At 48.5% G+C, this 57,671-nt stretch carries 53 protein-coding genes (2 of these 53 only partly in view); 23 read left to right on the forward strand and 30 right to left on the reverse strand.

The features are described 5' to 3' along the window. Together V5G20_RS14005 and V5G20_RS14010 are read right to left on the reverse strand one after the other, a co-directional pair. Positions 1–652: the beginning of a hypothetical protein gene (locus V5G20_RS14005; RefSeq protein WP_251247513.1), read on the reverse strand. 746 nt of this gene lie to the left of the window's left edge; 652 of the gene's 1,398 nt are visible here — the first part of the coding sequence; its start codon is at positions 650–652; its stop codon lies off the left edge, out of view. Positions 653–740: 88 nt separating this feature from the next. Then, positions 741–887, reverse strand: a complete 147-nt coding sequence (locus tag V5G20_RS14010; RefSeq protein WP_170208400.1) for a hypothetical protein — start codon at positions 885–887, stop codon at positions 741–743. 192 nt (positions 888–1,079) lie between these two features. Between V5G20_RS14010 and V5G20_RS14015 the strand changes: the two genes are divergently transcribed. Both V5G20_RS14015 and V5G20_RS14020 read left to right on the forward strand, forming a co-directional pair. Beyond that, a complete protein-coding gene (locus tag V5G20_RS14015) occupies positions 1,080–2,381 on the forward strand; it encodes an AAA family ATPase (RefSeq protein WP_024984658.1) in 1,302 nt (433 codons plus the stop codon). A gap of 17 nt (positions 2,382–2,398) precedes the next feature. Beyond that, entirely contained in the window at positions 2,399–4,126 is a 1,728-nt protein-coding gene (locus V5G20_RS14020; RefSeq protein ID WP_172920253.1) for a hypothetical protein, read from the forward strand. Positions 4,127–4,272: 146 nt separating this feature from the next. Here the strand turns inward: V5G20_RS14020 and V5G20_RS14025 are convergent, their stop codons facing one another. Both V5G20_RS14025 and V5G20_RS14030 read right to left on the reverse strand, forming a co-directional pair. Beyond that, on the reverse strand, positions 4,273–4,557 hold the full coding sequence (locus V5G20_RS14025) for a YdeI/OmpD-associated family protein (protein WP_122958839.1): 285 nt from the start codon (positions 4,555–4,557) through the stop codon (positions 4,273–4,275). A 10-nt stretch (positions 4,558–4,567) separates the two neighbouring features. Continuing rightward, the gene (locus V5G20_RS14030; RefSeq protein ID WP_375338702.1) at positions 4,568–5,410 is read right to left on the reverse strand and encodes a 5'-3' exonuclease; all 843 of its coding nucleotides are present in this window, start codon (positions 5,408–5,410) and stop codon (positions 4,568–4,570) included. Positions 5,411–5,697: 287 nt separating this feature from the next. Between V5G20_RS14030 and V5G20_RS14035 the strand changes: the two genes are divergently transcribed. Beyond that, the gene (locus V5G20_RS14035; RefSeq protein WP_003390413.1) at positions 5,698–5,904 is read left to right on the forward strand and encodes an alpha/beta-type small acid-soluble spore protein; all 207 of its coding nucleotides are present in this window, start codon (positions 5,698–5,700) and stop codon (positions 5,902–5,904) included. A gap of 57 nt (positions 5,905–5,961) precedes the next feature. Here V5G20_RS14035 and V5G20_RS14040 read toward each other — a convergent pair whose 3' ends face one another. Further along, on the reverse strand, positions 5,962–7,407 hold the full coding sequence (locus tag V5G20_RS14040; protein ID WP_024985259.1) for an IS1182 family transposase: 1,446 nt from the start codon (positions 7,405–7,407) through the stop codon (positions 5,962–5,964). A 260-nt stretch (positions 7,408–7,667) separates the two neighbouring features. Here V5G20_RS14040 and V5G20_RS14045 point away from each other — a divergent pair, with 260 nt between their 5' ends. From V5G20_RS14045 to V5G20_RS14075, 7 genes are all read left to right on the forward strand, one after another. After that, the gene (locus V5G20_RS14045) at positions 7,668–7,934 is read left to right on the forward strand and encodes a hypothetical protein (protein WP_172920787.1); all 267 of its coding nucleotides are present in this window, start codon (positions 7,668–7,670) and stop codon (positions 7,932–7,934) included. 88 nt (positions 7,935–8,022) lie between these two features. Continuing rightward, the gene (locus V5G20_RS14050) at positions 8,023–8,895 is read left to right on the forward strand and encodes a M23 family metallopeptidase (protein WP_338460958.1); all 873 of its coding nucleotides are present in this window, start codon (positions 8,023–8,025) and stop codon (positions 8,893–8,895) included. Positions 8,896–8,913: 18 nt separating this feature from the next. Continuing rightward, positions 8,914–9,729: a GTP pyrophosphokinase gene (locus V5G20_RS14055; RefSeq protein ID WP_003390409.1), complete on the forward strand. Its 816-nt coding sequence runs from the start codon at positions 8,914–8,916 to the stop codon at positions 9,727–9,729. A gap of 62 nt (positions 9,730–9,791) precedes the next feature. Beyond that, on the forward strand, positions 9,792–11,030 hold the full coding sequence (locus V5G20_RS14060) for a D-alanyl-D-alanine carboxypeptidase family protein (protein ID WP_003390408.1): 1,239 nt from the start codon (positions 9,792–9,794) through the stop codon (positions 11,028–11,030). A 147-nt stretch (positions 11,031–11,177) separates the two neighbouring features. Beyond that, positions 11,178–12,623: an IS1182 family transposase gene (locus tag V5G20_RS14065; protein ID WP_024985259.1), complete on the forward strand. Its 1,446-nt coding sequence runs from the start codon at positions 11,178–11,180 to the stop codon at positions 12,621–12,623. Positions 12,624–12,816: 193 nt separating this feature from the next. Then, on the forward strand, positions 12,817–13,647 hold the full coding sequence (locus V5G20_RS14070; protein WP_003390407.1) for a glycosyltransferase family 2 protein: 831 nt from the start codon (positions 12,817–12,819) through the stop codon (positions 13,645–13,647). Further along, entirely contained in the window at positions 13,628–14,044 is a 417-nt protein-coding gene (locus V5G20_RS14075) for a glycosyltransferase (RefSeq protein WP_338460961.1), read from the forward strand. The genes V5G20_RS14070 and V5G20_RS14075 overlap by 20 nt, the downstream gene beginning before the upstream one ends. Positions 14,045–14,047: 3 nt before the next feature. Here V5G20_RS14075 and istB (V5G20_RS14080) read toward each other — a convergent pair whose 3' ends face one another. Beyond that, positions 14,048–14,776, reverse strand: a complete 729-nt coding sequence (istB, locus tag V5G20_RS14080) for an IS21-like element helper ATPase IstB (protein ID WP_122906949.1) — start codon at positions 14,774–14,776, stop codon at positions 14,048–14,050. Next, on the reverse strand, positions 14,773–16,275 hold the full coding sequence (gene istA, locus V5G20_RS14085) for an IS21 family transposase (RefSeq protein WP_122906950.1): 1,503 nt from the start codon (positions 16,273–16,275) through the stop codon (positions 14,773–14,775). The genes istB (V5G20_RS14080) and istA (V5G20_RS14085) overlap by 4 nt, the downstream gene beginning before the upstream one ends. Before the next feature lie 182 nt (positions 16,276–16,457). Between istA (V5G20_RS14085) and V5G20_RS14090 the strand changes: the two genes are divergently transcribed. Beyond that, positions 16,458–17,015, forward strand: coding sequence for a hypothetical protein (locus V5G20_RS14090; RefSeq protein WP_338460967.1), 558 nt, complete (start codon positions 16,458–16,460; stop codon positions 17,013–17,015). 843 nt (positions 17,016–17,858) lie between these two features. Here V5G20_RS14090 and V5G20_RS14095 read toward each other — a convergent pair. Further along, complete coding sequence (locus tag V5G20_RS14095) at positions 17,859–19,085, reverse strand: glycosyltransferase family 4 protein (RefSeq protein ID WP_003390404.1); 1,227 nt, start codon at positions 19,083–19,085, stop codon at positions 17,859–17,861. Between the two features lie 199 nt (positions 19,086–19,284). Here V5G20_RS14095 and V5G20_RS14100 point away from each other — a divergent pair, with 199 nt between their 5' ends. From V5G20_RS14100 to deoD, 4 genes are all read left to right on the forward strand, one after another. After that, positions 19,285–20,568 (forward strand): nucleotide sugar dehydrogenase, encoded by a 1,284-nt coding sequence (locus V5G20_RS14100; RefSeq protein ID WP_338460969.1) that lies wholly within the window; start codon positions 19,285–19,287, stop codon positions 20,566–20,568. Positions 20,569–20,582: 14 nt separating this feature from the next. Continuing rightward, positions 20,583–21,566 (forward strand): NAD-dependent epimerase/dehydratase family protein, encoded by a 984-nt coding sequence (locus V5G20_RS14105; protein ID WP_003390402.1) that lies wholly within the window; start codon positions 20,583–20,585, stop codon positions 21,564–21,566. Beyond that, positions 21,566–22,495 (forward strand): GDP-mannose 4,6-dehydratase, encoded by a 930-nt coding sequence (locus V5G20_RS14110; RefSeq protein ID WP_122958837.1) that lies wholly within the window; start codon positions 21,566–21,568, stop codon positions 22,493–22,495. The genes V5G20_RS14105 and V5G20_RS14110 overlap by 1 nt, the downstream gene beginning before the upstream one ends. A gap of 238 nt (positions 22,496–22,733) precedes the next feature. Continuing rightward, the gene (gene deoD / locus V5G20_RS14115) at positions 22,734–23,441 is read left to right on the forward strand and encodes a purine-nucleoside phosphorylase (protein ID WP_003390400.1); all 708 of its coding nucleotides are present in this window, start codon (positions 22,734–22,736) and stop codon (positions 23,439–23,441) included. 127 nt (positions 23,442–23,568) lie between these two features. On the opposite strand, the gene V5G20_RS14120 is transcribed toward deoD, so the two are convergent. Beyond that, positions 23,569–24,183 carry a DedA family protein gene (locus V5G20_RS14120; protein ID WP_170208399.1) on the reverse strand — a complete coding sequence of 205 codons (615 nt, stop codon included), beginning with the start codon at positions 24,181–24,183 and terminating at the stop codon, positions 23,569–23,571. 1,747 nt (positions 24,184–25,930) lie between these two features. After that, complete coding sequence (locus V5G20_RS14125; RefSeq protein ID WP_031933607.1) at positions 25,931–26,311, reverse strand: hypothetical protein; 381 nt, start codon at positions 26,309–26,311, stop codon at positions 25,931–25,933. A gap of 254 nt (positions 26,312–26,565) precedes the next feature. On the opposite strand from V5G20_RS14125, the gene istA (V5G20_RS14130) reads away from it, so the two are divergent. Continuing rightward, entirely contained in the window at positions 26,566–27,789 is a 1,224-nt protein-coding gene (gene istA / locus V5G20_RS14130; RefSeq protein WP_008409807.1) for an IS21 family transposase, read from the forward strand. Further along, a complete protein-coding gene (gene istB, locus V5G20_RS14135; protein WP_008409491.1) occupies positions 27,786–28,553 on the forward strand; it encodes an IS21-like element helper ATPase IstB in 768 nt (255 codons plus the stop codon). The genes istA (V5G20_RS14130) and istB (V5G20_RS14135) overlap by 4 nt, the downstream gene beginning before the upstream one ends. Here istB (V5G20_RS14135) and V5G20_RS14140 read toward each other — a convergent pair. Beyond that, entirely contained in the window at positions 28,543–29,115 is a 573-nt protein-coding gene (locus tag V5G20_RS14140) for a hypothetical protein (protein ID WP_338460979.1), read from the reverse strand. The genes istB (V5G20_RS14135) and V5G20_RS14140 overlap by 11 nt on opposite strands. Positions 29,116–29,889: 774 nt before the next feature. On the opposite strand from V5G20_RS14140, the gene V5G20_RS14145 reads away from it, so the two are divergent. Further along, on the forward strand, positions 29,890–30,285 hold the full coding sequence (locus tag V5G20_RS14145) for an RrF2 family transcriptional regulator (protein ID WP_003390388.1): 396 nt from the start codon (positions 29,890–29,892) through the stop codon (positions 30,283–30,285). Positions 30,286–30,467: 182 nt separating this feature from the next. Here V5G20_RS14145 and V5G20_RS14150 read toward each other — a convergent pair whose 3' ends face one another. The 3 genes from V5G20_RS14150 to V5G20_RS14160 all read right to left on the reverse strand — a co-directional run bounded on the left by V5G20_RS14150 (position 30,468) and on the right by V5G20_RS14160 (position 33,795). Next, positions 30,468–31,073 carry an alpha/beta hydrolase gene (locus V5G20_RS14150; protein ID WP_338460981.1) on the reverse strand — a complete coding sequence of 202 codons (606 nt, stop codon included), beginning with the start codon at positions 31,071–31,073 and terminating at the stop codon, positions 30,468–30,470. Then, a complete protein-coding gene (locus tag V5G20_RS14155) occupies positions 31,070–32,023 on the reverse strand; it encodes a ring-cleaving dioxygenase (RefSeq protein ID WP_003390386.1) in 954 nt (317 codons plus the stop codon). Before V5G20_RS14155 ends, V5G20_RS14150 begins: the two co-directional genes overlap by 4 nt. A gap of 428 nt (positions 32,024–32,451) precedes the next feature. Next, on the reverse strand, positions 32,452–33,795 hold the full coding sequence (locus V5G20_RS14160) for a glycosyl hydrolase family 18 protein (protein WP_003390385.1): 1,344 nt from the start codon (positions 33,793–33,795) through the stop codon (positions 32,452–32,454). A 326-nt stretch (positions 33,796–34,121) separates the two neighbouring features. Here V5G20_RS14160 and V5G20_RS14165 point away from each other — a divergent pair, with 326 nt between their 5' ends. Further along, complete coding sequence (locus V5G20_RS14165; protein ID WP_031933004.1) at positions 34,122–34,892, forward strand: ANT(4')-I family aminoglycoside nucleotidyltransferase; 771 nt, start codon at positions 34,122–34,124, stop codon at positions 34,890–34,892. A gap of 138 nt (positions 34,893–35,030) precedes the next feature. Here the strand turns inward: V5G20_RS14165 and V5G20_RS14170 are convergent, their stop codons facing one another. The 14 genes from V5G20_RS14170 to V5G20_RS14235 all read right to left on the reverse strand — a co-directional run bounded on the left by V5G20_RS14170 (position 35,031) and on the right by V5G20_RS14235 (position 54,079). Beyond that, positions 35,031–36,632, reverse strand: a complete 1,602-nt coding sequence (locus V5G20_RS14170; protein WP_171506821.1) for a M4 family metallopeptidase — start codon at positions 36,630–36,632, stop codon at positions 35,031–35,033. Positions 36,633–36,931: 299 nt separating this feature from the next. Further along, positions 36,932–38,262 (reverse strand): IS1182 family transposase gene (locus V5G20_RS14175; RefSeq protein WP_122958896.1). Its coding sequence is split into 2 segments (ribosomal slippage): positions 36,932–37,722 and positions 37,722–38,262, totalling 1,332 coding nucleotides; the frame shifts between segments, so codons are not numbered across the junction. A gap of 225 nt (positions 38,263–38,487) precedes the next feature. Further along, positions 38,488–39,360 carry an aminoglycoside 6-adenylyltransferase gene (locus V5G20_RS14180; protein WP_024984672.1) on the reverse strand — a complete coding sequence of 291 codons (873 nt, stop codon included), beginning with the start codon at positions 39,358–39,360 and terminating at the stop codon, positions 38,488–38,490. A gap of 331 nt (positions 39,361–39,691) precedes the next feature. After that, positions 39,692–40,885: an MFS transporter gene (locus tag V5G20_RS14185; protein WP_031933006.1), complete on the reverse strand. Its 1,194-nt coding sequence runs from the start codon at positions 40,883–40,885 to the stop codon at positions 39,692–39,694. 127 nt (positions 40,886–41,012) lie between these two features. Continuing rightward, positions 41,013–41,843 carry a DUF4037 domain-containing protein gene (locus tag V5G20_RS14190; RefSeq protein ID WP_031933007.1) on the reverse strand — a complete coding sequence of 277 codons (831 nt, stop codon included), beginning with the start codon at positions 41,841–41,843 and terminating at the stop codon, positions 41,013–41,015. A 233-nt stretch (positions 41,844–42,076) separates the two neighbouring features. Further along, a complete protein-coding gene (locus V5G20_RS14195) occupies positions 42,077–42,520 on the reverse strand; it encodes a MarR family winged helix-turn-helix transcriptional regulator (protein WP_024984675.1) in 444 nt (147 codons plus the stop codon). A gap of 165 nt (positions 42,521–42,685) precedes the next feature. After that, on the reverse strand, positions 42,686–42,877 hold the full coding sequence (locus tag V5G20_RS14200; protein WP_003390376.1) for a hypothetical protein: 192 nt from the start codon (positions 42,875–42,877) through the stop codon (positions 42,686–42,688). Positions 42,878–42,939: 62 nt separating this feature from the next. Next, entirely contained in the window at positions 42,940–44,577 is a 1,638-nt protein-coding gene (locus V5G20_RS14205) for a 2-hydroxyglutaryl-CoA dehydratase (RefSeq protein ID WP_024984676.1), read from the reverse strand. Between the two features lie 34 nt (positions 44,578–44,611). Beyond that, positions 44,612–48,109 (reverse strand): BadF/BadG/BcrA/BcrD ATPase family protein, encoded by a 3,498-nt coding sequence (locus V5G20_RS14210; RefSeq protein ID WP_338460992.1) that lies wholly within the window; start codon positions 48,107–48,109, stop codon positions 44,612–44,614. Between the two features lie 223 nt (positions 48,110–48,332). Then, entirely contained in the window at positions 48,333–49,598 is a 1,266-nt protein-coding gene (ltrA, locus tag V5G20_RS14215; protein WP_024985202.1) for a group II intron reverse transcriptase/maturase, read from the reverse strand. A gap of 723 nt (positions 49,599–50,321) precedes the next feature. Beyond that, entirely contained in the window at positions 50,322–50,486 is a 165-nt protein-coding gene (locus V5G20_RS14220; protein WP_003390373.1) for a hypothetical protein, read from the reverse strand. 217 nt (positions 50,487–50,703) lie between these two features. After that, complete coding sequence (locus V5G20_RS14225; RefSeq protein WP_338460994.1) at positions 50,704–52,659, reverse strand: electron transport protein; 1,956 nt, start codon at positions 52,657–52,659, stop codon at positions 50,704–50,706. Positions 52,660–52,752: 93 nt separating this feature from the next. Next, on the reverse strand, positions 52,753–53,838 hold the full coding sequence (locus tag V5G20_RS14230; protein WP_003390371.1) for a M42 family metallopeptidase: 1,086 nt from the start codon (positions 53,836–53,838) through the stop codon (positions 52,753–52,755). A gap of 79 nt (positions 53,839–53,917) precedes the next feature. Further along, positions 53,918–54,079, reverse strand: a complete 162-nt coding sequence (locus tag V5G20_RS14235; RefSeq protein WP_016696636.1) for a hypothetical protein — start codon at positions 54,077–54,079, stop codon at positions 53,918–53,920. Between the two features lie 191 nt (positions 54,080–54,270). Here V5G20_RS14235 and V5G20_RS14240 point away from each other — a divergent pair, with 191 nt between their 5' ends. The 4 genes from V5G20_RS14240 (at position 54,271) to V5G20_RS14255 (ending at position 56,767) form a co-directional block, all read left to right on the forward strand. Continuing rightward, complete coding sequence (locus tag V5G20_RS14240) at positions 54,271–54,519, forward strand: YozQ family protein (RefSeq protein WP_243014197.1); 249 nt, start codon at positions 54,271–54,273, stop codon at positions 54,517–54,519. A 120-nt stretch (positions 54,520–54,639) separates the two neighbouring features. Continuing rightward, positions 54,640–54,786, forward strand: coding sequence for a hypothetical protein (locus tag V5G20_RS14245; RefSeq protein WP_155808015.1), 147 nt, complete (start codon positions 54,640–54,642; stop codon positions 54,784–54,786). 192 nt (positions 54,787–54,978) lie between these two features. Further along, positions 54,979–55,164 (forward strand): type Z 30S ribosomal protein S14, encoded by a 186-nt coding sequence (locus tag V5G20_RS14250; protein WP_003390369.1) that lies wholly within the window; start codon positions 54,979–54,981, stop codon positions 55,162–55,164. A 145-nt stretch (positions 55,165–55,309) separates the two neighbouring features. Continuing rightward, entirely contained in the window at positions 55,310–56,767 is a 1,458-nt protein-coding gene (locus V5G20_RS14255; RefSeq protein ID WP_122958553.1) for a flavin monoamine oxidase family protein, read from the forward strand. A gap of 74 nt (positions 56,768–56,841) precedes the next feature. Here the strand turns inward: V5G20_RS14255 and V5G20_RS14260 are convergent, their stop codons facing one another. Continuing rightward, positions 56,842–56,997, reverse strand: coding sequence for a hypothetical protein (locus V5G20_RS14260; RefSeq protein WP_003390366.1), 156 nt, complete (start codon positions 56,995–56,997; stop codon positions 56,842–56,844). 200 nt (positions 56,998–57,197) lie between these two features. Continuing rightward, a protein-coding gene (locus tag V5G20_RS14265; RefSeq protein ID WP_327934559.1) for a hypothetical protein crosses the window boundary here: on the reverse strand, positions 57,198–57,671 show its 3' portion. It continues 483 nt past the right edge of the window; only the last 474 of its 957 coding nucleotides appear in the window; the start codon falls outside the window, past its right edge; the stop codon is at positions 57,198–57,200.

Consider the following 57,671-nt stretch of genomic DNA (forward strand, 5'->3'; position numbering starts at 1 on the left):
CGACAAGTCCGTTCTTCATATCTTTCCTCAAGTACCAAAATGCCGCGACTGTCGTAACCACTCCCATGACGATTACGAGAGGAACACTCGCCGAAATGACGTCTGCAACGGGAAGGCCGGCTGCTTTGGCTGTCAGAGTGGGCGCCCCCTGAATAATAAAATCGCCAGACAAGGCAATGCCGTGGCCGAACAGGTTCATCGCGACTGCGACACCAATCGCGGGAAGACCTACGCGGATGGCTGCTGGGAGGAGGACGGCTCCGACCAGCGCAACGGCAGGGGAAGGCCAGAAAAACCAGGAAATGGCCATCATCACAAGCCCGATCACCCAAAACGCCAGCGCAGGTGTGCGGATGAGCGAAGAGACGGGCTTGATCATCGTCTCATTAATCCCCGTCTCGGATAAAACCTGGCTCATCGCAACGATAATGGATATGACCAGTATCGTCGGCAACAGCTCTGTGATGGCATAAATAAAGCTGCCAAACAGTCCGCCAACCGCTGTTGTGACAGAGCCCGTAGCAGTGAGTCCGAGAACGGCGATCCCGATCATGCACAACAGACTTGTGTCTCGTCTCATCACCATCGCCGCGATAATGATGAGGACAAACAGGACATATACGCCGTGCAGCCAGAACAATTCTACACCCATGCCAATCCCCTCCTTGATCGAGTCAGGAGAATGCTTTTGTTGTCACACTATGCAAGGAAACAGGCATGGGTGAAGGCGGAATTTTCGTTTACACTTTGTTGTAGCGGATTGTTCGCCAGACTTCCCACATCCAGTGGTGGGTGACGTGGTCAAGTTCTTCGGTCCGGTTCAAGATTCTGTAGATACGCTCCATGAGCTGCTCGTATTCCTCTTCCGTCAACTGTACCTGGGGCATCCCAATCTTCCTCTCATTGTCATTATTATCCATTTTATCCCATCTTTGTTGATCGTTATACGGACGGTGAGCGGTTCTTGATGTGGTCGACAACTGGAAATGCTTCGCTGTTTATGCGAGGATAGATAAGGAAGCAATTTTTCACCAAGTAAGGGCAAAAGAGGGGGGACCGGCGCCTTTGCGCCATTGACCATGCTGAATACCACGCAGCTTCAACAAAAAATAGATCAAGCGATCGAAGTACTGGAGCGCCGGTTTTTTGAGAGGAGCGAGCTGATCCGGCTGCTGATCCTCGGAATCATGAGCGGCGAGAACGCCCTTCTCGTCGGTCCTCCGGGGACAGCGAAATCGCAGCTTGCCCGCTCCATTTCCAAACTATTCGGGTCTGAGCATTGGTTTGATTATCTGCTCACCCGTTTTACGACACCAGATGAGATTTTTGGCCCGGTTTCGCTCCAGCAGCTCAAACAAGACCAATACGTACGGAAGACAGCCGGGTATTTGCCGTCGGCTCAATTCGCCTTTCTCGATGAAATCTTTAAGGCCAATAGCGCGATATTGAACTCTTTGCTGTCCATTTTGCATGAACGGATTTACTTTAACGGAAGAGAAAAAGAAGAAGTGCCGCTGCTCTTTCTCGTGGCCGCTTCCAATGAACTGCCCGACGAAGAAGAGCAGCTGACGGCCTTGTACGACCGGTTTCTCATCCGTTACGAGGTGGGATATCTGCAGCATGCCTCCAGCTATGAAAAGATGTTCGATCCGCCTGCAAAAGAGATACCCGTGGTCTTCTCATTGTACGATGTAAAGGATGTCCAGTCCGCCTCGAAGAAGGTTGCCATCTCGGAGGGCCTGATTTACTTTTTGTACAGCTTGAAAAAGGATCTCGAGGAAAAGGAGTTTGTCATCTCTGACAGGAGATGGAACAAGATCGTTCATGTGTGGAAAACCTCTGCTGTCCTCAACGGCCGGGACTATGTGTCGATTTGGGATACCGTCTTTACCCCGCACATGCTATGGGAGGTTCCAGAGGATTTGCCCGTCTTGCGTGAGCTGTTTGAAAAAAGGTTTACGGAGCAGGTGAAGGCAGAGCTCGAAGCTGAGCTTCCTTTGCGGAGATACCATCAGATTGCCCAACGTTGGCTGGAAAAAGAATCGGAGCTGCACGCCTTCCAGTTTAAAAAAGAGATCGGTCATAAGATGGGAGCCCAGAGGACGGAGGAGTACCGCTCCATGCTGGAGGAATGCCGGCTGGAGCTTGAAGAGACGGGCAGGGACCTTCGGAATCGTTTGCTCGGCTGGCAGCGGCGGGAGAAGGATATGAATGCCTACATCTATGAGAAAAACAGGCTCATCCATCAAGTAGATAAGTATACGGTCAAATACGTCCACCTGCGCGTCGAGGGGGAACGGATTCTACAGATGATACAAGGGGTATATCGGACGGTGTTCGATCGCGAAATTGCGGGTACCGAATATGATTACACCCTCTGAGGAGGCTGCCGGCGATCATGATTATTCGTGCCAGCAGGGTCGACCGTTATGTCTTCGACGGACTCTGCTATTCATCACGGACGGCAATGGAATGGATGGAGGAAGCAAAAAAACGGGCACCGTGGTTTTCCCGGGAGCTTCTGGCTGATTTTTTTCTCTGCTTTTTCCTCTCTGAGCCCGAAATCGATCAGACACAGGAAGCCACGCCGTTCCATCGTTGGATGGTCCAGACGCTCCGCAAACAGTACTTTTACCAGACTATACACCCGCGTACGATCGGGCAGGAGAGCGCTTCGTTCAAAACAGCGATCAAGGCTCTTATGTGGCTGGCGGAGAGCTTCGCGGAAGAAGTGAAGAAGCGAGAACGCGAGCAGCAAATGACGCCACTGGTTGCCGGGCTGAAACAGAAGCAGCACGGGGAGGGAAATGAGCAGGCCAAGCTTTCCGAGTTTCTTACAGAAAAACAGATTTCGCGGCTGCAGCTGGTGGGATATACGTTGCAGCAAGGAAAGCGGCTGGTTGAAGAGAAACAGGAAGTGCTCGATTCCCGGCCATTGGTGGAGGCCGAGATCCAGTCGCTCAAGGGACGAATAGAAGAACTGCGCGAAGATATGCGGGTGCAATTTACGAAGCGGTCCAAGCTGCAACAGAAGGTAAAAAAGCTGGAAGAGGAGCTCACGAAACGGGAAAAGCAGCATGAGCGCCTTACGCGCCAGGAGCGGGAAGCTATCGAGCGGTTCGAACAGGAGCTGGGACAATGGCTGGATCGTTCGTTGAAAGAGACGCTCTCCGGTGAGGAAAATGACACTCTGTTTATTCGCGAGCTGCTTGAGGCCAGCCAGCGCTTTGCAAATCGCCGCTGGGGAAACGATCTGGGAAAGCTCCGCAGGCAAGCGCTGGACCAGTACCTGCAATGGGTGGACAAGCTGAAGCGGCATCCTGATCTGCTTTCTTTTTTGGAGGAGGTGGGGCGCAACGTCCACCATTTTCGGATCAAAAAGAAGGAGAAGCGGACACGCCGGATGCCGGAGGAATACGACAACCTGAGGCAGTCCGGGGATATCGGACATATGCTCCCCAGTGAAGCGGTTCTTTTGGCTGATCCCGACTATGAAACGTATTTTTTGCTGAAATGGCTGGAGCAAAAGCTGATGACATACGATACGACAGGCTGGTATGAGGAGCCGCCGAAGGGCCCCGTTATTTTCATGCTGGACACCTCTCATTCGATGAAGGGCGGAAAGCTGCGACTAGCCCAAGTGTTTGTGATGACATTCGCGGCCCTTTGTCTGTTGGAAAAGCGAGATTTTATGCTGCTGTTATTTGGAGCCAAGGGTGAACTGCTGGAGCGGGCCTTGTACCATAAAAGACCGGATTGGCCAGGATTCTATGCTTTGGCCCAGACAGCCTTCGGCGGGGGCACTCACTTTGATGCCCCCATGAAGCGCGCGATTCGCATCCTGGAGGATAACAACCGGTTTCAATCCGCTGATCTCGTCATGGCGACAGATGGCATCGGCGGGCTGTCTGCTTACGTGAGGGACATGCTTGCGCAGTTGGCCCAAAAGAAGCAGGTGCGGCTGCATACGCTGATCGTCGGCTCTGCCCGGCAGCATTTGGTACAACAATACGACATACTCGGGGTTTCCCATCGGGTGAGGTTTGCTTCAACCTGGGAGAGCCGAGGGGAGGAGCAGACCGGGCTCTTATTGGATGTATTTTCAACGAGACAACCATCGCAATAGCCGCATTCTGAAACGGATAAGCGGCAAAAAGACCATCTTGGCACTGGCAGCCAAAGATGGTCTTTTTACGATCCTGCCACTTTTGGAGGCACGGCTTTCTTGTTCAGGCTTTCTTGTTCAGGCTCTCTTGCTCAGCCCTTTCTTGCTCACGCCTTCACCCAAGGGTTTTTCAGCCCGGATGAAAGCCGTTCAACCGTTTTTTGGAGCCTGCTCGCCCTCGTTTCCTCCCGTTTTAGATGCTGTGAACGAACAACAGGACACAGTCCTTTGAATTGCTCCTGGTGTTGTCTTTCTTGTTGTTGAGGGGGCTCGCTCTGCATGGCTGCACCATCCGGCAGCGGGAGCAGCAGGTTTGTATAGCCCTCGGGGGAATTAAGCACCAAAACTTGATGACCTTCCTTGATCCTGAGCTTTTTGACTAGTTCTCCCATGGCTCCTCCATTAGTTGATCCGGCTAAGCAGGCTGCGGCCAAATTCCAGCTCGTCAAATTTTTCACGTACACGAGTGCTTTCGTATTCCCATTTTGCTTGCTCCGGCTCAAAGGTGATCGGGACATCACAGATGATCGTCGCCAATTTTTGACTGAGATACACCTGGTCACGGTTTTCTTCCAGCTTGGCTCTCATTTTTGGCGTACAAGCCTCCAGCCGGCTGTACAGGTTGTCCAGACTTTGATGCTCTGTGATCAGCTTATGGGCTGTTTTCTCGCCAATACCGGGACAGCCGGGTATACAGTCGGAGGCATCACCCATCAGGGCCTTTACGTCGACCACCTGCTCTGGGGTGATGCCGCGCAGGTGGAGCAGACTGGCGGGCGTGTAATGCTCATGCTTGCCGCCGTTTTTCAATATCTTCACGCTGACTTTTTCTGACACGAGCTGAAGGCTGTCGTAGTCACCCGTTGCGATCACAACCTCATTACCGTCTGCAGCCAGCATCGTGCTGAGTGTCCCGAGTACATCGTCCCCCTCATAACCGGGGCATCCTATATTCGGTACAGAAAAAGCATCGGTTACTTCCTTTACCAAATCAAACTGCGGGATCAATTCATCGGGAGGAGCATTGCGGTTCGATTTATAGCCATCGTACCACTGGCTACGGATAAGGGTTTCCCTGGCTGCGACATCCCAGCCGACAGCGACGTGTGTGGGCTGGATCAAGTCGATGTAGTCCAGCATCATTTTGGTAAATCCATGCACAGCGTTGGTGTAAACGCCTTGAGACGTTTGTCGGTATCCGCCTGTCCAAGCGGAAGCGTAAAATGCGCGAAACAGAAAGCTCATTCCGTCAATGAGCAAAATTTTTTGCGGATTGTTCACAACGGCGACTCCTCTCATCGTCGAGACTATTCGCCTCATTATAGCACAAAACAGGACGAACACTTTTCTTTGCGCCTGTCAGATTTTACATCGAGGAAAGGCGAATGCGGCTGGACAGTTGGAGGGAAGATAGTATCACAAGAGGTCAACAAGACTCTTTTCTCAACGTCTCTCGGTCTCAGTTGGAGAGGAGCAGCACGCTGACGGTTCGAATCCGTCCCGGGAGAAAAAAGCGATAGGAGGAATCACACATGGCGAACAACAACTCTGGCAACACCAACAATTTGTTAGTTCCTCAAGCAAATGCGGCCCTGGACCAACTGAAGTATGAAATTGCTGCAGAATTCGGTGTAAACCTGGGCGCAGATACCACTTCCCGCCAAAACGGTTCCGTCGGAGGAGAAATCACGAAACGTCTGGTTAGCTTTGCTGAACAACAACTGGCAGGCCGCGGATAAATCCGTGCAGCTACAAGTAAATATGTGAATGCAGGAAGGCCCCTCATAGAGGGGTCTTCAGGTTGCAGACAAACTCCCTCGCTGAACGAACAGCAGAGGGAGTTTGTTTAATAATTTGATGAAAATACCGAAGGTGTTTTGATCGTTCACCTTTTGGCGACCTGATTTCCATAGCCAGGTCGCCATTTTTTTCAAGTTCATGGCAGCGAAAACAAGCATCGCCTGCATCGTGACCTTCTCCAGTCCTCGTAAGGTCGTCCAACGCATGCCATGCTTTTCCTTCATATCAGCGAATACACGTTCAATCGTTTCTTTCCGTTTGCTATAGATTTGTTTGTTTTCCTCGGTATGCCGGAGGTGGTCTACCTCTTCGAGGTAATCAGCCCAGATGTGGCGACTCACTCTCTTTGTGTAGTCTTTACTTTCCGTGCATTGTTTCAAGAACGGACAACTTCGGCAAACTTGAGAATTTGATCGATAGATACGGTACCCATCCTTGTTTGTTGTCTCATATGTTAAGATTTGCTCGTTCGGGCAGATGTAGCAGTCGAAATATTCATCATACACATATTCGTGCTTTTTAAAAAAACCTTCTTTGGTGCGTGGTCTTGTGTAGGGCATAACGGGGCGAATCTGGTCATCAAGGAGTGTTTTACTGATGTAAGGCGTCTTGTATCCCGAGTCCACTGCCACAGCTTGAGGCTGTGCAAACGTCTTTCGCACTTGATTCAAAACATCCTCAAAAACCTGACTGTCATGCACATTGCCTGGCGTTACCTTGGCACCAAGCACAAATCCATTTCGATCACATGCTGTATGAAAACTATAAGCAAATACACGTTCCTTTTCCCCTTTTACAAACAATCCGCAATCCGGGTCAGTTGTGCTGACTTTCACCTCCTTCTTCGAAGTTTCTGTCTTTTTTTCAAGGGGCTTCTTTCCATGTGCAATACGATCCTGATTGATTTCTTCGTCCAGCAGCTCTTGATATTTCTTCGCTTGTTCTTCAACGATTTCTTTCACGTATTTATGCTTATTCGCACTGGCTTTTACATGCGTAGCATCAATGAAAAGCACATCAGGCTTCACGAATCCATGATGAACCGCCTCCTCCAATATTCGAAGGAAGATCGACTCGAAGAGTTGAGTATCCCGAAAACGGCGAACATAGTTCTTGCCTAGGGTCGTGAAATGGGGAATGGGCTGACTGAAATCATAGCCAATAAACCACCGATAGGCAACATTGGTTTCGATCTCTTTAATCGTTTGTCGCATGGAACGAATTCCAAAAATATATTGGATGAAAGCAATTTTAACTAAGACTACAGGGTCAACACTGGGTCTGCCATTGTCATGACAGTAGAGGCTTTCCACCAAGTCATAGATGAACGAAAAGTCGATTGCATTTTCAATTTTTCTTACGAGATGATCTTCTGGCACCAACTCATCTAGCGAGAATGCAGATATCTGATAACGCCCTTCGGCCTCTTGCTTATTAAGCATAATGCCACCTCTAAAAAATAACTTTTGAAAACGTAACATGTTCTATATTCAACAAAAAAGCCTGCAGACCCTGTTCCTTACGGAACTTTGTCTACAGGCTGAAGGCCCCTCATAGAGGGGTCTTTCTTCTTGTCTCTACACAGGAGCCCTTTCTCTGCGGAGTGTGCGAATACACAATCCACATTCGCGGACTAGTCATATGGTGTAATGTAACGGAGGCATCCTATTCTTTGTGGGATAGAGAGGGGGGACGGCGGGCCGTGAAAAAGAAGGACATGAAACGCCTGTTTAAAGCCAACCCGGATTTTGAAGCATGGCTTATGCAGGACCCATCACGTGTGGCTGCGATTCGCGCCAACCCGGCGGCTGCAAACGATTTGTTCAAGCGATGGAACGACAGAAAAAAAGGAATCATCGATTTTGACAACATTACACAGAAGACAAAACGGGCCAGCGAAATGCTGACAAACGTTCAATCAATTATGGAAATGATGTCGGATTATAGCAAAAAACAGTCGGAACGGTAGAAGGCTGAAGAATTTTAGCCTTCTTTTTCTTTTTCTTTTTCATTTCCCGCTTTGATTTGTTATACTGGAAAATGGGAGGGAATACGCGATGATCCAGCAGATTTCCAGTCTGATGCTGATAGCCGCTTTGGTCTTTTCTGCGGGGACAAGCAGCATGGGGAAAGAAATAAAAGAGAACGCCCAGACTGTCTTCGAGCAACCATACCTGGCGATCGCACCCGTTCAAACATATCCGGGTGACGCAGTACTGGTGAAAAGCAAACAGGCTACGTCAGTCACCCTTTTTCAGAAAACGTACCGGCTTCAGCCTTCAAACGGCGAGTATGTCCGGTTTATTCCGGTTCCTTTTGACGCAAAGCCCGGGACCTATCCTATACAAACTGCGGATAACAAGCATCACGCTGAATTGACGATCCTGCCCAAACAGTTCGCGGTAGACAAGCTGACTGTTTCCAAGCAACTAAACCAAATGAGACAAGACACGGCAAGAATTGATGCCGATCAGAAGAAAATCAACGCTGCCCGCTCCAAGTCTGCGGAGACAGCGTATTTTGCCGACAAATTTCAATGGCCTGCAGAAGGCCGCATTACAACCCCATACGGATATCAACGAGTGGTTAACGGAGTACCGGCCAATCGACATGCAGCCATAGATATCGCCAACAAGACGGGCACGCCGATCGTGGCGACCAACCACGGAAAAGTCGTGCTCGCGGAGTCATTGTATTTGACCGGTAACACGGTAATCATTGACCACGGCCTCCAGGTATTTTCCATCTATGCACACATGTCCAAGATTGATGTAAAGACGGGTGATCTGGTGAAAGCCGGGCAACAAATCGGCCGCATCGGTAGCACGGGTTTCTCGACCGGGCCTCATCTTCACTTTGGCTTGTTGATTGGAAATACGTATGTCAATCCGCAACCATTTCTGGATGCATCACCTTTCCTCTGGGAGTGACATGGAGGTGTTTTTTGCATGAAAAGCACACAAGTACCAAATCGGGTATTAAATAACCTTGTTCATTTTTTGGCACCTTATGAACAAGCGGTTGATGAATTGAAATTAAAGCTAAAAGGAATTAAGTACGGCTTTATGAAGCGGGGACGGTATTCCCCGATCGAGTTTGTAGTAGGTCGCGTCAAAAAAGTGGACAGCCTGGTGAAAAAGGCTCAGGAAAAAGGGATTGATTTTACGCAGAGTGATTGGGAAGCGGATCTCGCACGCGAGATTACGGATATTGCTGGATTGCGCGTGGTCTGCCGTTATGTTGATGATGTACGCGAGGTTCAGCAGCTGCTGCAGGAGCGGGAAGATATTGTCATCCATGACGTGAAGGACTATATTGCATCACCGAAAGACTCCGGGTATCGGAGCATTCACATGATTGCATCCTATACGGTGTATCATGGCAGCGAAAAAATTACATTGCTTTGTGAAATCCAGATCAGAACTCTCGGAATGAATTTCTGGGCAACCAATGAACATGAGCTCAGATACAAATATGCAGGGAACATCCCTCAGAATGTGATGGAGCAGCTCCATGAAGCTTCATTGATCACTCACCAGCTGGATGTGCTGATGAACAATTTGCGGCAGGAGATTTTAACGCCGCAAGCGGTCGATCCGACCTTGGAAGAAAAACTGGAAGAGATCTTCTCATTGTATGTGAAGCAAGATTTAGAATCGGCTGCCGCCCTGTATCGCGAGTACGTCAGCGGATTTGAACAGGCTTTTCAGGACAATCCGAAGTTTAAGATGATCTATGATTTGCTCGGAAAACGTCTCGGATAACAGATAAGCGCTACTTTTGGATGACAACTAGATCGAATAGCTATGAAAGGAACAAAAATAGCATGCGTTATTTACTCATCTGCCTGCTGGCCGTGGCATGTGTTTTTTCCACCACCGCGGTACAGCAGGTCAAGGCCCAGGAGGGATCTGCCGTCTTGTCGCCGGAACAAATTAGCGGGGAATCTGCTATCTTGATCGATGCAAAGACCGGTCAGGTTTTGTTCGAAAAAAATTCCCACGCCAAGCTGTATCCGGCAAGCATCACCAAGATCGCAACCGGAATTTACGCAATCGAGAATGGAAATCCGGATGACATCGTGACTGTTTCGAAAAGAGCTCGCTGGGAGGAAGGCACGCGTGTCTACCTTGCAGAAGGAGAGCAAGTAACGCTAAAAAAGCTGGAGTACGGACTGTTGATGAACTCCGGTAATGACGCGGCAACAGCGATCGCCGAACATTTGAGCGGTACCGTAGAGCAATTTGCCGAACGATTGAATGCCTATCTTGTCGAAAAAGTGGGCATTGAGGAAACCCACTTTACAAATGCCCATGGCTTGCATGATCCGAATCACTATACGACAGCAGCCGATATGGCAAAAATTGCCCAATACGCCATGCAGAATCCGATTTTCCGAGAAATCGTCGCAACAGAGCGGTTGCCATGGGACGGTCTGGAATGGCAAACGGTTTTGGTCAACCATAACAAGCTGCTCCGAAATTATGAGGGAGCTACCGGAATCAAAAACGGGTTTACCGACCAGGCACGCAATACCCTTGTCGGCTCGGCCAAACGGGGAGACACAGAATTTATCGCGGTTACGATGAAAGCGGGCTCGAGCAACCTTTCCTACAAGGATGTTACTGCCATGCTGGACTATGGCTTCGCTCATTTTGAGACAAAGCAAATCGCCCATGCTGGACAGGCCTTTACACGCGCTAAGCAGAGTATACAGCAGACTTCGCAGGAAGAAGCGCCGACCTATACGGCCGATTCCGATTTATATGCGACTGTCCCCTTGGGAACAACCCCCGAGACCGAGGTAACTGCTGATGGCCAGCTAATTGTCAGGGCTGGGGAGCTCTCGCGTACCTATGCCTTGAAACGAAAAGAGGAGCCGCGTGTAGCAGCCGCTGCAAGCAAAGAAGAACCGGAGAGCGTGCCAACCGGTCCTCGATACGGAATCCTGTTTACCTGGCTTGGACTTAATCTTTTTCTGGTTACCTATACGGTAGCCCGTGCGAGAAAGCGTCGACGTCAGCGTATGCGCCAAATCCCAAGAAATTGGTCTCGCATGCAATAAAATAATTGCAGGTGTCAAAGCCGTCCCTTCTATGACAGGGACGGCTCAGCCTGTAGACAAAGTTCCGTAAGGAACAGGGTCTGCAGGCTTTTTTGTTGAATATAGAACATGTTACGTTTTCAAAAGTTATTTTTTAGAGGTGGCATTATGCTTAATAAGCAAGAGGCCGAAGGGCGTTATCAGATATCTGCATTCTCGCTAGATGAGTTGGTGCCAGAAGATCATCTCGTAAGAAAAATTGAAAATGCAATCGACTTTTCGTTCATCTATGACTTGGTGGAAAGCCTTTACTGTCATGACAATGGCAGACCCAGTGTTGACCCTGTAGTCTTAGTTAAAATTGCTTTCATCCAATATATTTTTGGAATTCGTTCCATGCGACAAACGATTAAAGAGATCGAAACCAATGTTGCCTATCGGTGGTTTATTGGCTATGATTTCAGTCAGCCCATTCCCCATTTCACGACCCTAGGCAAGAACTATGTTCGCCGTTTTCGGGATACTCAACTCTTCGAGTCGATCTTCCTTCGAATATTGGAGGAGGCGGTTCATCATGGATTCGTGAAGCCTGATGTGCTTTTCATTGATGCTACGCATGTAAAAGCCAGTGCGAATAAGCATAAATACGTGAAAGAAATCGTTGAAGAACAAGCGAAGAAATATCAAGAGCTGCTGGACGAAGAAATCAATCAGGATCGTATTGCACATGGAAAGAAGCCCCTTGAAAAAAAGACAGAAACTTCGAAGAAGGAGGTGAAAGTCAGCACAACTGACCCGGATTGCGGATTGTTTGTAAAAGGGGAAAAGGAACGTGTATTTGCTTATAGTTTTCATACAGCATGTGATCGAAATGGATTTGTGCTTGGTGCCAAGGTAACGCCAGGCAATGTGCATGACAGTCAGGTTTTTGAGGATGTTTTGAATCAAGTGCGAAAGACGTTTGCACAGCCTCAAGCTGTGGCAGTGGATTCGGGATACAAGACGCCTTACATCAGTAAAACACTCCTTGATGACCAGATTCGCCCCGTTATGCCCTACACAAGACCACGCACCAAAGAAGGTTTTTTTAAAAAGCACGAATATGTGTATGATGAATATTTCGACTGCTACATCTGCCCGAACGAGCAAATCTTAACATATGAGACAACAAACAAGGATGGGTACCGTATCTATCGATCAAATTCTCAAGTTTGCCGAAGTTGTCCGTTCTTGAAACAATGCACGGAAAGTAAAGACTACACAAAGAGAGTGAGTCGCCACATCTGGGCTGATTACCTCGAAGAGGTAGACCACCTCCGGCATACCGAGGAAAACAAACAAATCTATAGCAAACGGAAAGAAACGATTGAACGTGTATTCGCTGATATGAAGGAAAAGCATGGCATGCGTTGGACGACCTTACGAGGACTGGAGAAGGTCACGATGCAGGCGATGCTTGTTTTCGCTGCCATGAACTTGAAAAAAATGGCGACCTGGCTATGGAAATCAGGTCGCCAAAAGGTGAACGATCAAAACACCTTCGGTATTTTCATCAAATTATTAAACAAACTCCCTCTGCTGTTCGTTCAGCGAGGGAGTTTGTCTGCAACCTGAGCCGTCCCTTCTATGACAGGGACGGCTTATTGGCATTGGTTAGAAAAAGAATTACATACGTAATGATCACAAACAAATACTGATAGAAAACGAAGAGTGGAAGTCAAGGAGTCAGGGGATAACAGCCGTGTCCATACTCGCGTGACCAACGTATGGTAAAAAGAAACCATCTTACCGGAAAGGGGGAAACGCGATGGACGACGATTTATCTGTCGCACCAAAAGTGTCGGTTATTATTCCTGCTCGCAATGAAGGCAAACGCATCGTCCGCGTCATCGAGGAAGTAAAAAAGGTATCCCCCTCGATTGAAATTCTTGTTGTATCAAACGGCACAACAGATGGAACTACAAAGCTTGCGTTTCATTCAGGTGCTCGTGTAATCGAAGGATATCAATCATTAGGATATGATGTAGGACGTGCGGTAGGTGCTTACTTTGCCAGAGGGGAAGTCTTGCTGTTTATCGACGCTGACTTCGTCATCCCTGCTCAAAAGCTGCGCGTTTACATCAATGCCATTCAGGCTGGCTGGGATATCGCCTTAAATGCATACTCCGGCTTCTGCACCAAGCGAAACATGCATCCAACCTCGCTCGCCAAGCGTCTCTTGAACCATATTACGGGCAGGCCGGACCTCGTCGGCAGTTCTTTGACCACCGTTCCACATGCCATGAGCCGAAAAGCAGTGAATCGGATCGGCTGGGAGGAGCTAGCTGTCCCACCGAAAGCACAGGTAAAGGCAATTCTCGAGGGACTGTCTATTACTCGTGTTTGTCCGATTAATACGGCCAAGGTCAATAAACGACGGACCGGACGAACGGAAAATGTAAAGGAACTGGTACTTGGAGACCACGCTGAGGCGATCGCGTACTTTATAAAAGCAAGGGGAGTTCGAGCGGGATTTCATGACCTGGATCGAAACCGCCAGTTGTTGAATGTTCCCGGACATCTTCATTTGCGTTCGGTCATGCACAAAGAGACGGCGCGAATAGAAGGGGGAGAAGGGCGTGATCATCTACAAACCTAAGAGAAAAGGCCAGGTAACGAAAAGAAAAGCCATGGTCAAAACCGGGAAGAGACCAGCTAAAAAGAAAGCGGCCCGAAGAAAAAGGCTCCCTTTGCTGGACAGCCTGCAAACAAGGCAAAACATGCAACGACTCTCGGTCATCATACCGGTTCGGGACGAGGAGCGGACGATCGGCAAAGTGCTCAAGCAAGTGGTGCGTTTGAGACCAAAGGAAATTATTGTGATTGCAAATGGCAGTCGGGACAGAACGATACAGATTGCGACCACATACAATGTCACTTGCCTTTCCTATCCGTTTCCATTGGGACACGATGTTGGGCGAGCGATCGGGTGTTTTTCGCAAGTCAAAAATACAGAGAATCGCTGCGGATTTGTGCATAGGCACGGCCAACGCTGAAGATTATGACGATCTCACTCCGGATAGCGCATTTCGTAGCCGGTAGCTCTCGCCGGTGAAAGCCAGGACGTGTGCGTGGTGAACGAGTCGGTCCACGAGCGCTGCTGTCAGTCTGGCATCTCCAAACACCGTGTTCCACTGGCCAAACTCAAGGTTAGAGGTGACAATCACACTCCTTTGCTCATAGCATTCGGAGATGACGTTAAACAGTAGTTCAGCTCCGTCTTTGTGAAAGGGCACAAACCCCATTTCGTCGAGGATGAGTAACTCAGCCTTCTGCAACTCCCGCTGAAAACGGCTAAGCGTCCCGGATTGGTACTTGTCCTGTAACGCGGCCACAAGGTCATGCACCCGAAAGAATCGTACCTCGTACCCTCGTCGGCAAGCCTCCACGCCTAGTGCCGTTGCCAGGTGGGTCTTGCCTGTTCCCACTTTGCCCAGCATCATCACGTTCTCTTTCCGCTCGAGAAATGCCAGATCCGTTAGGAGCTCACGACTGCAATGCGCTGGGAAGGTGACTGCTCCGAAATCATAATCCTCTAGTGTCTTCATCTGTGGAAACCGGGCTTTCTTCATGAGTCTGCGAATCCTGGATATCTCTCGGCCCCGCAGTTCCACTTGGAGGACTTCAAGCAGGTATTGCGAGCGGTCATTGAACGCAATCGCCTCGTACGCTTCCATCACATACCCCAAGTGGAGGTTCTTGCATGCAGTAACCAATTCGTGTTTCATGCTCTGCTCACCCCCAGAATGGCGTCATATTGCCTGAGGTCCGGTGTGTGCCCGTGAATCTCCATCGGTGTATGAGCCTCCGCAAACGGCTTAGGGTGAAACTCAGGATGTTTCATCGCATATAGCGCATGCTCAAGGACTGTGTCAGGATCGAAATGCCCAGCCAGTGTATCGAGTGCAGCACCCATGTCGGACATCTGGTGTGTATCTAACAATCGACGAATCAGAGCCACACGAGATTTCCTCAGATCGATATCCTCCACTTGCACGAATCTGCGGACGGAAGCAGGCATGAACCTCGCCAGATCGGAGTACATCACCATCCTTGGCTTTCTCAGGTAACCCTCAAACACATCTGTCCACTCAATCGGGATTGCCTTTTCCGTGTACGGGCGAGGCAACGTCCCCAGGTGTCGGTACTCTCCGTCGCCCGACAAAACCTCGATCTCGTCCCATTTCACCTTGAGCAATACGGGATCTAGCGCACGGCACTGCGGTAGTGGATATGTGGTTGTTTCAAACCGGAGTTCCCTATATTTGTTCAAGCGGGCCGGTTCAAGCCTGAAAACCTCAAACGCAACGGTTGGCATAGCCAAAAGCTTCTTCCGTTCTTGCTCCCACAAGTCGACGATACGCTCTTTCTTGGCATAGTGTGGACGATCCATGTCTGCCTCTGCTGCCTGGGCCAAGTATGTCTCAAGGTCAGCATCCGTTTCGCAAATCGGTGGTGGTACGAGCCAATTACGCCGACTGTACCCCACCTTGTTCTCCACATGCCCCTTTTCGTGACCACGATAGGGATTACAGAATTCTGGGTCGAACCGGTAGTGGGTAGCAAACCGCAGGAACTGATCGGTGCATGACCGCTTTCCATCACGGCCAATCGAGACCACCGCCGCCGACAAGTTGTCGAACCAGATTTTCCTCGGAACGCCTCCCATCCGTTCAAAGATGCGCTTCATTGCCTCCAGAAAACACTCTGTGTTCTCCTTTCGAACCGGAAAGGCGAAGGCCGCATTGCTAAACGGGAAGGACATAATCAGCACTTTGCGCTCCACGAGTTGACCTGGTTGCCCAACATAGGCTGTACCAAAATCAACCTGTGCCTCGCCGCCGGGGTGTTCGAGTCGTTCATAGCTTTCGGCACGTTCCAGCTTGAGTTCTTTTCGGCGTTTGGCTACATATTCTTCAACAGTGCGTCGTCCGCCCTCAAACCTGTATTCATCACGCAGACGATCAAAGATTCGCTTCGCGGTATAACGCTGTTTGCGGGGCAACGCCTGCTCCTCCGTTAACCAAGTATCAATGATGTCAAGATACGGACCGAGAACGGGATATCGTCTCTTGCGCCGACAAACGGGTTCATTCCAATCGTCCTTTGTGGCGTATTTCTTGGCTGTCCTCCAATTGACTCCCATGGCTCTCGCAATCTCCGAGATTGAATAATCCTCATTCTCGTACAAAAATTTGATATACTGTTGCTGTGGCACTTTCAACATTCCTCTCACATCTCCCTGGTTCTTCTGGACAAAGACCAAGGTAGACTTAATAGAGTGATGTTGGCAAGTGCCTATTTATTTTTCCGCCTTGTAAAACGCAGGCTAGCTCTGCATTTTTACGCTGCGATTTTCTGTACTTTTATTATGCGATATACATCGGGGCCAAGGAAGCAAGCGGAGACGTGCTGTTGTTTCTTGATGGAGATATCGTGATTCCAGCTGAACGTCTCCAAAGATTTGTCAAAGCTTGCTACCTCGGAGCGGATATATCGCTGAATAACGTAAACCGATTTTTTAATAATACGGCAAGAATTGACGCTGTGAGCATGGCCAAATCATATTTGAATCGCCTGCTGCTGCGCCCTGATCTCGGTTTTTCCTCGATGACGGCAGTGCCTCATGCGATGAAACGATCTGTGGCGGCCTGGCTTGGGTATGACAGCCTGATGGTTCCCCCTTTGGCCCAAGCAAAGGCGATTTTGCAGGGAATGCGGGTCGTACAATCAGCTAGTGTGGATGTCTTGCGGACGAATCGGAAGAGAATCATCAATCAGAAGACGAACAATCTGGTGAAGGATCTGATTTTGGGCGATCATATGGAAGCTCTTTCCTTTTTGCAGTCCATGAAATCAGAGAGAGTGTTTTTTTTCGATCAGCTAAGAAGGAGACACATCTTTGGACATATAGGAAGAACGGCAAAGCTTGCTTCGAATCACTTCGTTCTTCCAAACGATGTCTAGGAACATAGAAAACCGTTGCCATCCTTTAAGATGACAACGGTTTTTGTTCTGTTTACAACTGGCTGCCAGTTGTTCGTTATCGTTGCCGTCAGACTTGGCTTACCCGTTTAATTGTTTGTGAGCCTGGCTCAGACTGCTTGTGAATGCTGGGTCAGGTATCTGATAGTCAGACGGCAGATCACTTACTACCATGGACCATAAGCCAGGGTCGAACAATTGCTCCCGGTTTTGATAGAAAATAGACTCGATTCGCTGTGTATCGACACTTTGGGAGTGAATTTCTTCCGATAGAGGTGCAGGTGCGTTTATAACATCCGCTTCGATGGCAGGAAGGATTGGCGCAGTTGGGATGGGGGTCACCTCCGGAACGGTTGGGGGTGCTGGAAAAGCAAGTGTTCGCCTTGTCCATGCGGTTCGACGCTTTCGTGTTTTGGTCATGATACGGTTCGACCTGCGGGGACCTCTCATGAGCCCTGCTTGTTTATTTCCTGCACGGCGAAGTGGACGTTGCCTTGTTTTGGCGGCTGAACCGGAAATAGACGGTTTTCGTTCCCGCATGGCTTTCTGGACGGTGGACAGTGCCAAACGGTACGGGACATTCTTTGCTTGCTGCATGGATATCGGAATGCCTCTTTTTAGTAGAATCTGCCGGTATGCTGCATACACTTTATCATTTTTGCTGGGGGTGGACCTATGAACCGATCTTGCTATCGTTTGCGGGCGCCTTCCCCTGTTCATTTTTGTGGACGGACCTCTCACTGCAGCGCCGCGATAAACCAGGGGGGCTTTCCGTTTTCGGCTGACGGGTCGAGATGAGCTCCTAAGCTTTTTTATGGCCATATCTTACTTCCTCACCTTCTCTAGTGCTGACAAATAAATCCCCATCGTATTTTTCAAGAGAGTAGACAGAGACCAGCGGTGCAATCCCCATCGATGTCCTTGAACTGCCACTTGCTTTGCAAGAGTGGGATGCGAGAGGACATAGTTGAGCTTGGAAGCGAGGTCATCGCTATTGCTCGAGGCGAAGATAAAGCCGGTCTTTTTATGGGAGACCATTTCCGGGATACCGCCTGCATTCGAAGCTACGACGAGCTTTCCAGCTACCTGTGCCTCCATGATGGAAAATGGGTGGTTGTCCTGTACAGAGGGAAGAACCAATATGTCACTTTGCCTAAGAAGCTGAGGAACATCGTCACGATCCCCGAAGAAATGGACCACGTCGGTTATGCCCAGGGAGCTTGCAAGAGACACCATTTCACTGTACAGGGGTCCGTTGCCGATCAGCCAGCAGACGAAGTCATTTCTTTTTTGTTTCAGCCTATAAATGGCTTCCAATAGATATCTGTGTCCTTTGACAGGGACGAGTCTGGCGGGGCAGATCAAGACGGTTTTTCCACTCTCAACCATCGGAACATAGGAGGACGGGGGAGCGTTGTATTTTCTCAAAAATTGCTGGATGTCCATGCCGTAGGGAACGGTGTGCAGGAGTTTAGGAGGTACACCATAGTCCGGCTCGCTCAGCTTCCGCTTTAGCCAGGAAGTCGGAACCATGGTTTTGGTGGCGGAGGTCGCTCCATAGTACTCTTCCTTGCAGACATACTTCCACGGAAGCGATTGTTTGCTGGTCACGTCCCCTGAGAGCATATGTTCGGTAGCCAAAAGACCGTGAATTGTGGCAACCAGAGGAACATTCGGTGGTTTTACCCTCGATAACGCACGTGTCGAGATAATGTCCTGCGTATGGATCAGATCGTACTGCTTCAAGTTGAATGAAATGGCTGCCAATTCAAAAGAGTACCGTTCAATCTCCCGCCAGCGGATCCAATCATCTACGTACGGCTGAGACGTTTCGAAGTACTTCAGTACATTGTCGTACACGACCTGCTTGATTTTTGCTTTCGTCAAGTACCGCCCTGAGTGGACAATGTAGTATTTCTGCATATCCGGGTGGTGGGCGAGTACATCGACCTGGTGACCTGCCGCCATCAGTTCTTTTCGGAGCACATTGACGTAGGTATTGACTCCTCCGACGTGCGGCAGATACCAGTACGTTGCGATGAGGATACGCACCTATGAATCTCTCCTTTTCTGTATCATCGCATACCGGCTCACTATGATATATGTCAAGCCACGGCTAAGCGGAAGAGGATGTTCAACTATTTTTTCGTGATATTCCACTACTCTTTCAAAAGATAGTATATCCGACCATATCGAAAGTATAGTCGTTCACATAACCTAAGATAGCCGTATACGAAGGGAGGAAACCTGGTTGACCGTGGACAAAGAAAATACGACACCTGTCGTAGCCATTATCGGGTTGGGGTATGTCGGGTTACCTCTTGCCATGCTGTTTGCTTCCAAACGGGTGTCTGTCATCGGAATAGACGTAGACACAGAAAAAATAGAAATGCTCCATTCAGGAAAAAGCTATTTGACCGACATACATGATCGTGAGGTTGCCGCATTGTTTGACACAGGTTGTTTTTCAGCGACCGATGATTTCTCGAAAATCCGTTCCGCCGAGGCTATCATCCTGTGTGTGCCTACACCGCTGCGCGATCATTCGTATCCAGATCTCAGCTATGTTCAGGCCGCAGCCAACTCACTAGTTCCGCATTTGCATGATGGACACTTGGTCGTGCTAGAAAGCTCCACATTTCCCGGAACGACAGAAGAAGTACTGCTGCCGATATTTTCTCGGAGCGGGTTGCAGGTAGGGAAAGACTTCTATCTCGGTTATTCGCCGGAGCGGATTGATCCTGGAAACAAACAGTATTCATTAGAAGATATACCAAAGGTAATCAGCGGGATATCGCCAAACTGCCTGCAAAAGGTGAAAGAGGTGTACGGTCTCGCTTTTCGTCATCTCATATCTGTCACCACACCGAAAGCAGCAGAAATGACGAAGCTTCTGGAGAACTGCCAACGGTTCGTAAATATCTCCTTCATGAATGAGTTCGCAATGATCTGCGCTGAAATGGGGATAGACGTGTGGGAGGTGATAGAGGCAGCAAAAACGAAGCCCTACGGTTTTACTGCTTACTATCCCGGTCCTGGCATCGGCGGACACTGCATCCCGGTCGATCCGCTCTATCTGCAGTGGAAAGCAAAGCAGTACGACATGGAAACACGTTTTATCCACCTCTCAAAAGTGATCAATGACCAGATGCCAGACTACATCATCAGCAGGATCATCAAGGCCATGGGAAACAAAAAACCCGTGAAGCAGCAGCGAATTCTGCTTCTTGGCTTGACCTACAAAAAGGACGTCAACGATACACGTGAATCGCCTGCACTGGCCATCTATGAAAAATTGGACAGTATGGAGCTGAGTGTCTGCTACCATGATCCGCTGGTGCCCCAAGTGAAGGTCAACGGAAGAGAAGCGAAGAGTGTGGAGCTCTCCCCGGAAAGTCTGTCAGCCTTTGATTGTGTCGTACTGCTGACCGATCATACAGGGCTGCCTTACGAGATGATCGGGAAACACGCTAGACTGCTCTTTGATACCCGAAGAGTCTTTACCGAACAGCAAGATAATCTCATTTTACTCTAGGGAGGAGATTCAGCGTGAAAATTCTGGTGACGGGGGGAGCCGGCTTCATTGGCTCCCATTTAGTAGAGCGCTTATTACGCGAGCAGCACGAAGTGTGGGCGCTGGATGACCTGTCGACCGGCAAGCGAGCCTTTGTGACTCCCTTACAAGCACATCCGCACATGCACTTTGTACAGGGCAGTGTACTGGACCGGGACCTGTTGCAAGAGTTGATGAAAAAAGTGGATGCCGTTTATCATCTGGCAGCGGTATTAGGTGTAAAAAATACTGTCGAGAATCCTTTGAAGGTGATCGAGGGAAATATTGATGGAACCAAGCTCGTTTTGGAGGCAGCGTTCCCGGATCGAAAAAAAGTGATCTTCGCCTCCACGTCCGAGGTGTATGGCAAGAATGCGGCGGTTCCCTTCCGCGAAGACGATGATCGGATACTCGGTTCCACAGCTACGCATCGCTGGTGCTATTCAACAGCCAAGGCTTTGGATGAGCATCTTTGTTTGGCTTACGCGTCACTGGGCTTGCCCGTCACGATTCTGCGGTATTTCAACACGTACGGGCCGAGGGCGACGTCTTCTGCATACGGCGGTGTGATTCCGCGATTCGTTACTGCCGCTATCAAGGGGGAACCGCTCTACGTCTATGGGACAGGGGAACAGACCCGCTGCTTTACCTTTATCCAGGATACTGTCGAAGGAACCTTCCAGGCATTGCAGCCACATGCCAATGGACGCGTTATCAATATTGGCAATGATCAACCGATGACGATTATGGAAACGGCCAAATTGGTTGTTCAGCTCGCCAACTCGACTTCGCCGATCATCACCCTCTCCTATGAAGAAGCGTACGGTCCCGGATATGAAGACATGCAAAGACGACAGCCGGATCTGCAGCGTGCCAAAGAGGTATTGAACTACAGTCCGCAGGTTTCTTTGACGGAGGGACTGAAGCTTACCATCGACTGGTACCGGGAGCATCTGCAGGTAACAGGAAGTGACTCCTGATGCGGGTATTAGTGACGGGCGGAGCGGGATTTATTGGCTCGCATATCGTCGAATTGCTAGTAGAGCGCGGGCATGACGTGACGGTAGTGGATAACCTCTCTACAGGGGACCGCTCCCGTCTTTCCCGTGATGTACTGTTGGTCGAGAAGGATATCCGCGAACATGACCTCGTCGATCTTTTCCGGTCTGTTCGTCCGGAAGCAGTGATTCATCAGGCTGCACAGGTAGACGTCGCGAAGTCTATGTCAGAACCGCTCTCAGACGGTACTGTCAACGTCATGGGGACCCTGAATGTCGTGGATGCGGCCGTCAAGTGCGGTGCGGAAAAGATCGTGTTTGCTTCTTCCTGCGCTGTCTACGGGGAGACACAGGAGGAAAAGATAAAGGAGACACATCCGATTCAGCCAATCTCCCTTTATGGCGCATCCAAATGGCTTAGCGAGTGGTATCTTCACTGGTACTCCCGGTTTCACGCGATCGACGTAAGCGTACTCCGCTATTCCAACGTCTACGGTCCTCGCCAAGGCGTAAAGGGGGAGGGAGGCGTCGTTTCGATTTTTACACAGCAGCTACTGGCAGGCAAAACACCGGTTATATTTGGAGATGGAAAGCAAACTCGTGATTTTGTCTACGTCAAAGATGTGGCAATGGCCAATGTACAGGCGTTGTCGTCTGGCTCCGGGACTATTTGCAACATCAGTACAGGCGTAACGACAACGGTTCAGAGGCTTTGCGAGCTACTGCAGATCGCCACGGGCAAACGAGGCAAGATCGACTATCAGGCAGAGAGGTCTGGCGACATCCGCCACAGCTGCCTGGACAACGAAAAGGCAAGAGAAGCTCTGAACTGGAAGCCTGTAACGACGCTTCGGCAGGGACTCGAGGAAACGGTCGCGTTCTTTGCCAATGAAAAGGAAATAGGAAAATAAAGCGGTACACGCCAGTCAATTTTCCATGCTGCCACGATGGAGGTTCATGGAAAATCGGCAAAGGAGATAACGGCAAGACTGTCTTTGCCGGATTGGAAAAAGCAAAAACAGAGCTTGGCTTTGTCATTTCATGGGATGAAACTGAGGTCCGCAGCTCTGTTTTTCATTTCTCTTTTCCTTCCGTTTATAGTACGATAACCTAGAAGGAAAATATGTACATAGAAAAGGGGCAGATTACATGAGCGTCCACATTGGAGCGAAACCAAACGACATTGCAGAAACCATTTTGTTGCCGGGCGATCCCCTGCGAGCCAAATACATAGCTGAAAACTTCCTGGAAGATGCGGTCTGCTATAATACTGTACGCAACATGCTCGGTTTTACCGGTACGTACAAAGGACAACGCGTATCTGTGCAGGGGACAGGCATGGGTGTGCCGTCCATCTCCATTTACATTCATGAACTGATGGAGTCGTATGGCGTACAAAACTTGATCCGCGTCGGCACTTGCGGTGCCATTCAAGAAGACATCAAAGTACGTGATGTTATCATCGCCATGTCTTCTTCCACAGATTCCCAAGTGAATCGTCTGCGATTCAACCAGGTCGACTTTGCTCCGACTGCCGACTTCGATCTGCTGCACAAAGCTTATCAGGCGGCGGTAGGGCGCGATCTGTCGGTAAAAGTGGGAAGTGTATTCACGAGCGATACTTTCTATCAGGAAAGCCTTGATTTGTACAAAAAACTGGCGAGTTATCAGGTCCTGGCAGTAGAGATGGAGACTACAGCTCTCTATACGCTTGCTGCTCAATTCAAGCGCAAAGCGCTCTCGATCCTGACCGTGAGCGACCATATCCTGACCGGAGAGGCTACCTCCGCGGATGAGCGCCAAACAACGTTCAATACCATGATCGAAGTCGCTCTGGAAGCCGCTACCCAGAAATAAGCTGACGATCGGTTGATGACCTGTACATTTTCGGATCATCGGAGTGCAGCTCATCATCGTTTGTCACGCCCGCAGCATGCATTCGCTGCGGGCGTTTCGTTTTTTGCGGAACGACGATCAATTTAGCTCAATCGGTTCTATCGCGGGTTTGCCTGATCTGTTTCCACTTTGAAATGACCAACACCGTTATAACAATCAGAGCCAAAAGGGAAAAGACGTATAGTCCATAGCGATGGATGTACGCCTTGATCAGATACCACTTTTCTCCCAGTCCAAAGCCCAACAAGAGAAATGTAGTGCTCCAGATAAAGGCTCCGCAGTAGGCAAATGGGGCAAATCTGCGGAATTCCATGCCCGACATTCCCGCCATATAGGCTGTCAGATGCCTGACACCAGGAATGAAGTATCCGACAAGCAGCAAATAAGGGCCGAATGTTTGAAACAACCCGTTTGTGCGTTCGATCCTTTTATCCGTGATATGTAATTTGGGCCCTACTTTCCTTAAAAAAGGGAGTCCCAGCTTGTTGCCGATAAAGTAACTGACCGTGATGCCGGTTGAAGCGCCAGCACATGCACTTAGCAGAGAAAGCAGGAAGTGCAGGCTTCCTTGAAAGACGTTGTAGCCGATATAGGTTAACAGGATTTCATCGGGGATAGGCAATCCGACGATACCAAGAGCCAATGCAAGAAAGATTCCGGCATAGCCAAAGTGTATGATGAACCAGTTCAAGTGATGTTCCATTGCAAACCCTCGAATCAAAAGAATAGGTGGTTGCGGAAATGAGGCTGTAGAGCGGAGCGCATAGGGCCAATTGTTATTATCAGCAAGTTGTTGCAAGTTTAGACCGTTGGGTTTTAGGAGGCAGGGAAGGGGAACAGGGAGAAACAGAGTGCCAGCGGTCGGGCACTCTTTGAGCGGTTATTTTTTTGTATTTTGCTGGAGATACTTCGCCAGGTTGTTTAAGGTATCTTCATATGTCCGTTGCGCCGGAGCAGCCGTTGGTTGGGGTTGATTGGTCAACAGTTTCATCTGATGTGCCTCCGAATAATTCAATTTAGTTATCTTTAAGTTTAGTATAAGTGAAATTACAGAAAATGTAAATACTGTTTTTCGAATTTTTTGATTTTATTGTTGCCTATAGGAAATGCTGACTTCCAAGATGTCTATTTTAATAATACGATGAGATCTTTCGTCTGAATGCAATCGGTACTCGGGAGATGATCAGGAAAATCATCCGGAATATGGCTGCGGTTGTGTTTTAGTGAGAGCTTTTTACGGACTGATTGGTGACCTTAAAGCATGGAACCAAGTATGAAACTGAAAGCCATCGGTTCAATCCGGGTCTCATGTAGATTCGATTTGATAAAGGAACTTCATGGCCGCTACGGACATTGCACGTGTTTTTCTCATTTAGTTTTGACCGTGTGCTGTTTGAGTAGTTTTTATAACGATCACTCTTTATAACGAATAAATGATACATTTTGATGTTATGACTATCCGGTAGGGCCGTATATTCGCATAAATATTTTGAGTCCGATAATATATATTATGTAAACTGATAAAAACGAAGCTGAATATACCTATTGGACCTTGGTTCAGATGTCTGTTGAAGGAAATATTACTCCATTGGTATGTTAAAGCTTTTGTACCTAACTGCATATCACCAGAATGACAAAATGGTCCGTATCGATAATGTAAAATAAGGAGTAGCAAGAAGTAGCAATACCATGGTCCAGAAAGTAATTACACGTTTAACTTTGGGAGTCAGTCCTGGGCTTTGGGAGGAGACTGTTTTTTATGCGTAGGACGACCAATTATCAACGATTATGCCAGGTAGATGATTCTCTTAAGTAGATAATCATATTAAGTACCATCAGTTAGATCAAGGGAATGGCAGCAAGGAAAAATCTAATCGATCTGCGGGACAATAAAGTGTCTACCCAAAAAACTCAAAATTGTTGACAGACCCCGTTCGTTCGGAATTATTTCCTTGAATCACGCCGCTGTCTATACTCTTCTCGTGCCCTTACCCAAATTGAAACTAATTCGGCAAAGTACTTTGTTTCGATGGTTGACTCAAATTCCTCACCCGTAATTGAAAAACCTCCTGCCCTTATGGTTTGTAAAACCGGTAGCTGTCTGTCGTAATTCTGCCATCTCTATCGAGCCGCAATTCAATCTTAATTCCACTAGATCAAAGGGGCTGCATCGAATCCTTAAAGTTCGTCCCCCGATAGAGAGGAAGTTTATCATTTTTGTTTTCATTCGCTTTCAGTTCATGAAATATCAATTTCATGAACTGAATATAAATTATTAAAAACCCCTATATTTTATGGTTGAATTTTCATAAGAACAGTACTTTCAGACTATTAAGTATATTATCTGTATTAATTCATATACTCGGTTACTCGGTGTTTGCTATTCGATCTACATTCTGATTTCCCACTCTACATAGTTCCGGGTCGACGCTCTTCTTGCTCTTATAAAATCACTTCTTTGAGTTGCGATTTTTTCTATGCTCGTTTAGGGCGTCCATCCAAATCGTAAGCAGTTCGGCAAAATGTTTAGTCTCTATGAACGACTCTAACTCCTCACCAGTGTCAATACCCGCTTCCAGTTGCGCCTCAACGTATGAATTATAGATTCGGGTATCATCTTTTCTTATTTCGGAGCTGTATAAATTTCCAGTACCATCTGATACTTCCTCTTTCCCAGATACCACTCGTTGTATCCTGTCTAAGATTACGTCCTTCGCGAGGTCCGATAGAATCTCGATCTCTAAAAATTCTTCTACCAACAATAAGTGATCAGGCAAGCGGATTCGCAGCTTATCCGCTTTATCATCAAAAACAATTTCGTAAGGGATCATAGGGATCCTCCTAGATTATGGTCCAAATATAAAGCTGTTTGATTGAATCAAGCGGCTTCGCTAAATTACGTTAATCGGAATTCCCCTCAAGGTCAATGATTTAAGAGTGTAGTACATCAATTTTTGCAGAAATATTGCTTCTTGTCACCGCCGGGATATAATTGACCCAGGTTCGCCGGAAAGAAAATGACCCACCCATAGCGAATATATCCCCTTCGTAATTAACGGCCAAGTTAATCTTCGGAGGGAGACACATGCTAAGGAGTGGGATAGTGATATCGTTACATACCATGAGGGCAGAAGGCAAGAGTATTCGTGAAATTGCCCGTCTAACGGGGCATTCTCGAAATACAGTTCGCCGATATCTCCGGGGTGAATTCTCCCCCGAAAAGGGAACCCGTAAATCTCGTGGTTCCAAGCTTGATCCGTATAAACCGTTCCTGCAGGAACGTCTTCAAGAAGGTATCTATAACTGCGAGGTTTTATTCGATCTTCTACGAGAAAAGGGGTATACCGGGGGACGTACCATCTTGAAAGACTATGTGAAGGACTTCCGTCCTCCCAAACAAGTTCCCGCTGTTCTTCGTTACGAGACGAAACCTGGTGAATATGCACAGGTCGACTGGGGACTGTGTGATTACGTAGATTTGGACGGTACAGTCCGAAAAGTGCCGGTATTTGTCATGGTATTGGGGTACTCTCGTTCCACCTATATAGAGTTCACTAAGCGTTGTGACATTCACAGCTTTCTTCGTTGCTTGATTCATGCTTTTGAATATTTTGGGGGCATCCCAAAGGTAATGCTGACCGACCAGATGAAAACCGTCGTACTGGGCATGGGAGATGATCGAAAACCTCGCTGGCATCCGCTTTTTGCCGACTTTGCTGCAGCGATTGGGCTTGTTCCAAAAGTATGCAAAGTTCGACGCCCCGAAACAAAGGGAAAAGTGGAACGAGGCGTTCAATACGTAAAAAACAACTTTCTTCCTGGCAAACGCTTCGTTGATTTACAGGATCTCAATCAACAAGCCCTACACTGGTGCGAGCGGATTAACCGCCGTATTCATGGAACAACCGGCGAACGTCCCATCGACCGACTCCGTGAGGAAAATCTGTCGCCTATCCCTTCAGCTGAACGATGGGAAAAATACTTGCATGAACCGAGACAGGTCAGCCGAGACGGATTTGTTAGCTACGATGGTGTACGATATGGGGTTCCATGGAGGTACAGTGGACGTGAGGGTACCGTGCGAGAAGTGAATGGGTGGGTGGAAATCTGGGCCGACGGCACATGTATTGCTCGACACCAAAAGGTCTATCGATCCCGTGCAACTGTTTTTTGTGAAAACCAGTATGCAGGTCTTACGACTGCTCAAGGATATGCCTATCCACGTCCGCAAGCCCGACAGATTTCATCGCAGCAAGTGGAAGTGCGTTCGCTGGATGTCTATGAGCAGCTGACGGGGGTGGGAGCATGATTGAACTGGAACAGGCACGGCTACGTCTTGAGGAACTTGGGCTTCAGCAAGCGGCTCTACTCTTGGATGCCCATTTGGAAGCGGCAAGTCATGGACAGCCCACCTATCTGTCCTTTCTCAACATGCTTCTAGATGCAGAGATAGCGGAACGTCAAAAACGGAATATGGAGGTACGCACCAAACTCGCACACTTGCCTTACCGAAAAACGCTGGAGGAGTTCGATTTTGCTTTCCAACCCAGCATTGACGAACGGTTGATTCGAGAGCTGGCCACGATGACTTTTGTAACCCGACACGAGAATGTCTTGTTCTTAGGGCCTCCCGGAGTAGGAAAAAGTCATCTGGCGGTGGCGTTGGCTGTAGAAGCCATCTCGCAAGGGATATCCGTTTACTTTGTCAGTCTCTCGCAACTCATCGAAGATCTGCGAAAAGCTTACACGGAAAACAGGCTGGATAAACGCCTACGCATCTATATTCGACCAAAGCTCCTGATTATTGACGAAATTGGTTACTTACCGTTTGACAGTTTGGCAGCTAACCTCTTTTTCCAGGTAGTAAGTGCAAGATACGAGAGAGGGAGTATTCTGTTGACCAGCAACAAGAGTTTCGGTGAATGGGGGGAACTGATGGGCGATCCGATACTTGCTACGGCTATCCTGGATCGGCTCTTACACCATTCCCACATCGTCAATATTAGGGGGAATAGTTACCGACTTCGTGAGAAGATGAGGACTGGAGCCTACGGCTCCCCCTCTACCACCTAACCAACAAAAAATCGCCGGGTGGGTCAATTCTAAACGGGCGATGGTGGGTCAAAATAAAGTCGGCGTTGACACTTCTTAGTATTGGCAATGTTTTGGTTAGAAAGTCGTCCTTTTTTTCAGTGAAACCAATACAATGATCGTACTCCTCTGTCTCATCAACAGTTACATAATATTCTTCTTGAAAGAGAACGTTGGAATATTGTTCAAAACGATTCCCCTTTTTCAGTGTTACACATCGAAAGAGAAAATCGATTCCAATGGCTTTTTTTATGTCTTGTTTCTCATTGGCGTAAAACCATATTAATTTTGGGGGAGTGTTATTTGGACCATCCCAATGGGGAATAGATTCTTCCCAAGGCAATGCCCAATTGGAATTGGTAAATATTTGCCTTTTAAGAATAAAATCCTTATCAGACTCATGAATGAAATCAATATTTCTTTCATAGAAGGAAAACAATAATTGTTCGTCTTCGCGAAGAAAGCATTTTAAAATATCAGCAATTCCATCGATCGATTCGTTATGCGCTAGTAGTCCATAGCCTGGTTTAAATTGTACCTGCATTTCTTTCATCCCCTAATCAACATCGAAATTATAGTATCTCCTGCCGTTTTACCTGTTTGAGGGTCACTATACTGGAATTGCTGGCTCTTTTTGTATTTCCACTCTAATAAAATGCTCTCTAATTTTTTCCCGGTTGAAAACCTTGTTCTCCTTAACTGAAACACCCACTTTTCATCAAAACGGAGCTTGTCCATCCGATGCCGAAACCAGATCAGAATGCACTGCTGTTCCCCTCGGGAATCCGCTCGTCTTTGCTCGCTTAGTCATCCTCTGTTATTCGATACATTCTTCTTCTTTCCTTTTGACATATAAGAAAGCCGGTTGCACCCTTAGCCTGGTGACAACCGACTTTTTTATGTCATAAACGCTTTCCCTTTGTCATTTCGAGTTTTTCTGGCCCTACCCTATCTCGGTCTTGTTGCTTTTTCGAGACATTGCAAGATAATAGGCATACTCAATCGGCCGTCGGTGGACGATCGCGGTTAAACGGTCGTGATCAAAGTCCTCGTAAGTGTTTTGATGATCGGACACTCGTTTTTGGATGGTGTCGTACCAGAATAAGTTTTATGTTCCACCAGCTCCAATATGGCTTTAAACTTGTTCAAACGTTCAATGTTCTCATCAATTTCACGGATCTTTGCGGTTGCAAAATGGTACATTTCTTCGATAGGAAAATAGTCTTCTGTCTTGTAAATGGACAAGTGCTTCTTGGCTTGCTTTATGCCCAAATAAACTCTATCATAGATAAGTGAAGTCCATTATAAGAGGTGTCTTATGAAATTTTCACAAGCAACCGACTACGCTCTCCATGCGATGTTATATCTCATGGCTGAAACGCCAGACAAACCTGTGAGTGTTCAGATTCTAGCCGAGAAACTGGGTGTTTCCCAGACCTATCTTTCAAAAATGCTGACCAAACTGGTTAAAGCAGGGCTTATCACCTCCGTATCAGGCGCGAATGGCGGATACCGACTCAAACGCAACCGAGACGAGATTTCCTTTCTGGATGTTATCCATGCGATCGAAGGAACATCTTCTCTATTTGAATGCAGCTTTAATCATGGCAGCGAGTGCCTGATTCAGCAGGTGGTAATTGACGCCGAGCGGCAAATGGAGCAGGCCCTGAAAAACAAAAAAATTTCTGACCTGGTTAAACAGTTGAAAGGCTAGCAAAGATGCATATTACTTGTCCATGACAGAGCGTAAAGCGATTTGGTTCTTACACAGCCGATAATCGCTCCCACTACACACGCGGAAGATGCTGTCCTGCACAAAAAGGCAGCCAAAAATGGCCGCCTTGTCTATCGTTCGGTTTAGGATCGCTTTCGATTGTGTACCTTTTCAATCATCGTTTATTTCATCTGCGTGTACCATAAAGCCGCCTTCTCGACCTCGGATTGGGTCAAGCGGTGGCCAAAGCTTTCCCAATGAATCTCGACAACGGCACCAGCGAGTTCCAAGCTTTCGGCCAATTCCTTCGTCTCTTCCGGTTTGCAAATCGGGTCGTTTGTACCTGCTCCGATAAAGACCGGAGTACCCGACAAATCGGGCAACTCGATTCCGCGCCGAGGAACCATGGGATGAAATAAAATGGCGCCCTTTAATGCAGCTGCGTAGTGATAAAGAAGACTGCCCGCGATGTTTGCCCCGTTGGAATACCCCACGGCAATCACATGGTCGCGGTCGAAACCGTAGTTGCGCGCAGCTTCATCGAGAAAATCGTACAGCTCCTTCGTCCGGAAAACAAGGTCCTGTTCATCGAAAATCCCTTCAGCGATTCTTCGAAAAAATCGCGGCATCCCATTCTCCATTACATTTCCCCGCACCCCCAAAATCGAGGAGGTATCGTCAATCATTCCGGCTACCGGCAATAAGTCCGTCTCATCGCCTCCTGTGCCGTGCAACAAAAGCAGCGTCGGCTTGCTTGCATCTTTTCCCTCTTGAAAAATATGCTTCATGCTTGTTCCTCCTTCACTTCCCGCACGGCAATCGGCATGAGAAGATCTTCGATGATGCCCCGTTTTGGCTCGAGCCATTCAGGCAGCATGAGCTGTGCTCCCATGATGTCGGCCGGCTCGTCGCGATCAAAGCCAGGCGGGTCCGTCGCGATTTCGAACAGCAAGCCCCCTGTTTCACGGAAATAGATCGCGTTGAAATATTGGCGATCCACAATTTTGGTAGGGGAAAAACCGTGCTTCGCTACATGTTTTTGCCATTCTTGATGCTCCTCGAAATCCTTGGCCCGCCAGGCAATGTGGTGAACGGTACCTACCCCCATCTGGCCTTGGGGAATGTCTGTCAGTTTGATATCGATGACATTGCCAAGATCGCCTTTGGCCCGAAATCTTACGTAATCCCCTTCCTCGCCGACTTTCTCCAGGCCCATGACCCGCTCAAGCAAATCCGCGGTTTGCTGAGGAGCTGCACTGTACAGGATCGCGCCCCCAAACCCCTTGATCGCTTCTTGCTTCCGGATGCCATTGAATTCCCACTGGCTTTCGGGGCCTTCTTTGCGAGCGACAATCTCCAGCAAAAGACCATGAGGATCCGTAAACTGAAGGTAATCCTCACCGAATCGCTGTTCTCTTTTGACAGCAATATGAAAGGCAGAGAGCCGTTTTTCCCAGAAATCCAAGGCGTTCTCGGGAACAACGAAGGTCGTCACGCCGACTTGACCGGTGCCGATCTGTCCCGGGTAGGCTTCCGGCCAGGGAAAGAACGTCATAATGGTTCCCGGATGACCTCCCTTGTTTCCAAAATACAAATGATAGGTTCCGGGATCATCAAAATTTACCGTCTTTTTGACTAAGCGCAAGCCCAGAATACCTGCGTAAAAATCCACGTTTTCTTGCGGGTTTCCCACGATTGCAGTGATATGGTGAATACCTGCTGTTGTTTGATTGCCCATTGGTAAAACTCCTTTCAGATGAATTCATCACCAGTATTTCTCACACCATTCATCCATATATCTCGATTTTGAGATAATTGTTTAAAAAATGATTGGGCTTATAAAGATCGGCCCATGTTTGGAAAAGAACCAGGTTTTCTTTCCTAAGCGAGAAATATCTTGATTTTATATATTTTTAATTTGAGATTATTTTAAACCGAATTAGGCTGCTTGTCAAATCTTACATCCACTTTTACCTGTGTGAAAATCTTTGTTCTGTCAGCAGGTTGTGGGCCTAAAAAGTGCTTATGGCCCAGTCAATTGCTTTCAAACGAAGATTCAACCGGTTCCAGAGCCAAAACCGATTTGCAAGTAAGCAAAAGTGGCTATCGTGGATGGTCTCAATTGCAAGAGCAACCCCTGATAGCCATTTTTCCATGCGGCAGTTTTCAAGTCTGATTAGCGATGTGGAATTCTTCAAGCAAGAGTTCTTCTGTTTGCGGGATCGAGAGGCCGAGGTGCCAGCACCCTCCCCCTGTTAATTTGTATTCTTTAATCAAACGGTATTTTGCCAGGAGACTGCGGGGATCCTCGAACCATACCTCGTGGAGCGCACCCTGCTCATCTACATAACGGAACCATGGCGAAGAAGCTGCTTCGTCGTAATGAATCTGGCTTTCTTTGGTCATATAGATTTCGATGGCTCGCTGTACGGAATAAGCCGTCCCTTTTTTCGTGTCTCCCGATATCGTCCAGTCATATGCATAATTGGGCACACCAAGCATCAATTTGGAACGCGGGACGACGGATACGGCATAATCCAAAGTTGCCCGTACCCTGTTTATTGGCGCAATCGGGCCGGACGGGCCTCCGGGCCAATGCCAATCATAGGTCATCAGGAAGATTTTATCGACGTATTTGCCAAGTGTTTTATAATCGTATGCCGCTGCATAGGAAGGATTTTTGTCTCCCTCCAAAGGCGGGACGGCGATGAGAACTTCCATATTCGAAGGGTGAAGTTTATTGGCCAATTCCTTTATAAATTTATTCAGGTAGCGACGATCTTTTGGATACACTCGTTCAAAATCGATGATAACCCCTTTGTAATGATTGTAGTGTAAAAGAGAGTGGATGTTGTTGATCAATTTTTTACGCAGCTTGTCTGTACTCATCAATCGATGAGTAAGATCCGGATCGAAGCCCTTTGGACTGATGTTCGTAATTGTTGCATAAGGCGGCTTGTTTTTCTTCCATGCCAGTTTCGCATGATTGTCCTGCTGAACGTTTGGTTCAGCTTGCAAATTCCCTTCATAGTCCGGCCGATACTCAAAAATGAACACACTTGAAATCGTTTTTTGATAATAGTTTAGAATCCATTCGTTGAAGTTTTTATTTTTCGGTATAAGAAACGGCCCTGTCCATAGCGTTGTTTTTGGCGGACGAGGGATTTGTAATTTCTGTCCCGGGACAAGAACCGCATTTTTCAAATGATTGCTTTTCATTAACACTTCTTCGGTAAGGGAATGACGCTTGGCAATCTCCCAGAGGCTATCGCCGGGTTGAACAATATAAGTCGATCCCGGAAGCAAAAGCGCCTGTCCAAGCACAAGACGGGCATTTCTCGCCAATCCGTTTAGCCTGGTAATCTCTCTCGCAGCCACTTTGTATTGCTGACTGATCTTGGTCAAGCTATCTCCATATCGCACTTCATGAATTACCTGTGCATGACCGGTTACTGGCATTGCAAACAGACAGATGATTACCCCTACGGTGATGAAAAAATGTTTGATCATGTTGTTGATTCCCCCGCTTTTCCCTTAAATAAGCAGTTATACACCTTTAATATTGGCGTAACGGATTTCTTTAATCTGGGAAGATGAGGGAATGATTGCCTGCCGATAAATGAGCCTCATCCCAGCCGTAATCCTGAGATGCAAGAGTTCTGTTTTGTTGCGATGAGCGCTCTCCTTGCCAAAAGAGCTCTGATAGGGTACAATTCCCAAAAGGAAACGCATAGGAGGAATACGCATGCACCCAAAGAAAGTCCCCCGTTAAGACCGTGGCCCTCCATTCATGTGCTCGTATCAACCCATCACAAAACAAAGGGAGATGCACGGAAATGAACATGAATGGACCTGTTGCCATTTCGAGAAGGGAAAGACTTCAAATCTGCGAGGAAATTGCTGCGAGACTGCATGAGGTTTTCGGAGAAAAAATCGCAGCGATCGGGGTCTACGGCTCGGTTTCCCGAGGGACAGACGGCCCTTTTTCGGATATTGAGATGTTTTGCGTGCTGAAGGAGTCAAGTGAACCAGTGGACTACAGCTATGAATGGTCGACAGGACCGTGGAAAGCTGAAGTTAATGTCTTGAGTGCGGATGTGCTGTTAAAAAACGCTTCTACAGTAGAAGGTCAATGGCCTTTGACCCATGGACCCTTCTTTTCCCCGCTCAGTCTGTATGATCCTGATGGTTTTTTTTCGACCCTCAGAAAAGCGGCTGAATCGCCGGCCAGGGAAGACTTCAAAAATGCAATCAATGAAGTCCTCGTTGGTGAAATGTGCGAATTCATTGGAAAGCTTAGAAATGCAAGTCGAAACGGGCCGCATACGTATTTGCCCTATTTGGCCATGCAATTTGCCGAATCCGGGGCCATGCTGATCGGCTTGCACAATCAAAGGCTTTTCTCGACGGGCTCTATGGTGCTTCCCGAATCGCTGCAACTGCCAAATCGTCCTGCAGGGTTCGACGATGTAGCCAGGTTGGTTATGTCCGGGGATTTGGCGGAACCAGCGAAGGTCGTTTCGGTGTGTGAAGCTTTCTGGAGCGGCCTTGTAGACTGGGCAGGTGAACACGGCTATGTATTGATTTCGAAGCGAATTCCTTTTTGAAATGGCAAATTGCCAATGCCAGTACGGCTGATTCGTGGATGAGATGGTGTTGTAGCGGCTCCATTTTGCACGTATCAATCATGGACCGAAACGATAAGACAGGCAGCATTGCGCCGCCTGTCTTTTTCATGCCTGCTCTTATTTCACACCTACAGCATCATAAGCAGCTATTACCGACCGTACTTGATCGGAATTCGCCCCGAACAGGTCGGTTGCCGCCTGGATCGCGGCACGGCGCATCGCCGAGAAGTTGGAATATGGAGTCAGGTAGTATGTCAGTGCGTGGTAGTAGATTTTAGCCGTATCCGTACGACCGATGCCTTGGACGGTTACGCCGTAGTGGGTGCCGCCTTCCGCGAGCAGGTAGGCAGCCTTGTTGTTGATTCCGCTGTTGATGTGTACGCCGCCGTTGTCCTGGGAGCCTGTGTAGCGCTTGCTGTAATGGTCAGGGTCGCCGTACAGCGTCGGGTCCTCCAGGGAGCGAAGCGCGTCTCCCGGAGTTCCTGGGGTGTAAATATCCTCTCCCATCTGCCAATCATCGTCGTCGACCATAGCTCCAAAAATATCCGACATCGATTCATTCAGTGCCCCTGATTCATTTTGATAAATCAAGCCGGCTGTCCGTTCCGTAACGGCGTGTGTCAGCTCATGGGCTACGACATCAAGACCGCCCGAAAGAGAGATAAAGGTTCTGCCGTCACCATCGCCATACACCATTTGGGAACCGTTCCAGAAGGCATTGTTGTAATTGCGGGAGTAATGCACCGTTGAGCGAATTTTCGCGCCATTCCCGTCGAAGCTGTTGCGTCCGTGAGCATCTCTGAAGTAATCATAGGTTCGCTGAGCGTAAGCGTGGGCATCAACAGCCGCTCCATCTGTCCAGTGATTGTCACTGTCAGACATCAGCGTGCCAGGCAGGCTGGTTGCATTGCGGGCTGTGTAGGTTTCGATGCCGCTTCCTCTCGTCGTATCCCTCATGACATAGCTGGTGCTGCTTTGTCTTGTCGTCTCAAAGCTTTTTTCGTCTCCCAATACCCCTACGCCAGTGCCTGTCACCGTATCAATCGTGTTGTACTTGTTGATGATGTCCCCTGAGTGCGCGTCAACAAAGTACATCCAGCGGCCTGGCTCCGGCTCCAGGAAGTTAAACTCTATGGCATATGCCAAATAAGTTTCTCCATCGTGCACATAAATGTACTGTTCCGGCTGAGGCTCGACTTCGAACTCCTCTACTTCTCCCACTTCGTCCTCAAGGTCGGCCAGTGCCTTTTTCAGCGCCTTTTCTTCGTTGAGCTTTGCTTTTCTGCTCAGTTTTTTGTTTTCTTTCACATTCGGAACGAACTGTCCGAGAAACGACGTCACATTGCCATCTTCATCAACGTGAACGGTTTGCTGGTATCCGTAAATCGGAATGCCATTGTACATTTCCTGCAGACGGTAGTGGCGCGTATTCGTCTCCTCGTTTTCCACTTCTTCCAGCAGTTTGAAGTGCTCCTGGACATCTCCCTTGATCTGAAAATCCTTCTGATACGACTCCAAAAACGACCAGATCAGATCTTCTCCCTCCAAGCCGTCTGCTTCGAACGGTTCCGCGATGAATTCAGGTGTTTCAAACTCCTCGTGGTACTGAACGCCAGACGATTTAGCCATGGCGGACCAAGGGTGAGCCAGAGGAACTGCAGTCATGGTGGACAGGGCGACGGTCAACGCAAAGCCTTTTTTCCATACAGACTTTTTCATGTGAACATCTTACCTCCCAATAATTATAATATTTGGTAAAATTACACTATTCTTTATATTGGCCTTTCCCCTAAAAAATTCCTTTCCGATAGCAATATTTTTTATCGACATATTCTGCCTTATCGACAGCGGAAAATTCCCGGTCCGACACGCCTGATTCCCGCCTCCTTTTGAACATAAAAAAACGCCGGATTACACCGGCGCCAGGCTGTCGAGAAACCCCACAATATGTTGGAGTTTCTTCTTTCATAACAATAAAATTGAGCACGAAGTGCTGGAAGTCTTAGATAGCACCACACCTAACATGCCTTTGCAAGGTGGAGTGCTATCTTTTTTATATTTTGAACGGTTGCTGTCAGCAACGCTTGCTCTTGGACATTTTCACGTCCGCGCAACCTACAATAGCGAAGTCCATGCAGTTCTTTGGCATCTGCAAAACTTCGCTCTATCGTTTGGTATCTCAACCTGTATAGGTATTTTCCTGACTTACTTAAGCGGTTCTGTCGAACCCATTCTTTACTCTCTTCCCATACATGCCTGGTTATCACCTTTTGGTGATTTTTTGACCGTGTACACATAGTGAGCATCGGACATGCCTTACATATTTCTTTATTTGACTTATACATTCTGTATCCGTTACGGTCAGTTGTCGAATAAGCAAGCTCATGTTTTTGGGGGCAAATATAGACATTCTTTTCGGGATCATATTTAAACCGCCATTTGGCGATAAGGCCTTTAACAGGTGAAAAAGCTCGATGGCCAATGACGGCAAAGATATTTAGATCGTGCAGAGCCTTGCAGATTGGAGTAGTTAAATAGCCAGCATCCAATGCAACGGCTTCAATGGTATCTGTAAACCCAAACTTCTCAATTTGGTGTTGTAGCCGATCTACATAAGGAACAGAATCATGAACGTTACCCGCAGTCACGTGTACATCAGTTATGATATTGTACTTATGATCGACTGTCCGATGATCGAGATAGAAAAAGCCTTCAGGCTTTCCGTCACGAACCATGTAACCACTGTCCGGATCAGTAGTACTCACCTTGATTTCCTTTTCTTCCTTCACATCCTCTCTAGGCTTCAATCCTTTTTTCCGTGTGCTTCACGGTCTTCATTAATGGCTGCTTCTAAATCACTAAGGTAGGCTCGACTAGATTTTTCAATAACATGCTTCTTAAATTTACGTTTGTTCGCATTTGCTTTCAGATGAGTGGAATCACTTATCAAAACACGTCCGCCAACCATGCGATGTTGGATAGCAAGGCGAACGATTTCATCAAAAATCTCTTGGAAAACATTTGTGTTTTTAAAACGAGTTCGACGATTCCAACTGATGGTAGTGTGGTCTGGAACTCGATCTGTTAGTGAAAGGCCAAGAAACCAGCGGTAAGCAATATTCGTCTGAATTTCCTTTTCGAGTTGTCTTTCTGACCGGATACCGTAAAGGTATCCAATGAAAATCATTTTAAATAAAACCACCGGATCAATGGCTGGTCTACCGTTATCTTCACAATAGTATTGGCGTACTTTTTCTCGGATGAAAGAGAAGTCTACATGCTTTTGAATAACTCGTAGCAAATGGTCCTCCGGGACCAACTCATCAAGGCATACAAATTCATATTGCATTTGTTGCTTTTTTTCATTAGAGGAAAGCACAATAATCACCCGCCAGTAAATGTAATTACAAGAATATTATAACACATTAACGCGGTGTCGTCACAAAATACAGGGAAATAAAAATGGCTGTCGACTTTCTCGACAGCCTGACGCCGGATTACACCGGCGCCAAGAAATTGCACGATTTTTCCCGAGAATTGTCGTCCATTCTCCTGCATTTCTCCACTTGTGCTATCATATAAATGCGGTGGCGTTCCGCGGCAAGTTTTGCACGCGCTTTAGATAATCCGTGACGCGCCGGTCTTCTTCAAGCGGGTATTCAAATTTCAAATGCCTCGCTACATCCTGGGCAGTTCTGCGGAACAAGGCCCCCATCGTGAACAGAGATCTCCAGACGCCCTCATAGGTACCGTTCTCGTATGTGGACATGAGCTCCTGCCAGGTTTTCTCGGACAGATATGTATCCAGGTATTTGCCGTTCTTGCCGACGCTGACTGAAAAATCAGTCTGGATACCGACTTGCCATTCCAGCATCTTGATCAGCATCGGTCTGACGAATTGGTTCAGGTGATCCTGGGCAAATAAAAATTCCTTTCTCCACAGCCCTTTGGCCACATACGTTGAAACCCACCAAAACTCATTGCAGCAGTCGTAAAAATACGCGGCTGACGGACGCTTTACCCAATAGTCTTCATCAGTGGGAGGCAGGACCTTGGGGAAGCAGTTGTCTTTGTCCATCAATACCATCATCAGCTTGTCTTCTTTGCAGTACTCGTCCTTCTCATCCAGTGGAATCAAAGTCAAATCGATCCGGTTCCCGTCCGTGAACAGCATCAGGTAAGAGAAACGCCTGCCCAACTCGGGTGGGAACATGGCCATGGCTTCAGGAGTCTGCATGATGATGCGCTCTCCGAACATATCGACCCAACCGGGATTTTGCAGAAAGGAATCCATTTCCGTGACATGAAAGCTGATGTCGTAGTCCTGAAAAAAATCCCTGGGGACGTTCGGGTTGGTTCTGGAGCCTTCCAACGTAACGACGCGAACACGTTCATCGTCCGCTGCAACTTTTAGAATGAAGTCCATCATTTCTTTTTCGGTTCTCATATTCGCTGCACCCTCCGTATTCTATGTGTTATTCGTAATGATTAGAATACGGGCTGGCGGCCCGCGAATACGAAAAGCATAAGGAAAAGTCAGACGGTAGTGTTACAATTTATCCAACATTTTTTTCACGATCAATAATTCCTCCTCGGAATGAATGTTCTCTTCTTGATCCTTTTATTATAAATGGTGATCTGCATCCGATACAATGAGCAGCCTCGGCTTCCATAATAGACACGATCCAGACTGTAAAAACGGCGAGACACCGGAAAGCAACGAAAATGCCGCTTCTATATAGAGAATAGAGCGGCATTTTCGTGTCCGTATGAGAAAGTCAATTCACAGCATTTTGTTTGAGATAACGTCTCTGCCAGACCATGGTTGTAAGCAATGTCAACACCAATAGAACGAGACCAAGCATGAACGGATATGTGATTTGAATGTCATACAGTGTGCCGGCAAGTGTAGGCCCAAGCACATTCCCGATGCTCATATAGGCGTTGTTCATCCCCATGGCGAACCCTTGTTCATCGCCCGCCAGCTTGGAAATGAGTGTATTTAAAACAGGACGAAGGATGGAGGTCGCAAGGAAGATCAACAGGGTAATGCCAAAGAACAGCGAATAGTTGGTTGCAAATAGGGAAAGGAGGAAACCGATCGCGGCTACTCCCAAAAAGATATTCAAGACGGTCCCTTCCCCAAAACGACGAACGACACGGTCGACGATGAAGAGCTGTACGATGACGCTGACGATACCGGTAGTTGTAACCATCAAGGCGATTTCTTGCGGTGTTGCGCCGTACTGATTGTCGACATAAAGTCCAAGGACAGACTCATAGGCCATCAACCCGAAGCTCATTACAAGCGTAATGACAAGCGGTATGAAGAATGGCATCTTCACGGAACGGAATATTTTTCTGATCATGGATTCATCGTCTTTGACCGCCCCTCTATCCCCCGAGGCGAGCTTGGCAGCACTTTCCTTCAGAACAGCAACGGAAAAAATGACGGCAACAAGCGATACGACGGCCGAGATGAGAAAGGGAGTCTTCAATCCATAATCCGCCAAAAATCCGCCGATCCCGGGTCCAATGACGATGCCCAGCGACATGGCAGCAGAGACGAGACTGTTGCCTTTTGCCCGTTGATCCAGAGTAGTAATGTCTGCGATGTAGGCAAAAATGGCCGGAATCAGCAGTGCCGCACCTATGCCTCCGATAACGCGAGAAGCGTAAAGCCACCAAATCGAATCAAAACCGTAAAAAACGAACATGGAGAGCGTTAAGCCCGCAAGTCCATAAATGATCATTTTTCTTCGGCCATATTGATCAGCCCACTTCCCGGCGATCGGTGAAAAAACGAGCTGGGAGCCTGCAAAAATGGCGATCATCAGTCCTGCTGCAGTTCCGCCTTGATTGATCGACGCCAAATAGGCTGGCAAGATTGGAATGATGATGCCAAAGCTTCCAATCGCAATAAACATATTGATCATTAAAATGACCATCTTTTTTCGTTGATCTGCTGTCATCATGTATCCTCTCTTTCAGTAGCTGTCCGGATTTACGTAGTGAGAAAGCCGGTTTGCCTGTGCTGGATTGTGCTTCCGAGAAAACCGATTAGTTGGAGATACAGTAGCTTTGATCATCTACCCCTTTTTATATACGCAAAACCGTTTCATTCAGCAGGCTGCGGAGAATATCCAGTGCTGTCTCTGTTTGCTTGCGATCTGTGTTCAGCAGGCGAAAGGCCTCGTTTACTCTGGATTTATAATTGGGCGGCGCAATTTCTAAAGAGTCCACGAGATCTGCTGCCTCCATTTCATGTGGACCATACACTTCATTTAACGCAAACAATACTTGGTGCAAACAGGAAATGACTCGATAGCAATGGCCTGCCGTGTAGGAGAAGTCTTTTTTTGAAACGCTTTTGGCCGCTGCCTGCAGGGAATAGGACGCCTCCCACAAAAACCTTTCGATGATGAATTGCTTGAGTGCCGAAGGATACGGTTTGGTCCTTTCCTTCAGTACAGCCAGTTTGCCGCTTCGATCCCAAATGATTTCGCCAAGGGAGATTTCCCCCAGATAGATGACGTTGGTAAAACAGTGAGGATGGCCGATTTGATATTCAATGTTTACGATTCCCTGGTTGCACTCGTCAATGACATCAGAAAGCTTGCGTACATCCCTGAATAGAAATTTCACTGGGGATTGCTGTACGGAAACCGTAACTCCTAGGTTCATCCAGGGTCTCCACTCTCCCATCGATGTAAGCAGAAACTTTCCCTCCACATCATCCATCGTTGTTGCTAATTTGAAAATCTCATGAACAGCCATACCAGATTGACTGTCATAATAAATCACAAAAGTCGTACCGGAGCTTTGAGGCTGGTTCCCTCTCGCGTTTGCGCCGCCCAGCACGATTCCTTCTGTGCCAGGTACACCCTGAAGCCGTTCAACAACGTCTTCAATGAACAATTGTTCAGTCATATTGATCTCCTTTTTAGGAAGATTCAATTTCAAACTCCATTGGCCAGGTGAACGGAAAAAGGAGTTGCAGTGGCAACTCCTTCAAGCAACCTTTACAAATGAATAGCCAGTCGTATTCGTGCAAATCATCACGGTCCAGAATCAAACAAAAGCCAAGCTGAAGATCGTAGGCAGTTAAAAAAACTTGTCCTTTCCTGCGTTTCTATCAAGTCCAATCGACATAGAAATGTGGATCATTCGTGACTGAGGCTTTTGCTTACTTGACGAAGCACGTCCACGGCAGCACGCAAGCAATCAAGATCATGTTCTTCTCCTATCTTGTTTGCCCAAACCGCATGTTGCTCTTGTGTATAGTCAAGAGCTTTTCTTCCCTCTGGAGTCATGGCCATCAGCTTGGAACGACGGTGGTGCGGGTTCTCGAGAAACTCGATCAGCCCCTCCTTTTCCAAGGAATTGGCAGTTTGCTGTACACTTTGACGGGTCAATCCCATAATACGGGCGACATGAGCGACGGTTATCGGCCCATGTTCGACTACGCCAAGTATCTGCCAACGAGCACTGCTAAGGCCTACAGGCTGGGTCAGGCGATCTCCTGCCTCCAGCAAGCGGCCATTCAGGCGAAAGATTTCAAGAATAAGGTCGGTGAAAGCTTTTCCATTCGGGTTCAATTTCGTCATGTCAGTATTATTCCATTATGACAGGTCCTTGTCAATATGGAATGAAACTAATAGAAAAGAAGACTGCCTCATTATGTGTGATGCCCCCCTTGAAGCAAGCAGGCTGAACAAAATTACCTTTGCTGTGGGGAGAGCCATCATTGCGACAATGAGGCAGTCTGCGTTTTACTCAATTTCAAATTGCTCTTCCTGAGCAGTGTCTTGTGCCGAAGGATCGCTGTTTTCCACGGATTCTCCAAAACGCAGCGGCGCCCTGATTTCCACGAACGGAGCATCATTGGTCTCCTGGGTCGGACTCATTTCACTTGGGACTCCGATACTGCGCATAGCTTCCGGAAATTCTCTCTCTGGTGCCATAGACGCTTACACCTCCCATACAGCGTACTTTGTTTCTTCCTGAGTAGGATGCCCCTAAATGATTATTGAGGCACTTCTTCCATGACCTTATTGTTTCTCCGGAAGAAAAATCCGTTGTATTTGTTCAAGCCGTAGACAGCATTTGCCGCGGTACAAGCAACGACGTGGGGGCTCGTTTGCAAAGGATGCGCAAATGAAGACCGTTGCATCAACCTCCGAAGCTGATTGGCGGTCACCCCTTTTTTGGCCAGGGCTTCATCAAATTCTTTTTGAGCAGCCTGCTTGGCCTTGAACAGCATCATCTGAACGCGGCTATAAACGTTGATCGCTCCATCACCCGTCGTTTCGATGGGGAGAAAAATGGCGTCCGGGTATTTTTCCGTGATCAACGATTGCACCCCGTCAGAAACGCCGGAAGACGGCATGCAGCCAAACGGCTTGACCGAAATGGTCATGTTTACCTTCCGCTTCTTCACGTTGAGAATCAGCTTGCCTACTTCCATATGCCCTTCTCCGCCGCGGAGATGATTGTTGTAGTGGTCATGGGCAACGCGGGCAACCTCGTCCATGTCGGGCAGGTGATAATCATGGAGGCCGATCGCTTTGGCATAGGTCTGGAACATGACGCGCAGGACCCGGTCTGCAACCCAAAGCATCCGCAGGCGCTTGACGGGGTTCTTTCCTTCCAGTCCGTAACGCCCGGCATCTTCTCCCCGGAGCTTCATCCGCTTCATCGTATCGTAGCGCCCTTCCCAGATCAGATACAGCACCCAGGCTGTCAGCGATTGGACATCCACTTCAGCCCCTTCCTTTTCGAGAAAACGCTGGAGCTGATAATTTCCGTCTCCTTCGGTTGTCATCGCCCAAAATTCTCCGATAATGCTCACTTTCGGCTTGACACGCGTACGGTCTACCTGAATGCTCTCCAGTTCTTTTCGGCATTTGATCAACGCGGGAATCAGCCATTTTCGGTCACGCAAGGCATCATACAGGATCTTTTTGCAGCGCTCCATGACGGCATCGGTCGCGCCGGCTTCTACCTCGTAAGGGCGGATGCGGTAAGCCAGCGCGTTCAAAATATCCCCCAGCAAAAACGCTTTTACAAAGCTGATAAAGAACGAGGAATCCAGTTTCAGCGCGGATTCCCCGCCGGTTGCCTGTTTTAGGCCGCTCTGCTGCTGGAACAACAGCACGCGGAATCCGTCAAACCCGGCATCGCGGAGCGCTTTGCGGTATTCCGTGACATACGTGCCGAACCGGCACGGCCCGCAAGAACCGCTCGTCACGAACAGATAATTCCGGACGATTTCTTCTTTTGATTTGCCTTCCACATCTCGCAAATGAGTCAGGTATTTGATGAGATTCCCTACGGTGAAATACGTCGGATTGCACTGGCCGCGGTTGCCGAACTCCTTGCCGAAGCGCAGCGACTCATTATCCGGACAATCCATGTGCCGAACCGTGTAGCCGAGGCCCGCCAAAGCTCCTTCCACCAAATAGTCATGAGCCATGGTCAGTCCGCCGAATAGGATGGTCGTGCTTGCTTTATCCTTTGCCAAAAACTGACGGGGAACCGGATCAAACCACTGTGCTTTTTGTTCCTGCTGCAGCCCGAGTGCCAGAGCCTGCTCTTCCTGATAGCGAAGCAATTCATTTTCCAGAGAGTCTTTGGCCGCGGGTGTTTCCTTCGTCGTTGACATCTGATGTTCGCCTCTTTCCTGTGGAAATCGTATTCTAGTTGCCTGCTTGCGAGAGGTTCTTCTCTTCATAGGATGTCTCTTTCGTCTGCAAACCAAGCAGTTCCAGCCGTTTTTTCTCCAAACGCTGCTGAAGCTCCGCTTTTTTCCGGGCCAAATCCTCCAGGCGTTCTTCATGCAGGCTCAGGCTGTGGGCATACGTTTTCACCCGAATCTTGATGGACCCGCTCGGTTTGTTCGCATCGATATCGTGCAAGGCGGAGTATGGAGTGCCCGCCGTCGAAATGATCGAGTCAATCAAGCCGTAGGTCGGCGCATCGTGCCCGCACTTGAAGCTGGACAGGTCCAATACGGCCACATTGGGGTGACGGGCGGCAAATTTGGCTGCCCACACCTTTTGCACGCTGTTGGAACTGAAGTTCTCTGGCCATACATCGCTTACTTCGAGCGCGTGCTGCACACGTCCGCTTTCCAGATCGGATCGGAAAAAGCGGCGCAGCCATTCTTCGTCCTTGGGGATCGAGCGCATGGAGAGAATGGGATAGCCCAGCACCTGGAATTCTTCCAATACAGAGTGATTGAGGCCGGGATCGGAATGGTAGGGACGGCCGATCATCAAAATGGCAAGGCGATTTTCCTTTTCCACCTGCTCCAGGATCATTTTTCCCCGCTCCTGCATCTCGGCGTCGAAAATATTCATCGCCCGCCCGCCCTGCTCCACGGCAAAATCGCTTTCGTCCTCCGTGATTTGCAGACAGTCCTGAAACGCCTCGAACAACTGCTTTTTCATCATGTGCCGCTCCGTAAACGTAACGGCCGGATCGAGATAAGCCACCCCTTTTGTCTCAAAGAAATTTACCTCTTTCGTAAAGGCGGCCTTGATCACGTTTGGCGCTCCCGCCACGATGGGACAGCTCGATGAATCCATCACATTTTGCAGATGGGTCGGGATATGAGTAATGCACGGAAAGAAGATATAGTCGAGCGGCTTTCGCTCATGGTGCTTGAACAATAAATTGTGAATATGCGCCTGTGCCACTTTCGACGGGTAACAGGGGTCGATCGAGCCGTATTTGCCCCCCTCCTGCCACATTTCCTCGCTCGTAAAGTCGCTGAAAACAATATTGTTCTTGTCGATGCCAAGCGTCTCGAAATAGGTCCGCCAGAAAGGTGCGGTCGACCAGATATTGAGAACGCGGGGAATCCCGATGCGAATCTGTTTTCGTCTCTCCGCCGTTTCCATCGATGATCGCTGGAAAGCTCGGCGGTATGCCGTTTTGCGCAAGCCCCCCAGACCGAGCCATGTGCGTTTGAGATGGACATCTTCTACGGTTGTATCGGTATCCGGCATAGGCTCTGGATCGTAGAAGTGCTGGTACATGCGCTGCGCCTCGTATTCCACCAGATTCGGAAAGTGTTTTTTCAGTTCTTGCCGCTTCCGGGTCAGCTGGATGACGGCTTCCTTGTCTTCCACCGTTCCTTTTTCGCAGCTGAATCCCGAAATATAGCGGGCGGTTTGCCCGTCCGGCGTCTGCGAGTCGATGAACGTTCGGCTGCAATGGTTGGGACAAAAATTGCAGCGGGTGGATTCGTCGTTTCGGGAGATATAGTGCAAATTGATCGCGGCATCCAGCCCCAAAAACGTGGAATACCCCCGTCGTTTCATCACGCGCAACGTTTCCATCGCTGCACCGATCGCTCCCGCTTCTCCCGGGTGGGGATTCACGTAAACTTCCGCATCAGGGACGCGCTGCTTGATGTAATCGACCTGTGCCTTGACGGCAGCGAGGTTGTACTGCGTGCCGCCTTGGAGCACAAACTTGCGTCCCAGCTCTGCCATACGCGGAATCTGAACCACGTACTGCCAGACGTTTTTCGGCAACACAAGCGCGAGACCGGCAAGCAATTCTTCTTTCGAATAGCCTTCCTTCTGAAAGTTGACACGGTCGGCATCCAAAAATACGGCGCAGCCATACGAATATTTGGGCGAGAGATCCGCCTTGAAAGCTGTTTCCGCATACTCTTGAACCGGTATGCCGAATTGATCTGCCATTGCCTGCAGGAGCATCCCGTTTCCTGCGGAGCATTGGTTTGAGAGTCTGAAGTTGCGGATGTCCCCGTTTTTCAAAAAGAGCACCTTAATATCCTGACCGCCGATATCGCAGATCACATCGATATCGCCAAACTCGTGCACAGCGCTCATCATATGGGCGACGGTTTCGACAATGTTGACATCCGCCTTGAGCGTTTTTTCCAGGACATCCGCTGCGTATCCTGTGGCGCCGAATCCGATAATCTCAAGCTCGGCTCCCTGCGACCTTACTCTGTCGTCGATGCGCTTTAACATTTCTTTGGTGTCTTCCAGCGGATTGCCTTTGGACAACTGGTACTCCTTCAGCAAAATCGTGCCGTTTTCATCTACGAGCACGGCTTTGGAGGAAGTCGAACCCCCGTCCAGGCCGATGACGGCTCGCACCTTTTGACCCGGTTCAAACGAAGCTGGCGTAAAGCGCGGAATACTGTACAACCGGCGGAACTCTTCCAATTCGTCCGCACTTTTTACGAGCGGCGGACCCGCATTTTCGCCCAATTTCGCCTTGCGTCCGTGCGCAATGAATTCCTTCAGGCCTTCCAGCCCGGTATATGTCCCGACGTCTGCCGGTTCGTGCATGCCGTACATGACAGCTCCATACGCTGCGTAGTACTGTGAATTTTCCGGTACGAAGATTAATTCGTCTATCGGCATGTCTTTGGGATAATCGTAGCCCCGCTCTTCCCAAGTCGCAGGAATGCGCTTTCGCCAGCATTCTTGCAGGAAAGGCAGGTATGTATTGGGACCTCCGAGCAAAAGCACGCGATGGCGCAGCGTATTGCCCCGGGTAAGAACAGACAGGTTTTGCATCACGATGGCATCCGCGAGAGAACACATGATCTCCGCCGAGGGAATGCCGCTTTTCACCAGATTCACGATGTCTGTTTCCGCAAAGACTCCGCACTTGGCAGCGACATGGTGCAATTTGCTGTCGTCAAAGTGAAGCTTGCCCACCTCCTCCATCGGCATCCCTACTTTAATCATGCACTTGTCGATGGTTGCTCCGGTGCCTGATGCACACTTGTCATTCATCGAAGTCAGCGCCTGCTTGTCCCCTGTTTCCTCATTGGCCTTGAAAATAATGATTTTTGCATCCTGGCCGCCCAGCTCGATGACACTGCCCACGTCAGGGTGAAGCTGCTCCACTGCCATCGTGACTGCATTCACTTCCTGGACAAACTTGGCCCCGATGTGCTCCACAATAGGGCCGCCCCCCGAGCCAGTCACGAAAACGCGAATCTTATCCTGGTTTACATGGGCAAACTCATTCCCAATGGTGATCAAAAACTCCAGGACCTTTTCGGCTTGCTTCGTATGATGGCGCTGATAGTCTGACCATAGGATTTCTTTGTTTTTCGGGTTCACAACAGTCGCTTTGACGGTGGTTGAACCGACGTCAATCCCGATGATTAAGGAGTCCAAGTCTTCACTTTGCTGTTCCATGGAAATGCACCTCGCTCCACTTTATACATTCATTATCTTTTGGATAAAGATAGCAATATATACATAGTGGAAATGTTAAATTCCAATTCTTTGTCTTGATGGGACGGATTGAAGCAAAACAGGAGAGGTTGCCTTTTTACAAGGAATTGGAAGATCGAGTAGGAGGGGGCGACTAACCCCCGTCCTCTCACACCACCGTACGTACCGTTCGGTATACGGCGGTTCACCAAGCTTGACGAATTTGAGAATATCGTTGCACTAAGCTTTTCAGCCCTTGTTGTTGCCAGTAGGCAATGCCGAGGGCTTTGTGTATATGCGGAGACTTTGTGGTACGCCATGCACCCTTGCGGGTATTTGCAATTTCAATGGCTTTTACGTGAGATATGCCAAGAGAACGAAGTTCTCGATATCTGGTTCTCACGCGTTTCCACTGCATCCACAAACAAAGACGGAGCCTGCGCCTTGTCCATTCCTCAATGGATTGTAGAATGCCCTTCGCGTCTGCAAGGGCGAAATATCCAATCCAGCCCATGAGGTACTGATTTATTCTTTCAATCCGCTTCTCCATCGAGATGCTCCACACCGGATTCGTGATCGTGCGGATTTTCTCTTTTAGCTTGAGGAGGGATTTGGGGTGGATGCGAATCCTTGTCTGTTTTGCAAAGGTAAAACTAAAGCCCAAGAATTTTCGTTTCCATGGTCGGTCTATCGCGCTTTTCTCCTCATTTACTTTTAGCCTTAGTACCTTCTCCAAGTGGTTTTGAATACTCTTCTTTACTCGTTCCCCTGCCCGTTTTGTTTTCACGTAGATGTTACAATCGTCTGCGTAGCGGCAGAAACGGTGGCCTCTCTTTTCGAGTTCCTTGTCCAAATCATCAAGTAGGATATTTGCCAAAAGTGGGCTTAACGGCCCACCTTGCGGTGTTCCTTCACTTGATGTTGTACAGACGCCATTTATCATGATCCCCGCATTCAAGTAGGAACGAATCAGTCTTAAAATTCTCTTGTCCTGAACTTTTCGAGCCACACGGCTCATTAGAATATCATGATTTACGCGATCAAAGAATTTCTCTAGATCGATGTCCACCACGAAACGATATCCTTCGGAGATATACGCTTGCGCTTTCCTTACTGCCATGTGAGCGCTACGTTTTGGACGGAACCCATAGCTAGATTCCGAGAAGGTGGGGTCGAAGATCGGCGTTAACACTTGGAGGATGGCCTGCTGAATAAAGCGGTCTACCACGGTGGGAATGCCTAATAACCTTACACCACCGTCAGGTTTCGGGATTTCGACTCTGCGAACAGGTGAAGGTCTATAGGTTCCCCTTTCCATCTTCTCGCGGATGGCTTGCCAGTGTTCACGTAGATAATCGCGTAGTTGTTCGGTTGAAACACCATCGACTCCACCGACACCTTTGTTTTCCTCCACTCGTTGGAGTGCCATCCGTAAGTTTTCCCGTGATAAGACTTTTTCCAGCAAATCCATAATGATGTTCCTTCCTTCGCACATGCGGACTCCGTGCTTGCTGTACGATACTCAGCCCTCTTTTGTACCCTCGGGGCTTCACCCCTGCTCTTCAAAAGTAGTTCCTTGACAGAATTCTGCTTCGACGTACCGTATCAAAAGACATGGATCGCATGCTGACTTGATGTTCGGCCCTTCCCCATTCAAGCGTCCTCTACTCGGGTACTATGGCCTCTGCTGACTTCTGCATGTTCAGCGTCTCCTTACGGAGACGGTTACCAACAGTTGAAGGCGTTTCATGCAGACCTCCCCAGGTAAGAACGATAACTTTCATCCCATGTACCTGCCCAAGTTTACTACTGTATCCCTTGGCTGTATGGGGCTTTGTCTTGTTTGGCAGACTCGCCCGGATACAACAGCCTCAAATTGGGTTCGTGTACCTCAGGTCGGGATTTTGCCGCCGGCTTCCTTCAGATTCGACCTCGCGGTCGACACCCTTGCCTTGAGCTAACGGTTGGTACAGCCAACCCCCGTTCGGGACTTTCACCCTATAGCTATCGCCCATGCTGGGCGCACCAAAAAAAGCAGCCCTGCGATATGCAGGACTGCACTAATGATCACTTTGGCTATTTGATTGCTGACAAATTCGTAATGATTCTTCTTTATGCTTAAGGCGATAATCGAACCAAGCAATACTTTTGTGTGAGTAAGAGCGTTTGCTTTTTCATCGCTCTTGTACGTTTATCATGATCGATCAGGTTCTTTGTTGAGTGGATCATTGTTTTCTGTCGACTGTATCGGGTCAATGACATCAGGCTTTCGGCCATATGCTTTATTCGTGACCCAGATGGTAATCCAAATAATTAAAATGGACACAATGACCAGAGCTATCAGAAAACCAGTATTCATGAATGAGTTCCCCCATCGGTTTATACTTTTCCACTATTATAAATGTTTTTGGCATGTCCAAATCTGTCAAACTGGTGAACGATCGATCGGTGGACCCGGATTTGTAATCAAACACAAGGACAAACAATGGAACAAAATACCCCATCGTCTGTCCTTTTAGAGCATTCTTCAATGAATCGTTTTACGTGTTGTTTTTGGGGAGGGAAGATGTCCTCGGCTATTGATTCCTGCTCCCCAGGGACAGCAGGTATTGAATCAGCGCATCCTGCTCTTCTTTCGTAAAGCCTGTCGATGAATCCACCCAGAATTCATGTCCGCTTCCGGCAATATGTACGTCTGCAAGCTCCTTCGCGCTTTTGTTTGCAGCGATGACTTTTTGCCGCAGATCTTTATCGATCAGAGCACGCAAACTATTGGCCGGATCGGGTGAAATCCCCTTCGCCAAAGTGCCGGGTACCCCCAATTGCGACAGGTTTGGTCCAACAGCAACTCCGCCATCGTGCAAATAAGGAGCAGTCCATCTTAAGCCGATCAGCCCTTTTACCTTGTATCCCCCAGGTGAATTGCCATGTGCAAACGCTATCTTTAGCTGTTCCGGGTCCAAATGGGCCGTTGGAATGGGAAGCACTTTTGCATCTGGCGGAATGGGAACAGGCGTATCTGGCGTATACAACGATGGAGGACCAAACAGGTTTTGGGTTTTCTTCAGAGCCATTCCGCGGGAAGGTTCCGTCCCAATCTGTTTGGAAGTAAGCACCCGGTTATTGGTAAAGGCTTCCCCCGCATGACAAGTAATGCAGGACGCCCTCTTGAATACATTCTCGCCTAAGACTGTTCGTTTAGAGTCGACTTTTTCCTTATGCTTCGGAGGGGTGATCGTATTCTGGTAGGCTGCCATCGCATTCAGCTGTTCCCCGACTTTGTAGCCTGGTGAACCAATCACCAATCCATCTGGAGCCACGGCTGTCAACTTTGGAAAAGACGGAGGCTTGATCATCTCGTTTACACCAGGAACACCCGGCGTAGGGTCGACTTTGGCAAAAAACTCGGTTGGTTTCAGACCGCTTTTCGGGTCGTAACGGTATTTCGGGTCGGCAGCATTCTGCAATAGCGTCCCCAGATACACTTCTTTATCCAGCCCGAATAATGCCTGGCTGGCCTCGACTTGGGCGAGGGAATCGGAGTTTTGCGCATGAACGTTGTTGCTAAACGCACTTAACCCATGAAATGGCCCGGCAGCAGAAAAGCCGCTCCAGCCATATGGGTGATTTCCTTTTGTGAAGGAATCGGGAATTTGACAGGGATTGCTTGTTAAATCGATCGTCGAATCGATATTTCCCCGAGGCCATTTTACTAAATTTTCGTCCACTGCTTTTTCCAAGGCAGCGGGATCGGGCAAAGGGGACGTTTTCCCATCAGAGGTAGGCACGACACGATCCAATCCGCTCATGTATGCTTTTAGGTTGGCTACATCCGTGTGTGTAAAGAATGCGGTGGAATTCGTCGCCAAGGCGAGGAACAAACCGGCATTCAGATCGGAATTGGGAGCGCCTTCGATGACCATTTTCGTCTCGTGGTCAACGGTCGCATGACAGGCCATGCAACTGACCCCGACTTTCAATTTTCCTTCCGACCACTTAATGGGCAATCCCAGTGGCGCATAAACTCCCTTGGGAACATCTATGCCGGTATCCACCTTTTCCCCTTTCTTAAAAGACCTTCCCCCTACGGTTACATCATAAGCAAGCTCAACCTGTAAATTTGTCGTTCCCTCCCCTTTTAACTGGAAAATAGCTTTCGCGATATTTGCGATCGTCAAAGGGCCGTCCACAATGCCCATGATATCCGTGAGAAACACTTCATTGCCGAATGTCTCCTGATACAATGTTGTTCGTCCCAATTGCAGCAGACGGCCGTTGACTTCTACAGCGCCATTTTGGGCAGAAAGTCTGCCTGTATGATCATTTGCTTTGTCTTGTACCGTAAACGTCTGTCCCCACAGGTCGTAATACATGACTCCCGTGTTCTGAAAACCATTTGCTTGCGCAGGACGCAAAACCTTGTCCGCAGGCGGAACATAAGCATACTCCGGTTCCCAGCCTAAAACGAAGACGCAACCGGTCGCGAGAAGGGCAATGAGTATGAATATAAGCTTCCCAAAGTGTTTTCTCATGACAGACTCCCTTTTCACATAACCCCACCAACATCGGAATCTCACACTCGCCTGATGGCTACGAACATAAACGGACGATTCGCTGGGGGTATCTTATCGCCCCCGCGCATCCATACCCTTTATTTTGCCAACCGTTTCTTCGTCAAGCTTCTTGATCAGGCTGACGAGCAGCTTCACGGCATTGTCCAGATCATCGCGGTGCACGATGGACACATGGCTATGAATATAACGAGCCGGAACGCTGATCACCATGGACGGTACGCCATTGTGTGCCATATGTATTTTTCCGGCGTCTGTACCGCCGCCAGGCATGATATCCGTCTGGTAAGGAATCTTGTTTTCTTTGGCGGTGTCGATGACAAAATCCCGTAGGTTCAAATGCGGAATCATGCTGCTGTCATAAAAGCCAAGTAGCGGACCGGCCCCCAGTTTGGAATGCCCTTCCTTGTGGCTCATTCCGGGTGTGTCTCCTGCTACGCCTACATCCAGGGCAAACGCAATGTCTGGAGAAACTTTGTGAGACAGGGTTACTGCTCCCCGCAGTCCTACTTCCTCCTGTACCGTAGCTCCGCAGAATACCGTATTGGGATGCGATTCTTGGCATATTTGCTTGAAAACCTGCAAAGTCACGAAACAGCCTGCGCGATTATCCCAAGCTTTTGCCAAGAGCATTTTGGGATTCGGCAAAACCTCGAACGGACAAATCGGGATGATCGGATCGCCTACCTCGACTCCGAATTCTTCAGCCTCTTCCTTGCTGGTAGCACCGATGTCTACAAACATATTGCTGATCTCCAGGACGTTTTTTCTCTCTTCGATCGATAAAATATGCGGGGCCTTTGAGCCGATCACGCCTGTGAGATCACCCTTGCGCGACAGAACCTTTACCCGCTGGGCCAGCATGACGTGCCCCCACCACCCGCCAAGCGGCTGCAGGCGGAGGAAGCCCTCTTTTGTAATATGTGTGACCATAAAGGCCACTTCGTCCATATGAGCAGCCAAAAGAATTTTTGGACCGGCATTCCCGTGTTGACCAACGATGCTTCCCAAATTGTCAGTGATGATTTCTTGAGTCAATGCAGAGAGCTTTTCTTTCATCAAGCGATGTACTCTGACTTCAAAACCGGGAGGGCCTGCCGCCTCAGTCAGTTCCTTCATCAATTGCAGCTCTTTGTCCATTTGTTATCACTCCTCGTGGTAGAATGACCTTTTTTCCATTGAACCTGTCTATGTCCCGCATCACTCCGGCAAGCCAGGTCTACAGTCTGTCATCCTCCCACAGCTTCGCGTACGCTTCGTCCTTTTCATCTGCATTTTCTTTCAAGAAAAGCTCCTTGCCCGAGTATGTCTTTGCTTCCATCGTTTCACCCGTCTCAGGAATCCGTACAGTTTGCACTTCCTGCTTGATTTCCTCAGCCATTGTTTCCTTCTTCCCCTCTGTTCAAATTCGTCATTATACTGTGCGTCATCTGTACTTGTTTTATGCCGGCCGCCCTGGCTTCTCCATTGATCTGAGGATCGACTTTACGCCAGTTTGGACCGTTTTTGCGGCATGCATAATTCCGCTCAAAGTCACCTAATTTAAGGATATCCGCGTAAAGGAGGGATACGATGAAGAACCGCAATGACGAATTGACCAACGCCGCAAACGAGATTGCCGACAAGACATACGAGCCATCTGATTACAGCAGCCGTGCCTTTTCTGAACAGGGATTGGCCATGACCCATGAACAGGTTAGCGATGATTATATGGAAGGTACGAATGATGGGAAAATGGACGAAAATGCTGGCGAGAAAAATCTCGATATTCCTCGGACCGGATACGAGAGTATGTTTGAGGAAGCAGACAGCAATTCCTGATCAAAGGCATTGGTTGCATCTTACATAGACAAATTCTTTCATGAATGAATGCCACTCTGCTCATGATAGAAAATGAGGGGAAATAGACTGCCCCTACGCCACAAATACGGGAGTGAGATTATGAACGACAAGGAACTTTTAGTCGAGAGGCTGAAGGCGGAAGGTTTTGCCAAGAGTGCTGAAAAAGTACAGAATGAACCGGAACAAAAGAATGCGGAAATGAAACGGACGACACCTGGGGTCTATAACACCCGGGAATCTGAATAAATTTGTAGTCTGACTGCCATGACTTCCGCAGCGCGCTGCTTGGAGAACGCACGTTCGTGCTGTTCGGCTGGAGCGCTGCCTGCTGCTTACTATTCAACGTCTCTTGTACTTACCACTATCTATTTTTCGTGGATGATGGTACGATAAAAGACTTGCCAACCGAAGGCAAGAATAAAATGTACAGGAGGTTGTATGGCAAAAACATCGATCATCGTCAAGCAACAGCGGACGCCGAAATTCAAGGTGCGGGCATATACTCGATGCCAGCGCTGCGGACGTCCACACTCTGTTCTTCGCAAATTTCAGCTTTGCCGTATTTGCTTCCGAGAGCTTGCTTACAAGGGGCAAATTCCAGGCGTGAAAAAGGCAAGCTGGTGAGGACTGGCTTTGCATAATGATAACGTTTCCTGCTGTCAGGAGACGTTATTTTTTTATTCGTCGTACAGGGAGCTTTGGCATAATCGTGAACCGCAGGTCATAATCGTATAATGCACTTTATTCTGATAAAACAGAGGGGAATTCTATGCCTGTCCTAAACAGTCTTTCTCTTGATCAAATGGTCCGGATCATTCACCACGGTCTGGAACGTTCAAATAAACCTCAAAGGGTATTGATTGCGGGAGCGGGCATGGCAGGACTAGTGGCCGGTTCCTTGTTAAAGGAGGCCGGACATGACGTAACCATTTTGGAAGCATCTCGGCGGGTTGGCGGACGCATTTTTACTGTACGTTCCCCTTTTTCAGAAGGTCACTATTTCGAGGCTGGCGCCATGAGAATCCCGCGCAGTCATTCTCTGACTTTGGCTTATATTCGAAAGTACAAACTGCCGGTAAACAAATTTATCAATCAAACCCCAAATGATTTGATCTATGTAAACGGCGTCAAGACTCGTCGAAGGATCTATGAAAGAAGCCCTGATATCCTGAACTTTCCCGTAGCAAAAAAAGAGAGCGGAAAGACAGCTGAAGACCTAATCCGCCTGGTAGCCCAACCTGTTATAGACTTCATCAGGCAAGATCCTGAAAGAAACTGGCCCAGAATAATCGAGGCCTTGGATCGGTACTCCATGGAGACATTTCTTCGCTACAATCCTCTTGGCCCTTCTCTCACCGCCGAAGCTGTAGATATGATCAAGGTCCTGCTGGCGTTCGAAGGCTTTCCCGAGTTGAGTTTTCTCGAAGTGCTGCGAAACATCATCGCGATTGCACCAGAGTCAGAATTTTATGAGATTACGGGTGGGAATGATCAGCTTCCCAACGCTTTTTTCAATCAATTGAGCGATCACATTTTGTTTTCGATGAAGGTAACGTCCCTTTCGCTGAGCGGCAACTATCTTCGGCTAAGCGCAATCGATACGAACACAATGCAAAAACTGGAGTTCACAGCTGACCGCCTCATCTTGACGATCCCGTTTTCTCTCATGAACTTTATCGAGGTACAGCCCTACGATCTTTTTTCCTATTACAAATGGAAGGCCATTCACCAGCTTCACTACGTATCCTCTACGAAAATTGGCATTCAATTTTCACGTCGTTTTTGGGAAGACGCAGGCATGTTTGGAGGGCAAACGGTTACCGACTTGCCCATCCGTTTTGCCTACTATCCTAGCCATCGTTTCGGGGACGCAGAGGGCGTTGTGCTAGCCAGCTATACATGGGAGGATGATGCGTTGCCCTGGGTAAGCATGAGCAGGCAAGTGCAAGTGGAAGAAGCTCTGGGAGACCTGGCAGAAATTCACGGAGAACAGACAAAGCGATATTTTGTGTCCGGATTTGTCCAGAACTGGGCTTTGCACCCATACTCTGCAGGAGCTTTTTCGATGTTTAAACCGAACCAGGAGAAAGATCTTTCACCCTATATAGCGTTACCTGAAGGGAACATTCATTTTGCCGGGGAACACACTTCTCATTTTCGCAGTTGGATACAAGGAGCCATCGAATCCGGAATTCGGGCCGCTTACGAAGTGAATCAAGCAGACTGACAACTGCAAACAGCAATCTGCGTTGCGTAAAAAAACCAGGCTGATTTGACCTGGTTTTTCGTCTGTTGTTCCGTTTACCCTGTCCCCGCTCCTCCAGGGTGTTCAGGCGGTTGTACCTCCGTGTCCTTTTGCGCTTTGCTGGTTTGGAAGAGGTCGGTTGCTCCCGCTGCGTGAGTGCCCAGTACCTGCAGTTCTTCATTTCCGTTCGGCTTCTCGTCCGGTTTTTTCATCTCAAAACCTCCTTTCACTGTTGTTGTTGCGTATATCGGTTTTTCTTCTCATCAGGAAGCGTCACATGTGTCAATCATCAAAACAGTCTTCTTTCCGTCAGCTCATACTTTGCCTGCAAATGGAGAAACCAGTGTGTTTTGATAGCGCATCTCTACACACTGGCTGGCATTGTCTTATGAAAGTCTTCTTGCCGCGTTTTTTAAGCCAAGAATCCGCCTTCACGAGCGATATCTTGTCTTACTTGCTGCGGGTTGGTACCGGCAAAGCCTTGCTGGAACACTGCTTGGGCTCCGCCGAAAGCTGCCGGGGAAGCTTGCTGGGTGAAGCCGCCAGCGAAGCCAGCTTGGCCGAATCCGCCTTCACGAGCGATATCTTGTCTTACTTGCTGCGGATTGGTGCCTGCAAAGCCCGGTTGGAACACTGCTTGGGCTCCGCCGAATCCTGCTTGCTGGGTGAAGCCGCCAGCGAAGCCAGCTTGACCGAATCCGCCTTCACGAGCGATGTCTTGTCTTACTTGCTGCGGGTTGGTGCCTGCAAAGCCCGGTTGGAATACAGCTTGCGCTCCGCCGAATCCAGCTTGCTGGGTGAAACCGCCGGAGAAGCCAGCTTGTCCAAATCCGCCTTCACTGGCGATGTCCTGTCTTACTTGCTGCGGGTTGGTGCCTGCAAAGCC

It is taken from the genome of Brevibacillus borstelensis, from assembly GCF_036700025.1.
Lineage (GTDB): Bacteria > Bacillota > Bacilli > Brevibacillales > Brevibacillaceae > Brevibacillus > Brevibacillus borstelensis.

Coding starts and splice junctions, on each gene's coding strand:
- V5G20_RS14010 (WP_170208400.1), bottom strand. CDS start 887: ATGCCCCAGGTACAGTTGACGGAAGAGGAATACGAGCAGCTCATGGAG.
- V5G20_RS14015 (WP_024984658.1), top strand. CDS start 1,080: ATGCTGAATACCACGCAGCTTCAACAAAAAATAGATCAAGCGATCGAA.
- V5G20_RS14020 (WP_172920253.1), top strand. CDS start 2,399: ATGATTATTCGTGCCAGCAGGGTCGACCGTTATGTCTTCGACGGACTC.
- V5G20_RS14025 (WP_122958839.1), bottom strand. CDS start 4,557: ATGGGAGAACTAGTCAAAAAGCTCAGGATCAAGGAAGGTCATCAAGTT.
- V5G20_RS14030 (WP_375338702.1), bottom strand. CDS start 5,410: ATGAGCTTTCTGTTTCGCGCATTTTACGCTTCCGCTTGGACAGGCGGA.
- V5G20_RS14035 (WP_003390413.1), top strand. CDS start 5,698: ATGGCGAACAACAACTCTGGCAACACCAACAATTTGTTAGTTCCTCAA.
- V5G20_RS14040 (WP_024985259.1), bottom strand. CDS start 7,407: ATGCTTAATAAGCAAGAGGCCGAAGGGCGTTATCAGATATCTGCATTC.
- V5G20_RS14050 (WP_338460958.1), top strand. CDS start 8,023: ATGATCCAGCAGATTTCCAGTCTGATGCTGATAGCCGCTTTGGTCTTT.
- V5G20_RS14055 (WP_003390409.1), top strand. CDS start 8,914: ATGAAAAGCACACAAGTACCAAATCGGGTATTAAATAACCTTGTTCAT.
- V5G20_RS14060 (WP_003390408.1), top strand. CDS start 9,792: ATGCGTTATTTACTCATCTGCCTGCTGGCCGTGGCATGTGTTTTTTCC.
- V5G20_RS14065 (WP_024985259.1), top strand. CDS start 11,178: ATGCTTAATAAGCAAGAGGCCGAAGGGCGTTATCAGATATCTGCATTC.
- V5G20_RS14070 (WP_003390407.1), top strand. CDS start 12,817: ATGGACGACGATTTATCTGTCGCACCAAAAGTGTCGGTTATTATTCCT.
- istB (WP_122906949.1), bottom strand. CDS start 14,776: ATGAAACACGAATTGGTTACTGCATGCAAGAACCTCCACTTGGGGTAT.
- istA (WP_122906950.1), bottom strand. CDS start 16,275: ATGTTGAAAGTGCCACAGCAACAGTATATCAAATTTTTGTACGAGAAT.
- V5G20_RS14110 (WP_122958837.1), top strand. CDS start 21,566: ATGCGGGTATTAGTGACGGGCGGAGCGGGATTTATTGGCTCGCATATC.
- deoD (WP_003390400.1), top strand. CDS start 22,734: ATGAGCGTCCACATTGGAGCGAAACCAAACGACATTGCAGAAACCATT.
- V5G20_RS14120 (WP_170208399.1), bottom strand. CDS start 24,183: ATGGAACATCACTTGAACTGGTTCATCATACACTTTGGCTATGCCGGA.
- V5G20_RS14125 (WP_031933607.1), bottom strand. CDS start 26,311: ATGATCCCTTACGAAATTGTTTTTGATGATAAAGCGGATAAGCTGCGA.
- istA (WP_008409807.1), top strand. CDS start 26,566: ATGCTAAGGAGTGGGATAGTGATATCGTTACATACCATGAGGGCAGAA.
- istB (WP_008409491.1), top strand. CDS start 27,786: ATGATTGAACTGGAACAGGCACGGCTACGTCTTGAGGAACTTGGGCTT.
- V5G20_RS14140 (WP_338460979.1), bottom strand. CDS start 29,115: ATGCAGGTACAATTTAAACCAGGCTATGGACTACTAGCGCATAACGAA.
- V5G20_RS14145 (WP_003390388.1), top strand. CDS start 29,890: ATGAAATTTTCACAAGCAACCGACTACGCTCTCCATGCGATGTTATAT.
- V5G20_RS14150 (WP_338460981.1), bottom strand. CDS start 31,073: ATGAAGCATATTTTTCAAGAGGGAAAAGATGCAAGCAAGCCGACGCTG.
- V5G20_RS14155 (WP_003390386.1), bottom strand. CDS start 32,023: ATGGGCAATCAAACAACAGCAGGTATTCACCATATCACTGCAATCGTG.
- V5G20_RS14160 (WP_003390385.1), bottom strand. CDS start 33,795: ATGATCAAACATTTTTTCATCACCGTAGGGGTAATCATCTGTCTGTTT.
- V5G20_RS14165 (WP_031933004.1), top strand. CDS start 34,122: ATGAACATGAATGGACCTGTTGCCATTTCGAGAAGGGAAAGACTTCAA.
- V5G20_RS14170 (WP_171506821.1), bottom strand. CDS start 36,632: ATGAAAAAGTCTGTATGGAAAAAAGGCTTTGCGTTGACCGTCGCCCTG.
- V5G20_RS14180 (WP_024984672.1), bottom strand. CDS start 39,360: ATGAGAACCGAAAAAGAAATGATGGACTTCATTCTAAAAGTTGCAGCG.
- V5G20_RS14185 (WP_031933006.1), bottom strand. CDS start 40,885: ATGACAGCAGATCAACGAAAAAAGATGGTCATTTTAATGATCAATATG.
- V5G20_RS14190 (WP_031933007.1), bottom strand. CDS start 41,843: ATGACTGAACAATTGTTCATTGAAGACGTTGTTGAACGGCTTCAGGGT.
- V5G20_RS14195 (WP_024984675.1), bottom strand. CDS start 42,520: ATGACGAAATTGAACCCGAATGGAAAAGCTTTCACCGACCTTATTCTT.
- V5G20_RS14200 (WP_003390376.1), bottom strand. CDS start 42,877: ATGGCACCAGAGAGAGAATTTCCGGAAGCTATGCGCAGTATCGGAGTC.
- V5G20_RS14205 (WP_024984676.1), bottom strand. CDS start 44,577: ATGTCAACGACGAAGGAAACACCCGCGGCCAAAGACTCTCTGGAAAAT.
- V5G20_RS14210 (WP_338460992.1), bottom strand. CDS start 48,109: ATGGAACAGCAAAGTGAAGACTTGGACTCCTTAATCATCGGGATTGAC.
- ltrA (WP_024985202.1), bottom strand. CDS start 49,598: ATGGATTTGCTGGAAAAAGTCTTATCACGGGAAAACTTACGGATGGCA.
- V5G20_RS14220 (WP_003390373.1), bottom strand. CDS start 50,486: ATGAATACTGGTTTTCTGATAGCTCTGGTCATTGTGTCCATTTTAATT.
- V5G20_RS14225 (WP_338460994.1), bottom strand. CDS start 52,659: ATGAGAAAACACTTTGGGAAGCTTATATTCATACTCATTGCCCTTCTC.
- V5G20_RS14230 (WP_003390371.1), bottom strand. CDS start 53,838: ATGGACAAAGAGCTGCAATTGATGAAGGAACTGACTGAGGCGGCAGGC.
- V5G20_RS14235 (WP_016696636.1), bottom strand. CDS start 54,079: ATGGCTGAGGAAATCAAGCAGGAAGTGCAAACTGTACGGATTCCTGAG.
- V5G20_RS14240 (WP_243014197.1), top strand. CDS start 54,271: ATGAAGAACCGCAATGACGAATTGACCAACGCCGCAAACGAGATTGCC.
- V5G20_RS14245 (WP_155808015.1), top strand. CDS start 54,640: ATGAACGACAAGGAACTTTTAGTCGAGAGGCTGAAGGCGGAAGGTTTT.
- V5G20_RS14250 (WP_003390369.1), top strand. CDS start 54,979: ATGGCAAAAACATCGATCATCGTCAAGCAACAGCGGACGCCGAAATTC.
- V5G20_RS14255 (WP_122958553.1), top strand. CDS start 55,310: ATGCCTGTCCTAAACAGTCTTTCTCTTGATCAAATGGTCCGGATCATT.
- V5G20_RS14260 (WP_003390366.1), bottom strand. CDS start 56,997: ATGAAAAAACCGGACGAGAAGCCGAACGGAAATGAAGAACTGCAGGTA.